Annotated in this window: 57 protein-coding genes, 1 rRNA gene, 1 pseudogene and 1 riboswitch; of the genes and pseudogenes, 32 read left to right on the top strand and 27 right to left on the bottom strand. The window is 71.9% G+C overall.

Going from position 1 to position 55,788, the window contains the following annotated elements; translation table 11 throughout:
- Positions 1-9 precede the first annotated feature (9 nt).
- The 11 genes from rrf to E5082_RS11775 all read left to right on the top strand — a co-directional run bounded on the left by rrf (position 10) and on the right by E5082_RS11775 (position 10,378).
- Positions 10-126 (top strand): 5S ribosomal RNA (gene rrf / locus E5082_RS11825).
- Positions 127-233: 107 nt separating this feature from the next.
- Positions 234-866 (top strand): cardiolipin synthase ClsA, encoded by a 633-nt coding sequence (gene clsA / locus E5082_RS11820; RefSeq protein ID WP_031181999.1) that lies wholly within the window; start codon positions 234-236, stop codon positions 864-866.
- A 91-nt stretch (positions 867-957) separates the two neighbouring features.
- A complete protein-coding gene (locus tag E5082_RS11815) occupies positions 958-3,453 on the top strand; it encodes a mannose-1-phosphate guanyltransferase (protein ID WP_135791188.1) in 2,496 nt (831 codons plus the stop codon).
- A gap of 101 nt (positions 3,454-3,554) precedes the next feature.
- Positions 3,555-4,478, top strand: a complete 924-nt coding sequence (locus tag E5082_RS11810; protein WP_135791187.1) for a DUF881 domain-containing protein — start codon at positions 3,555-3,557, stop codon at positions 4,476-4,478.
- Entirely contained in the window at positions 4,475-4,807 is a 333-nt protein-coding gene (locus E5082_RS11805; protein ID WP_030808725.1) for a small basic family protein, read from the top strand. Before E5082_RS11810 ends, E5082_RS11805 begins: the two co-directional genes overlap by 4 nt.
- Positions 4,808-4,812: 5 nt before the next feature.
- The gene (locus E5082_RS11800; protein ID WP_135791186.1) at positions 4,813-5,676 is read left to right on the top strand and encodes a DUF881 domain-containing protein; all 864 of its coding nucleotides are present in this window, start codon (positions 4,813-4,815) and stop codon (positions 5,674-5,676) included.
- Between the two features lie 82 nt (positions 5,677-5,758).
- A complete protein-coding gene (locus E5082_RS11795; RefSeq protein WP_135791185.1) occupies positions 5,759-6,631 on the top strand; it encodes an FHA domain-containing protein in 873 nt (290 codons plus the stop codon).
- A gap of 43 nt (positions 6,632-6,674) precedes the next feature.
- A complete protein-coding gene (ftsR, locus tag E5082_RS11790; protein ID WP_135791184.1) occupies positions 6,675-7,412 on the top strand; it encodes a transcriptional regulator FtsR in 738 nt (245 codons plus the stop codon).
- A gap of 97 nt (positions 7,413-7,509) precedes the next feature.
- Positions 7,510-7,983, top strand: coding sequence for a bifunctional nuclease family protein (locus E5082_RS11785; protein ID WP_004002801.1), 474 nt, complete (start codon positions 7,510-7,512; stop codon positions 7,981-7,983).
- 264 nt (positions 7,984-8,247) lie between these two features.
- The gene (locus E5082_RS11780; protein ID WP_190045250.1) at positions 8,248-8,931 is read left to right on the top strand and encodes a MerR family transcriptional regulator; all 684 of its coding nucleotides are present in this window, start codon (positions 8,248-8,250) and stop codon (positions 8,929-8,931) included.
- A gap of 76 nt (positions 8,932-9,007) precedes the next feature.
- On the top strand, positions 9,008-10,378 hold the full coding sequence (locus E5082_RS11775) for a DNA polymerase IV (protein ID WP_135791183.1): 1,371 nt from the start codon (positions 9,008-9,010) through the stop codon (positions 10,376-10,378).
- Between the two features lie 11 nt (positions 10,379-10,389).
- Here the strand turns inward: E5082_RS11775 and E5082_RS11770 are convergent, their stop codons facing one another.
- Positions 10,390-10,764, bottom strand: a complete 375-nt coding sequence (locus tag E5082_RS11770) for a PRC-barrel domain-containing protein (protein WP_135788325.1) — start codon at positions 10,762-10,764, stop codon at positions 10,390-10,392.
- Positions 10,765-10,883: 119 nt separating this feature from the next.
- A riboswitch (glycine riboswitch) is annotated at positions 10,884-10,978 on the top strand.
- 174 nt (positions 10,979-11,152) lie between these two features.
- On the opposite strand from E5082_RS11770, the gene gcvP reads away from it, so the two are divergent.
- The gene (gene gcvP, locus E5082_RS11765; protein WP_135791182.1) at positions 11,153-14,038 is read left to right on the top strand and encodes an aminomethyl-transferring glycine dehydrogenase; all 2,886 of its coding nucleotides are present in this window, start codon (positions 11,153-11,155) and stop codon (positions 14,036-14,038) included.
- Between the two features lie 66 nt (positions 14,039-14,104).
- Positions 14,105-14,236 carry an ABC transporter ATP-binding protein gene (locus tag E5082_RS33415; protein ID WP_135791181.1) on the top strand — a complete coding sequence of 44 codons (132 nt, stop codon included), beginning with the start codon at positions 14,105-14,107 and terminating at the stop codon, positions 14,234-14,236.
- Between the two features lie 122 nt (positions 14,237-14,358).
- On the opposite strand, the gene E5082_RS11755 is transcribed toward E5082_RS33415, so the two are convergent.
- The 8 genes from E5082_RS11755 to E5082_RS11720 all read right to left on the bottom strand — a co-directional run bounded on the left by E5082_RS11755 (position 14,359) and on the right by E5082_RS11720 (position 22,027).
- Positions 14,359-15,444, bottom strand: a complete 1,086-nt coding sequence (locus E5082_RS11755) for an ABC transporter ATP-binding protein (RefSeq protein ID WP_135791180.1) — start codon at positions 15,442-15,444, stop codon at positions 14,359-14,361.
- A 59-nt stretch (positions 15,445-15,503) separates the two neighbouring features.
- The gene (locus E5082_RS11750; RefSeq protein ID WP_135791179.1) at positions 15,504-16,358 is read right to left on the bottom strand and encodes an ABC transporter permease; all 855 of its coding nucleotides are present in this window, start codon (positions 16,356-16,358) and stop codon (positions 15,504-15,506) included.
- Positions 16,355-17,176, bottom strand: coding sequence for a molybdate ABC transporter substrate-binding protein (modA, locus tag E5082_RS11745; protein WP_135791178.1), 822 nt, complete (start codon positions 17,174-17,176; stop codon positions 16,355-16,357). Before modA ends, E5082_RS11750 begins: the two co-directional genes overlap by 4 nt.
- Positions 17,177-17,381: 205 nt before the next feature.
- Positions 17,382-17,780, bottom strand: a complete 399-nt coding sequence (locus tag E5082_RS11740) for a TOBE domain-containing protein (protein WP_135791177.1) — start codon at positions 17,778-17,780, stop codon at positions 17,382-17,384.
- A gap of 71 nt (positions 17,781-17,851) precedes the next feature.
- Positions 17,852-19,804, bottom strand: a complete 1,953-nt coding sequence (locus E5082_RS11735; protein WP_135791176.1) for an APC family permease — start codon at positions 19,802-19,804, stop codon at positions 17,852-17,854.
- A 348-nt stretch (positions 19,805-20,152) separates the two neighbouring features.
- Positions 20,153-20,683 (bottom strand): universal stress protein, encoded by a 531-nt coding sequence (locus E5082_RS11730; RefSeq protein ID WP_135791248.1) that lies wholly within the window; start codon positions 20,681-20,683, stop codon positions 20,153-20,155.
- A 184-nt stretch (positions 20,684-20,867) separates the two neighbouring features.
- Positions 20,868-21,068 (bottom strand): DUF5999 family protein, encoded by a 201-nt coding sequence (locus E5082_RS11725; RefSeq protein ID WP_030808771.1) that lies wholly within the window; start codon positions 21,066-21,068, stop codon positions 20,868-20,870.
- Positions 21,069-21,442: 374 nt separating this feature from the next.
- Positions 21,443-22,027: a hypothetical protein gene (locus E5082_RS11720; RefSeq protein ID WP_135791175.1), complete on the bottom strand. Its 585-nt coding sequence runs from the start codon at positions 22,025-22,027 to the stop codon at positions 21,443-21,445.
- 579 nt (positions 22,028-22,606) lie between these two features.
- On the opposite strand from E5082_RS11720, the gene E5082_RS11715 reads away from it, so the two are divergent.
- Both E5082_RS11715 and E5082_RS11710 read left to right on the top strand, forming a co-directional pair.
- Positions 22,607-24,124 carry a glutamate-cysteine ligase family protein gene (locus E5082_RS11715; protein WP_135791174.1) on the top strand — a complete coding sequence of 506 codons (1,518 nt, stop codon included), beginning with the start codon at positions 22,607-22,609 and terminating at the stop codon, positions 24,122-24,124.
- A gap of 211 nt (positions 24,125-24,335) precedes the next feature.
- Positions 24,336-25,103, top strand: coding sequence for a CPBP family intramembrane glutamic endopeptidase (locus E5082_RS11710; RefSeq protein ID WP_135791247.1), 768 nt, complete (start codon positions 24,336-24,338; stop codon positions 25,101-25,103).
- On the opposite strand, the gene E5082_RS11705 is transcribed toward E5082_RS11710, so the two are convergent.
- The 4 genes from E5082_RS11705 to E5082_RS11690 form a co-directional block, all read right to left on the bottom strand.
- Positions 25,100-25,912, bottom strand: coding sequence for a PhzF family phenazine biosynthesis protein (locus E5082_RS11705; protein ID WP_135791173.1), 813 nt, complete (start codon positions 25,910-25,912; stop codon positions 25,100-25,102). The two genes, E5082_RS11710 and E5082_RS11705, sit on opposite strands and share 4 nt — an antisense overlap.
- Before the next feature lie 74 nt (positions 25,913-25,986).
- Positions 25,987-26,817: an ammonia-dependent NAD(+) synthetase gene (nadE, locus tag E5082_RS11700; protein ID WP_135791172.1), complete on the bottom strand. Its 831-nt coding sequence runs from the start codon at positions 26,815-26,817 to the stop codon at positions 25,987-25,989.
- Between the two features lie 88 nt (positions 26,818-26,905).
- A complete protein-coding gene (locus E5082_RS11695) occupies positions 26,906-27,487 on the bottom strand; it encodes a DinB family protein (protein ID WP_135791171.1) in 582 nt (193 codons plus the stop codon).
- A 66-nt stretch (positions 27,488-27,553) separates the two neighbouring features.
- Positions 27,554-28,291, bottom strand: a complete 738-nt coding sequence (locus tag E5082_RS11690; protein ID WP_135791170.1) for a VOC family protein — start codon at positions 28,289-28,291, stop codon at positions 27,554-27,556.
- Positions 28,292-28,443: 152 nt separating this feature from the next.
- Between E5082_RS11690 and E5082_RS11685 the strand changes: the two genes are divergently transcribed.
- Entirely contained in the window at positions 28,444-29,067 is a 624-nt protein-coding gene (locus tag E5082_RS11685) for a PadR family transcriptional regulator (protein ID WP_135791246.1), read from the top strand.
- A gap of 24 nt (positions 29,068-29,091) precedes the next feature.
- Here the strand turns inward: E5082_RS11685 and E5082_RS11680 are convergent, their stop codons facing one another.
- Positions 29,092-29,265 carry a hypothetical protein gene (locus tag E5082_RS11680; RefSeq protein WP_135791169.1) on the bottom strand — a complete coding sequence of 58 codons (174 nt, stop codon included), beginning with the start codon at positions 29,263-29,265 and terminating at the stop codon, positions 29,092-29,094.
- 218 nt (positions 29,266-29,483) lie between these two features.
- Between E5082_RS11680 and E5082_RS11675 the strand changes: the two genes are divergently transcribed.
- Both E5082_RS11675 and E5082_RS11670 read left to right on the top strand, forming a co-directional pair.
- Positions 29,484-30,035: a Clp protease N-terminal domain-containing protein gene (locus tag E5082_RS11675; protein WP_135791168.1), complete on the top strand. Its 552-nt coding sequence runs from the start codon at positions 29,484-29,486 to the stop codon at positions 30,033-30,035.
- A 73-nt stretch (positions 30,036-30,108) separates the two neighbouring features.
- The gene (locus tag E5082_RS11670) at positions 30,109-31,101 is read left to right on the top strand and encodes an EamA family transporter (protein ID WP_373310020.1); all 993 of its coding nucleotides are present in this window, start codon (positions 30,109-30,111) and stop codon (positions 31,099-31,101) included.
- 13 nt (positions 31,102-31,114) lie between these two features.
- Here the strand turns inward: E5082_RS11670 and E5082_RS11665 are convergent, their stop codons facing one another.
- Positions 31,115-31,801, bottom strand: coding sequence for a pyridoxamine 5'-phosphate oxidase family protein (locus tag E5082_RS11665; RefSeq protein ID WP_135791166.1), 687 nt, complete (start codon positions 31,799-31,801; stop codon positions 31,115-31,117).
- Between the two features lie 48 nt (positions 31,802-31,849).
- Between E5082_RS11665 and E5082_RS11660 the strand changes: the two genes are divergently transcribed.
- Complete coding sequence (locus tag E5082_RS11660) at positions 31,850-33,178, top strand: aminotransferase class I/II-fold pyridoxal phosphate-dependent enzyme (protein ID WP_135791165.1); 1,329 nt, start codon at positions 31,850-31,852, stop codon at positions 33,176-33,178.
- 23 nt (positions 33,179-33,201) lie between these two features.
- Here the strand turns inward: E5082_RS11660 and E5082_RS11655 are convergent, their stop codons facing one another.
- Entirely contained in the window at positions 33,202-34,158 is a 957-nt protein-coding gene (locus E5082_RS11655) for a DMT family transporter (RefSeq protein ID WP_190045249.1), read from the bottom strand.
- A gap of 74 nt (positions 34,159-34,232) precedes the next feature.
- Between E5082_RS11655 and E5082_RS11650 the strand changes: the two genes are divergently transcribed.
- On the top strand, positions 34,233-35,135 hold the full coding sequence (locus E5082_RS11650) for a LysR family transcriptional regulator (protein WP_135791163.1): 903 nt from the start codon (positions 34,233-34,235) through the stop codon (positions 35,133-35,135).
- A 4-nt stretch (positions 35,136-35,139) separates the two neighbouring features.
- Here E5082_RS11650 and E5082_RS11645 read toward each other — a convergent pair whose 3' ends face one another.
- The 3 genes from E5082_RS11645 to E5082_RS11635 all read right to left on the bottom strand — a co-directional run bounded on the left by E5082_RS11645 (position 35,140) and on the right by E5082_RS11635 (position 36,907).
- A complete protein-coding gene (locus tag E5082_RS11645) occupies positions 35,140-35,610 on the bottom strand; it encodes a pyridoxamine 5'-phosphate oxidase family protein (protein WP_135791162.1) in 471 nt (156 codons plus the stop codon).
- Between the two features lie 17 nt (positions 35,611-35,627).
- Positions 35,628-36,059: a Rieske (2Fe-2S) protein gene (locus tag E5082_RS11640; RefSeq protein ID WP_135791161.1), complete on the bottom strand. Its 432-nt coding sequence runs from the start codon at positions 36,057-36,059 to the stop codon at positions 35,628-35,630.
- A gap of 131 nt (positions 36,060-36,190) precedes the next feature.
- Positions 36,191-36,907, bottom strand: a complete 717-nt coding sequence (locus tag E5082_RS11635; RefSeq protein ID WP_135791160.1) for an HAD family hydrolase — start codon at positions 36,905-36,907, stop codon at positions 36,191-36,193.
- 412 nt (positions 36,908-37,319) lie between these two features.
- On the opposite strand from E5082_RS11635, the gene E5082_RS11630 reads away from it, so the two are divergent.
- Positions 37,320-37,922: a ScbR family autoregulator-binding transcription factor gene (locus E5082_RS11630; RefSeq protein ID WP_190045248.1), complete on the top strand. Its 603-nt coding sequence runs from the start codon at positions 37,320-37,322 to the stop codon at positions 37,920-37,922.
- On the opposite strand, the gene E5082_RS11625 is transcribed toward E5082_RS11630, so the two are convergent.
- Together E5082_RS11625 and E5082_RS11620 are read right to left on the bottom strand one after the other, a co-directional pair.
- Positions 37,885-39,147, bottom strand: coding sequence for a cytochrome P450 family protein (locus tag E5082_RS11625; RefSeq protein ID WP_135791159.1), 1,263 nt, complete (start codon positions 39,145-39,147; stop codon positions 37,885-37,887). The genes E5082_RS11630 and E5082_RS11625 overlap by 38 nt on opposite strands.
- Positions 39,148-39,205: 58 nt before the next feature.
- Positions 39,206-39,595: a VOC family protein gene (locus E5082_RS11620; protein WP_135791158.1), complete on the bottom strand. Its 390-nt coding sequence runs from the start codon at positions 39,593-39,595 to the stop codon at positions 39,206-39,208.
- Positions 39,596-39,666: 71 nt separating this feature from the next.
- Here E5082_RS11620 and E5082_RS11615 point away from each other — a divergent pair, with 71 nt between their 5' ends.
- The 7 genes from E5082_RS11615 (at position 39,667) to E5082_RS11585 (ending at position 45,780) form a co-directional block, all read left to right on the top strand.
- Entirely contained in the window at positions 39,667-40,431 is a 765-nt protein-coding gene (locus E5082_RS11615; protein WP_135791157.1) for a HipA family kinase, read from the top strand.
- On the top strand, positions 40,428-40,877 hold the full coding sequence (locus tag E5082_RS11610; protein ID WP_135791156.1) for a DUF3037 domain-containing protein: 450 nt from the start codon (positions 40,428-40,430) through the stop codon (positions 40,875-40,877). The genes E5082_RS11615 and E5082_RS11610 overlap by 4 nt, the downstream gene beginning before the upstream one ends.
- A 144-nt stretch (positions 40,878-41,021) precedes the next feature.
- Complete coding sequence (gene fabG, locus E5082_RS11605) at positions 41,022-41,783, top strand: 3-oxoacyl-ACP reductase FabG (protein WP_135791155.1); 762 nt, start codon at positions 41,022-41,024, stop codon at positions 41,781-41,783.
- A gap of 35 nt (positions 41,784-41,818) precedes the next feature.
- Positions 41,819-42,580: an SDR family oxidoreductase gene (locus E5082_RS11600; protein WP_135791154.1), complete on the top strand. Its 762-nt coding sequence runs from the start codon at positions 41,819-41,821 to the stop codon at positions 42,578-42,580.
- 197 nt (positions 42,581-42,777) lie between these two features.
- Entirely contained in the window at positions 42,778-44,367 is a 1,590-nt protein-coding gene (locus E5082_RS11595; protein ID WP_135791153.1) for an ABC transporter substrate-binding protein, read from the top strand.
- An 82-nt stretch (positions 44,368-44,449) separates the two neighbouring features.
- Positions 44,450-45,133: a uracil-DNA glycosylase gene (ung, locus tag E5082_RS11590; protein WP_135791152.1), complete on the top strand. Its 684-nt coding sequence runs from the start codon at positions 44,450-44,452 to the stop codon at positions 45,131-45,133.
- 125 nt (positions 45,134-45,258) lie between these two features.
- A complete protein-coding gene (locus E5082_RS11585; protein ID WP_135791244.1) occupies positions 45,259-45,780 on the top strand; it encodes a hypothetical protein in 522 nt (173 codons plus the stop codon).
- Here E5082_RS11585 and E5082_RS11580 read toward each other — a convergent pair.
- Entirely contained in the window at positions 45,777-46,154 is a 378-nt protein-coding gene (locus tag E5082_RS11580; RefSeq protein ID WP_229918798.1) for a hypothetical protein, read from the bottom strand. The two genes, E5082_RS11585 and E5082_RS11580, sit on opposite strands and share 4 nt — an antisense overlap.
- A gap of 286 nt (positions 46,155-46,440) precedes the next feature.
- Between E5082_RS11580 and E5082_RS11575 the strand changes: the two genes are divergently transcribed.
- Positions 46,441-47,352, top strand: a complete 912-nt coding sequence (locus tag E5082_RS11575) for a Gfo/Idh/MocA family protein (RefSeq protein ID WP_135791151.1) — start codon at positions 46,441-46,443, stop codon at positions 47,350-47,352.
- On the opposite strand, the gene lnt is transcribed toward E5082_RS11575, so the two are convergent.
- Both lnt and E5082_RS11565 read right to left on the bottom strand, forming a co-directional pair.
- A complete protein-coding gene (gene lnt / locus E5082_RS11570) occupies positions 47,270-48,841 on the bottom strand; it encodes an apolipoprotein N-acyltransferase (protein ID WP_135791150.1) in 1,572 nt (523 codons plus the stop codon). The two genes, E5082_RS11575 and lnt, sit on opposite strands and share 83 nt — an antisense overlap.
- Before the next feature lie 127 nt (positions 48,842-48,968).
- Positions 48,969-50,282 carry a vanadium-dependent haloperoxidase gene (locus E5082_RS11565; RefSeq protein WP_190045247.1) on the bottom strand — a complete coding sequence of 438 codons (1,314 nt, stop codon included), beginning with the start codon at positions 50,280-50,282 and terminating at the stop codon, positions 48,969-48,971.
- Positions 50,283-50,620: 338 nt separating this feature from the next.
- Between E5082_RS11565 and E5082_RS11560 the strand changes: the two genes are divergently transcribed.
- On the top strand, positions 50,621-51,280 hold the full coding sequence (locus tag E5082_RS11560; protein ID WP_135791149.1) for an HAD family hydrolase: 660 nt from the start codon (positions 50,621-50,623) through the stop codon (positions 51,278-51,280).
- A 6-nt stretch (positions 51,281-51,286) separates the two neighbouring features.
- Here the strand turns inward: E5082_RS11560 and E5082_RS11555 are convergent, their stop codons facing one another.
- Positions 51,287-52,165 carry an undecaprenyl-diphosphate phosphatase gene (locus E5082_RS11555; RefSeq protein ID WP_135791148.1) on the bottom strand — a complete coding sequence of 293 codons (879 nt, stop codon included), beginning with the start codon at positions 52,163-52,165 and terminating at the stop codon, positions 51,287-51,289.
- Positions 52,166-52,325: 160 nt separating this feature from the next.
- On the bottom strand, positions 52,326-53,096 hold the full coding sequence (locus E5082_RS11550; protein WP_135791147.1) for a TVP38/TMEM64 family protein: 771 nt from the start codon (positions 53,094-53,096) through the stop codon (positions 52,326-52,328).
- Positions 53,097-53,409: 313 nt separating this feature from the next.
- Between E5082_RS11550 and tuf the strand changes: the two genes are divergently transcribed.
- Both tuf and E5082_RS11540 read left to right on the top strand, forming a co-directional pair.
- Positions 53,410-54,579, top strand: coding sequence for an elongation factor Tu (tuf, locus tag E5082_RS11545; RefSeq protein ID WP_135791146.1), 1,170 nt, complete (start codon positions 53,410-53,412; stop codon positions 54,577-54,579).
- Between the two features lie 61 nt (positions 54,580-54,640).
- Positions 54,641-55,486, top strand: coding sequence for a spermidine synthase (locus E5082_RS11540; RefSeq protein WP_135791145.1), 846 nt, complete (start codon positions 54,641-54,643; stop codon positions 55,484-55,486).
- Here the strand turns inward: E5082_RS11540 and E5082_RS32915 are convergent.
- Positions 55,394-55,720 (bottom strand): annotated as a pseudogene (locus E5082_RS32915) (MFS transporter); the annotation flags it as partial. The gene E5082_RS11540 and the pseudogene E5082_RS32915 sit on opposite strands and share 93 nt — an antisense overlap.
- Between the last annotated feature and the right edge of the window lie 68 nt (positions 55,721-55,788).

Raw genomic sequence — 55,788 nt, 5'->3', positions numbered from 1 at the left:
TCATAGTGTTTCGGTGGTCATAGCGTGAGGGAAACGCCCGGTTACATTCCGAACCCGGAAGCTAAGCCTCACAGCGCCGATGGTACTGCAGGGGGGACCCTGTGGGAGAGTAGGACGCCGCCGAACTCCTTTTACAGCTCCGGCTCTTGGGCATACAGCCCGAGAGCCGGAGCTTTTTTGCGTTGCGGTAGGGTCAGGTGCGTTGTCGTCACTTTCGTACAGGAGGCTTCCGGGTGGAGGTCCAGGAGACCCGCGTCCAGACGGACCGGGTCCTCACCATCCCCAACATCCTGAGCATGGCTCGGCTCGCCGGTGTCCCTCTGTTCCTGTGGCTGATTCTCAGGCCGGAGTTCGGAGGCCCCAAGAGTGATGGTTGGGCTCTCCTGGTCCTCGCGCTGAGCGGAGTCAGCGACTATCTGGACGGCAAGCTCGCCCGGCGCTGGAACCAGGTCAGCAGTCTCGGCCGGCTTCTCGACCCGGCTGCCGACCGGCTCTATGTCCTTTCCACGCTCCTCGGTCTCACCTGGCGGGAGATCCTGCCGCTGTGGCTGACCGCGCTGCTGCTGGCCCGCGAGCTCGTTCTGCTGGTGATGGTCGGCATCCTGCGCCGGCACGGCTATCCGCCGCCCCAGGTGAACTTCCTCGGGAAGGCGGCCACCTTCAACCTGATGTATGCCTTCCCGTTGCTGCTGCTCAGTGATGGAAGCGGTTGGATCGCGTCACTCGCCGCTGTTTTCGGATGGGCGTTCGCCGGATGGGGTACAACCCTGTATTGGTGGGCAGGAGTGCTTTATATGGTCCAGGTCCGCCGTCTGGTGCGCGCGGACTCGTTGGCCGACGGAACTCCGAGATCGTCCACGACGTGACGCTTCGATGGCCCGCGACGGAAAAGTGCGGGACAATCTGGACGGGTGAAGTCGGCTAGACCGTCGTCTCTTCGAGGAGGACGCTTCCGACATGAAGGCCGTCGTGATGGCCGGTGGCGAAGGCACGCGCCTGCGCCCTATGACCTCTAGCATGCCCAAGCCGCTCCTGCCCGTGGCGAACCGCCCGATCATGGAGCACGTGCTCAGGTTGCTCAAAAAGCATGGGCTCAACGAGACCGTGGTCACCGTGCAGTTCCTGGCGTCGCTCGTCAAGAACTACTTCGGTGACGGCGAAGAACTCGGCATGGAGCTCACGTATGCCAATGAGGAGAAGCCACTCGGTACCGCCGGAAGCGTCAAGAACGCCGAGGACGCGCTCAAGGACGATGCCTTCCTCGTCATTTCCGGTGATGCGCTGACCGACTTCGACCTCACCGAGCTGATCAACTTCCACAAGGAGAAGGGAGCCCTGGTCACGGTCTGCCTGACCCGGGTCCCGAATCCGCTGGAGTTCGGCATCACCATCGTGGACGAGGAGGGCAAGGTCGAGCGCTTCCTCGAGAAGCCGACCTGGGGCCAGGTCTTCTCCGACACGGTGAACACGGGCATCTATGTGATGGAGCCCGAGGTGTTCGACTATGTCGATCCCGATGTCCCCGTCGACTGGTCCGGAGATGTCTTCCCCCAGTTGATGAAGGAGGGCAAGCCCATCTACGGCTACATCGCCGAGGGCTACTGGGAGGACGTCGGCACCCACGAGAGCTATGTGAAGGCCCAGGCCGACGTTCTCGAGGGCAAGGTCGACGTCGACATCGACGGTTTCGAGATCTCGCCCGGTGTCTGGGTCGCCGAGGGTGCCGAGGTGCACCCCGACGCGGTGCTGCGCGGCCCGCTCTACATCGGTGACTACGCCAAGGTCGAGGCGGGCGCGGAGATACGCGAGCACTCCGTCATCGGCTCCAACGTGGTCGTCAAGAGCGGTGCCTTCCTGCACAAGGCCGTCGTCCACGACAACGTGTACGTCGGACAGCAGAGCAATCTGCGTGGCTGCGTGGTCGGCAAGAACACCGACATCATGCGGGCCGCGCGGATCGAGGACGGCGCGGTCATCGGTGACGAGTGCCTGATCGGCGAGGAGTCGATCATCCAGGGCAACGTCCGGGTGTACCCGTTCAAGACCATCGAGGCCGGTGCCTTCGTCAACACCTCGGTCATCTGGGAGTCCCGGGGCCAGGCGCACCTCTTCGGGGCGCGCGGGGTCACCGGCATCCTGAACGTGGAGATCACGCCGGAACTGGCCGTGCGGCTGGCCGGCGCGTACGCCACCACGCTGAAGAAGGGCACCACGGTCACCACGGCGCGTGACCACTCCCGAGGCGCCCGTGCGCTCAAGCGCGCGGTGATCTCGGCGCTCCAGGCGAGCGCGATCGACGTGCGAGACCTGGAGAACGTGCCGCTGCCCGTGGCCCGGCAGCAGACCGCGCGAGGCAGTTCCGGCGGCATCATGATCCGGACCTCGCCGGGTGTGCCGGACTCCGTGGACATCATGTTCTTCGACGCCAAGGGCGCGGACCTCTCCCAGGGCAGCCAGCGCAAGCTGGACCGGGTGTTCGCGCGCCAGGAGTACCGGCGGGCGTTCCCCGGTGAGATCGGTGACCTGTACTTTCCGTCCAGCGTCTACGACTCGTACACCGGGTCGCTGCTGCGGAACGTGGACACGACCGGGATCGCCGAGTCCGGGCTGAAGGTCGTCGTCGACGCCTCGAACGGCAGCGCCGGCCTGGTCCTGCCCAGCCTGCTCGGCAAGCTGGGCGTGGACTCGCTGACCATCAACCCCGGTCTGGACGAGTCCCGGCCCACCGAGACCGAGGAGATGCGGCGCAAGGGCCTGCAGAGGCTCGGGGAGATCGTGGCGTCGTCCGGGGCGGCGTTCGGCGTGCGGTTCGACCCGGTCGGCGAGCGGCTGTCGCTCGTGGACGAGAAGGGCAGCATCATCGAGGACGACCGGGCGCTGCTGGTGATGCTCGACCTGGTCGCCGCCGAGCGGCGCAGCGGCCGGGTGGCACTGCCGGTGACCACGACCCGGATCGCGGAGCAGGTGGCCGCGTACCACGGCACCCAGGTGGAGTGGACGACCACCTCGCCCGACGACCTCACGCGGGTCGGCGGCGAGGAGGGAACCATCTTCGGCGGTGACGGCAAGGGCGGCTTCATCGTCCCCGAGTTCAGCAGCGTCTACGACGGCACCGCGGCGTTCGTGCGGCTGATCGGGCTGGTGGCGCGGACGCAGCTCACGCTGAGCCAGATCGACGCCCGGATTCCGCGGGCCCATGTCCTGAAGAGGGACCTGGCGACGCCGTGGGCGGTCAAGGGTCTGGTCATGCGCAGCGTGGTCGAGGCGGCCGGCGACCGGTCCGTGGACACCACGGACGGCGTGCGGGTCGTGGAGAGCGACGGCCGCTGGGTGATGGTCCTGCCCGACCCGGCCGAGGCGGTCACGCACCTGTGGGCGGAGGGCCCGGACGACGCCTCGGCGCAGGCCCTGCTGGACGAGTGGTCGGCCGTGGTGGACAGCGCCGGCCGCTGATCCCCGCAACGCTCCGAATCTGCCGGACAGTGTCCCCACCGGGGGTGCTGTCCGGCACCTCTATGGGGCTCGTTCGAAGACACCGCTCGCGGCATGCGACGATGTGCGGCATGCCGCAGCAACCCCCCGTTCGGAGCAGCCCCGCGCGGCCGGGGCGCCCGGACGCCTCCATGTCGTTGATCACCAACGTGATGGACCACAGCCTGGACGACGGGTACGCCGAGGCCGCCGCGCGCCGGAAGTCCCTGGGCGAGGGCGGTCTGCCGAAGACCCTCCGCGCCAAGCTGGGCCTCGCGGGCGGCCTGGTGCTCGCGGCCCTGGTGGTGACGGTCGGGGCGTCGCAGGCGCATGTCGCGGCTCCCGTGGTGGCCAAGGAGCGCCAGGAGCTGATCGACCGCATCGACCGGGAGACCACCGCAGCGGACAAGCTGGAGAGCGGGGTCGACCGGCTCCGTGAGGACGTAGGCGCGCGGCAGCGGGCCGCGCTCCGGCAGAGCGGGGGCAGCCAGGCGGACCTGGTGAGTCTGCTGTCGGGTGCCACCGCCGTGCACGGGCCGGGCGTGAAGCTCGTGGTGAACGACGCCAAGGAGGCGAGCAGTGGGGGAGACGGCACGAATCCCCGCGAGTCCGCCGGCTTCTCCGACACCGGGCGGGTGCGTGACCGGGACATGCAGCGCGTGGTCAACGGACTGTGGGCCTCCGGCGCCGAGGCGGTGTCCATCAACGGGCAGCGGCTGACCGCCCTGTCCGCGATCAGGGCCGCGGGTGACGCGATACTGGTCGACAACAGGCCGCTGGTCCCGCCGTACACGGTGCTGGCGGTGGGGGACGGGCAGAAGCTGAGCACCGCGTTCCAGAACAGCGCCGACGGGTTGTATCTGCACGCGCTCCAGGACAACTTCGGTATCCGCACCGCCATCTCCGCGGAGGGCGACGTCCGGTTGCCCGCCGCACCGAGTGTGATCGTACGAACAGCACAGCCGAGCGCCGAGCAGGCCGAGAAGACTGAGAAGGGCACATCGTGATCGCCGTACTGGGCCTCGTCGTGGGAGTGGTGGCCGGACTGTTGGTCCGGCCCGAGGTTCCGGCGGTGGTCGAGCCGTATCTGCCCATCGCCGTCGTGGCGGCGCTGGACGCCGTGTTCGGCGGGCTGCGGGCGATGCTCGACGGCATCTTCGACGACAAGGTTTTCGTGGTGTCGTTCCTGTCCAACGTGGTCGTGGCCGCGCTGATCGTGTTCCTGGGCGACGAGCTGGGGGTGGGCGCGCAGCTGTCCACCGGCGTCGTCGTGGTCCTGGGCATCCGCATCTTCTCCAACGCGGCGGCGATCCGGCGCCACGTCTTCCGGGCGTGAGCGGGATGAGCGACCAGGAGGAGCGGCCGGAGAACGGTCTGCGCAAGAAACTCCCCGCGGAGCTGCCGCCCCGGGCCCCCGCGCCCCGGCCGGCCCCCGAGCCCGCTCCCGCCGAGCCGGTGTCGGAGCAGGCGCCCCAGCCGCAGCTCACCGGGCGTCAGCGGCTGATCGACGGTCTCTGGCCGCCCCGGCTGACGCGCGCCCAACTCATCGTGGCCCTGCTGCTGTTCGGGCTCGGATTCGGACTGGCCGTGCAGGTGGCCTCCAACAGCGACGGCGACAGCGCGCTGCGCGGGGCCCGCCAGGAGGACCTGGTCCGCATCCTCGATGAACTGGACGACCGTACTCAGCGTCTTGAGGACGAGAAGCAGGGACTGGAGAAGCAGCGTCAGGAGCTGCAGAGCAGCTCTGACCAGGCCGCGGAGGCACGCAGGCAGACCGCCGAGAAGGAGCGCCAACTCGGCATACTCGCGGGCACCGTCGGCGCGACCGGTCCCGGCATCACGATGACCGTCCAGGACACGAAGGGAGCTGTCGAGTCCGACATGCTGCTCGACGCGATCCAGGAGCTGCGCGCGGCCGGTGCCGAGGCGATACAGGTCAACGGAGTGCGCGTGGTGGCGAACACCTACTTCTCGGACACGGACGGTAGCGTCGCGGTCGACGGGAACAAGATCAACGCCCCGTATCGTTTCCAGGTCATCGGCAAGCCGCAGGACCTCGAACCGGCGTTGAACATTCCTGGAGGAGTGGTGCAGAGCTTGGAGAAGGAGCAGGCCACGGTGAGTGTGGAGCGGTCGGACAAGATCGTCGTGGATGCCTTGCGGCAAGCGAAGCTGCCTGACTACGCTCGGTCGTCCTCGCGGTGAACCGGCGGTGCATGGGCGGCGTCGGGCGGGGGCATGAGGTTGCGGGGGGTCGCCGCACCGAAGGGGTGGTGCGTGGTGGAAACTGTCGGGTGGATACGGACGTTGTGAAGATGTCCGGATCGGTCGGTGTAGGCATTCTGGGTTCGTCCTGCCCCACGGGCGGGTCTGTTTCGGTCAAGGGGAATCGCCCGTGAAGTTGTTTGGGAAGTTGTTCGGCAAGAGCGCGCGAGAGGGCAACGAGAACGCGACGGCCCGTCATCGCGCACAGCCCGACGAGGAAGGGCAGCGTCCGCTGTTCCGGGACCAGGTGGCTGGTCCGGGTGGTGGCACTTCCGGGGGACAGGGCGCGGCGTCCGTTGACCCTGGCCAGGGCGGCGGCATAGGTTTCGGGCAACCGTCGCGGCAGGAGGCTCCGTCCATGTCGGCCCTGGTGTGTACGAGGTGCGGGAACCGCAACGCGGAGAACGCCCGTTTCTGCTCCCACTGCGGCGCGCCCCTGCGTCCCGGTGTGGCGCCGGAGCGTCCGTCGGAGACCACGTCCACGATCTCCATCTCCGGCATCGAGGCGTACGACTCCGAGGTCACCGGTCAGACGGCCATGCCGATGCTGTCTCCCGAGGCGCAGGCGGCGGTCGACGCGCTGCCGGTCGGCTCGGCGCTGCTGGTGGTCCGCCGGGGTCCGAACTCCGGCAGCCGTTTCCTCCTGGACAGCGACCTGACCACGGCGGGGCGTCACCCGCAGAGCGACATCTTCCTGGACGACGTGACGGTCTCCCGCAGCCATGTGGAGTTCCGCCGCTCGCCCGACGGTTCCTTCACGGTGGCCGACGTGGGCAGCCTCAACGGCACCTACGTCAACCGCGAGCGGATCGACCAGGTGGCGCTGGCCAACGGTGACGAGGTGCAGATCGGCAAGTACCGGCTGGTCTTCTACGCGAGCCGGCAAGGAGTCTGACCCACCCCCGGACGCCCGTCCGGGGGAACCCCAGGGAAGGTCCATGCTTCAAACACCGAGCGGCGGTGCCGGAAGCGGTACCGCCGCCAGGGACAGTGGGCTGATGAGCATCGGCACGGTGCTGAACGTGCTGCGCGACGAGTTCCCCGAAGTAACCATCTCCAAGATCCGCTTCCTGGAGTCGGAGGGGCTCATCGAGCCGCAGCGGACTCCCTCGGGGTACCGCAAGTTCAGCCCCCGTGACGTGGAACGCCTCGGCCATGTCCTCAGGATGCAGCGGGACCACTATCTGCCGCTCAAGGTGATCCGGGAGCATCTGGACGCCATGGAGCGCGGCGAGGCCGCTCCGCTGCCCGTCGTCGGCCGGCAGCGCAGCGGCGACGGCGAGCCCGAGGAGGCCGAGCGGTCCACGGTCGCCCGGATCGGCCGGGACGAGCTGCTGGCCGCGGCAGACGTCGACGAGGCCGAACTCCGCGAGTGGGAGTCGTACGGGCTCCTCGCACCCCTGGCCGACGGCGTGTACGACGCCGAGGCCGTCACCGTGGCCGCGCTGGTGGCCGAACTGGGCCGGTTCGGCATCGAGCCCCGCCATCTGCGGGTGATGAAGGCGGCCGCCGAGCGCGAGGCGGGGCTGGTCGACCAGGTCGTCGCCCCCTTGAAGCGGCACCGCAACCCCCAGACCAGGACGCTCGCCGAGGCTCGTACCAGGGAGCTGGCTGCGCTCACCATGAAGCTGCACTCGGCGCTGGTGAAGGCCGCGCTCGGGGTGCGGCTGCCCTGAGGGGCGGTGTGCCCCGACCCGGTCGCGTTGCGCCGGATCGCCCACCTGTTCCCGGCCCGACTACCCAAACGTCCCGAGCACGGCCTAGGGTTGCTGTGTGAACGAGCTCGATGTCGTAGGTGTCCGGGTCGAAATGCCCTCCAACCAACCGATCGTGCTCCTGCGCGAAGTGGGAGGCGACCGCTACCTCCCCATCTGGATCGGGCCGGGGGAGGCGACCGCGATCGCCTTCGCCCAGCAGGGCATGGCTCCCGCGCGTCCGCTGACGCACGACCTCTTCAAGGACGTGCTGGAGGCGGTCGGCCAGGAGCTGACCGAAGTACGCATCACCGATCTGCGAGAGGGTGTCTTCTACGCGGAGCTGGTATTCGCCAGCGGGGTCGAGGTGAGCGCGCGGCCGTCCGACGCCATAGCGCTCGCCCTGCGCACCGGCACGCCGATCTACGGCAGTGACGGGGTGCTGGACGACGCGGGCATCGCCATCCCGGACGAGCAGGAGGACGAGGTGGAGAAGTTCCGCGAGTTCCTCGACCAGATCTCGCCCGAGGACTTCGGTACCAGCAGCCAGTGAGGCCGGGGGCCGGCCGGGTGGACGAAGGGTCCGCTCCCGGCCGGCTCGTGGCACGCTGTGACGCCTGGGCGAGGGCACATGCCAACGTCCCGTGAGAGCGTCCTACGCCTCTCCGCGAGCGCATTCGGCTAGCCTTTCCCCGCGGTGGGACACGAGAAACCACTCTCAGGGTGATTATCACTCGGCGTGCCGAGTGTGGCGATCGTTGACGCACCCCTGGTGACTGCCTACCGTCGACAAGGCAGGTCAAGGACGGAGGTCGGCGTGAGGATGAGCGGCGACGGTACGGCTGGGGGTGCCCCCGGACACGGTTTCGGGGACGGCGGCCGGTACCTTCCCCCGAGCGCACGGTTTCAGCCGGGCGGGGGACACCCACAGCTCGGCGGCGTGGCCGATCACGCTCCGCAGCGGCCGACGGTGGTGCCTGACGGTGAAGGGGCGGCGGCCATGACGTCCGAGGAGATCGGATACCGCGGTCCCACGGCCTGTGCGGCCGCCGGGATCACCTACCGGCAACTCGACTACTGGGCCCGTACGGGACTGGTCGAGCCCAGCGTGCGCCCCGCGCACGGTTCGGGCACGCAGCGGCTGTACAGCTTCCGCGACGTGGTCGTGCTGAAGATCGTCAAGCGGTTCCTGGACACCGGTGTCTCGCTCCAGAACATCCGCTCGGCCGTGCAGCACCTCAGGGAGCGCGGGTTCCGCGACCTGGAGCGCATGACCCTGATGAGCGACGGCGCCATGGTGTACGAGTGCACCTCCCCGGACGAGGTCCACGCGCTGCTCCAGGGCGGCCAGGGCATCTTCGGGATCGCCGTCGGCGTGGTCTGGCGGGACGTGGAGAGCGCCCTGTCGCAGCTCCACGGCGAGCGCGTCGACACCGGGGAGACGCTGATCGGGCACAACCCGGCCGACGAACTGGCGCGGCGCCGCAACCGCGCCGTCTGAGACCGGCCGGCACCGTTTTCCACAGGGCGTCCCCGCGCGGGGGCCGTTGTCAGTGGCGTGGTGCAGCATCGGACCTGTGAGAAACGCGCCCACCATCCTCCATCTCGACATGGACGCCTTCTTCGCCTCGGTGGAGCAGGCGTCCAAGCCGAGCCTGCGCGGGAAGGCCGTCGTGGTGGGCGGGATCGGGCCGCGCGGAGTGGTGGCCACGGCGTCCTACGAGGCACGGGTGTTCGGGGTGCACTCGGCGATGCCCACCGCGCAGGCCCGGCGGCTCGCGCCGAACGCCGCGTACCTCATGCCGCGCTTCGCGCTGTACCGGTCGATCAGCGACCAGGTGATGGCGCTGCTGCGGGAGTTGTCCCCCCTGGTGGAGCCGCTGAGCCTGGACGAGGCTTTCGTGGATCTGGAGGCCGGCAACACCGCCTGGGACGAGGCGTCGGCGCGGGAGGCCGGGGCCCGGCTGCGGGCCGACATCCGGGCGGTGACGGGGCTGACCGGGTCGGTGGGGCTCGCCGCCTCCAAGATGCTGGCCAAGATCGCCTCGGAGCGGGCCAAGCCCGACGGCCTGGTTCTCATCGAACCGGGCACCGAGCGCGCCCTGCTGTCCCCGATGCCGGTCCGCACCCTGCCCGGCGTCGGCCCCGCCACCGGCGACCACCTGAGGCGAGCCGGGATCACCACCGTGCAGGAGCTGTCCGAGGCGGGCGAGGACGAACTGGTCCGGCTGCTCGGCAAGGCCCATGGACACGCGCTGTACGCGATGGCGCTGGCCCGCGACGACCGGCCGGTGGTGGCCGAGCGGGAGGCCAAGTCGGTGTCGGTGGAGGACACCTACGCCGTCGACATCCACGACCGGCTGCGCATCGGCCTGGAGGTCCGCCGCCTCGCCGACCGCTGCGTACGACGGCTGCGCGGCGCCGGGCTCTCCGGGCGCACCATCGTGCTCAAGGTGCGGCGGTACGACTTCTCCACCCTGACCCGCTCCGAGACGCTGCGGGGGCCCACGGACGACCCCTCGGTCATCCGGGAGGCGGCCGCCCGGCTGCTGGACTCCGTCGACACCACGGGCGGGGTGCGGCTGCTGGGCGTCGGCGTGTCCGGGCTGGCCGACTACACGCAGGAGGACCTGTTCGCCCAGGCGGCCGGGGAACTGGCCGAGGAGACGCCGGAGGAGAGCGCCCCCGACTTCGGCCCGGAGAGACCCGGGCCCGCCGCGCCGGAGTGGCGGGCGGGCCAGGACGTACGGCACCCGGAGTACGGGCACGGGTGGGTGCAGGGCAGTGGCCTCGGGCGCGTCACCGTGCGCTTCGAGACCCCGCTCTCCGCGCCGGGCCGGGTGCGGACGTTCCGGTCCGACGAGGCCGGCCTGGAACCGGCCGACCCCCTGCCGCTCGTGGCTCAGGTGGAGGCGGCCACCGCGGAGGGGGAGACGGACGGCGGATGAGTAGGAGGGGGTCAGGGTTCCTCCGTGCCCGCGACCTTGCCGAAGTCGCGGTCCGGAGTGGGCCTGGCGGAGGGGCCCACGTCGAGGCCGTAGTGGTGGTAGAGCTGGAGTTCCTGCTCGGGGGAGAGATGGCGGCCCACGCCGAAGTCGGGGGCGTCCTTGATGAGGGCGCGTTCGAAGGGGACGCGGAGTGCGCCGTCGACCAGTTCGCTGGGCTCCAGCGGGACGAACGCGTCCCGGGAGAAGAGGCCGGTGCGCACCGCCGCCCACTCCGGGACGCCGGTCGCGTCGTCGAGGTACACCTCGTCTATGGTGCCGATCTTGGTGCCGGCGCGGTCGAACGCCTTGCGGCCGATCAGGCTGCGCGGATCGATGTCGGTCTGCACGATCCCTCTCCCTCCACATGGTCGCAACTCATCCGTAAGCACTACAAAAGAGCAGAATCAGCCGGGCGGCCACTCGAACGCCGCGCTCAGGACCCCGCTGGTAGGCTGAAGTCGGCTGCTGACCCCGTGCGGGAGAGTCCTCCGAGTCATTCGGAGGCGCCGAAGGAGCAACTCCTCCCCGGAATCTCTCAGGCCCCCGTACCGCACGGACGAGGTCACTCTGGAAAGCAGGGCGGGCGCCGTGGCTCCCGCCCTCACCGACGGTGCAAGCCGGGGTCCGCTGGCCCCCGGTGAAGCTCTCAGGTACGAGATGACAGAGGGGGAGGCCGGTGGGCACCCGAGCCGTGGTGCCCCTCGCAGGTCGCGTCAGACCAGGAGGCCTCCGCACATGACCGCCCCTCGCATTCCGCTCGCCGAGCTCGAAGCGGGCATCCCCTTCGAGCAGCGCCACATCGGGCCCGACCAGGAGGCGCGGGCCAAGATGCTCGCGCAGGTCGGCTACGGCTCCCTCGACGAGCTGACCGCCGCCGCGGTGCCGGACGTGATCAAGAACGCCGACGCGCTCGACCTGCCCGGTGCCCGCACCGAGGCCGAGGTGATCGCCGAGCTGCGCGGTCTCGCCGACCACAACCAGGTCCTCGGCTCCATGATCGGCCTGGGCTACTACGGCACCTTCACCCCGCCGGTCATCCTGCGCAACGTCATGGAGAACCCCGCCTGGTACACGGCCTACACGCCGTACCAGCCGGAGATCTCCCAGGGCCGGCTGGAGGCCCTGCTGAACTTCCAGACGATGGTCGCGGACCTCACCGGGCTGCCCACCTCCGGTGCCTCCCTGCTGGACGAGGGCACCGCCGCCGCCGAGGCGATGGCGCTCTCCCGGCGCATGGGCAGGAACAAGAAGGGCCTCTTCCTGGTCGACGCGGACACCCTGCCGCAGACCATCGCCGTCATCGAGACCCGCGCCGAGCCGGCCGGGGTCGAGGTCGTCGTCGCCGACCTGAGCGAGGGCATCCCGGCCGACATCGCCGCCCGCGACATCACCGGCGTCCTGCTCCAGTACCCGGGCGCCTCCGGTGCCGTTCGCGACCTGAAGCCGGTGATCGAGCAGGCGCACGGGCTGGGCGCGCTCGTCACCGTCGCCGCCGACCTGCTGGCGCTCACCCTGCTCACCTCGCCCGGTGAGCTGGGCGCGGACATCGCCATCGGCACCACCCAGCGCTTCGGCGTCCCGATGGGCTTCGGCGGACCGCACGCCGGTTACATGGCCGTGCACGAGAAGTTCGCCCGCAGCCTGCCCGGCCGCCTGGTCGGCGTGTCCGTCGACGCCGACGGGCACCGTGCCTACCGCCTCGCGCTCCAGACCCGTGAGCAGCACATCCGGCGCGAGAAGGCCACCAGCAACATCTGCACCGCCCAGGTGCTGCTCGCCGTCATGGCCGGCATGTACGCCGTCTACCACGGCCCCGACGGGCTGCGGACCATCGCCCGCCGCACCCACCGCTACGCCACGATCCTCGCGGGGGGACTGGGCGCCGGCGGTGTCGAGATCGTGCACGGCGCCTACTTCGACACCCTCACCGCGCGCGTGCCCGGCGGGGCCGCCGAGGTCGTCGCCGCCGCCCGCGAGGGCGGGGTCAACCTGCGCCTCGTCGACGCCGACCACGTCTCCCTGGCCTGCGACGAGACCACCAACCGGGCTCAGCTCGAGGCCGTCTTCGCCGCCTTCGGCGTCGAGGGCGACATCGAGGCGCTCGACACGGCGGCCGAGGACACGCTGCCCGAGACGCTGCTGCGCACCGACGACTACCTCACCCACCCGGTTTTCCGCGAGCACCGCTCCGAGACGGCCATGCTGCGCTACCTGCGCAAGCTGTCCGACCGCGACTACGCGCTCGACCGGGGCATGATCCCGCTCGGCTCCTGCACCATGAAGCTGAACGCGACCACCGAGATGGAGCCGGTCACCTGGCCCGAGTTCGGCGCGCTGCACCCCTTCGCCCCCGCCGAGCAGGCCGAGGGCTACCTCACCCTCATCCGCGAGCTGGAGGACCGGCTCGCCGAGGTCACCGGGTACGACAAGGTCTCCCTCCAGCCCAACGCCGGTTCCCAGGGCGAGCTGGCCGGACTGCTCGCCGTACGCGCCTACCACCGGGCCAACGGCGACGCGCAGCGCACCGTCTGCCTCATCCCGTCCTCCGCGCACGGCACCAACGCGGCGAGCGCCGTGATGGCCGGGATGAAGGTCGTCGTCGTGAAGACCGCCGGGGACGGCGAGATCGACGTCGACGACCTGCGCGCCAAGATCGAGCAGCACCGCGACGAGCTGTCCGTGCTGATGATCACCTACCCGTCGACGCACGGCGTCTTCGAGGAGCACGTCGCCGACATCTGCGCCCGGGTGCACGACGCGGGCGGCCAGGTGTACGTGGACGGCGCCAACCTCAACGCCCTGGTCGGCCTCGCCAAGCCGGGCCACTTCGGCGGCGACGTCTCCCACCTGAACCTGCACAAGACGTTCTGCATCCCGCACGGCGGCGGCGGCCCCGGCGTCGGCCCGGTCGCGGTCCGCGCCCACCTGGCGCCGTACCTGCCCAACCACCCGATGCAGCCCGCGGCGGGTCCCGAGACGGGCGTCGGCCCGATCTCGGCGGCGCCCTGGGGCAGCGCGGGCATCCTGCCGATCTCCTGGGCGTACGTCCGCCTGATGGGCGGCGAGGGCCTCAAGCGCGCCACCCAGGTGGCGGTGCTCTCCGCCAACTACATCGCCAAGCGCCTGGAGCCGCACTTCCCGGTGCTCTACACCGGCCCCGGCGGCCTGGTCGCGCACGAGTGCATCATCGACCTGCGCCCCCTGACCAAGGCGACCGGCGTCAGTGTGGACGACGTGGCCAAGCGCCTGATCGACTACGGCTTCCACGCGCCCACCATGTCCTTCCCGGTGGCCGGCACGCTGATGATCGAGCCGACCGAGTCCGAGGACCTGGGCGAGCTGGACCGGTTCTGCGACGCGATGATCGCCATCCGCACGGAGATCGAGAAGGTCGCCTCCGGTGTCTGGCCCGCCGAGGACAACCCGCTGCGCGGCGCCCCGCACACCGCGGCCGCGCTGGGCGGCGAGTGGACGCACGCGTACAGCCGCGAGGAGGCCGTCTTCCCGGCCGGGGTCTCGGCCGCCGACAAGTACTGGCCGCCGGTCCGCCGGATCGACCAGGCGTTCGGCGACCGCAACCTGGTCTGCTCCTGCCCGCCGCTGGACGCCTACGAGGACTGAGCGCGCGCGTGAAGAAGGCCCCCTGCCCAGGTTCGGGCGGGGGGCCTTCCCCGTTCCGCCCGGGCCGTGGCCGGGGACACCGCGGACGGGGCGACCTCTGCGGTGACGGCCGCGGACTACGAGCGCGAGCTGACCGGCCGGATCATGACCCGGATAACCACGGCCGTGGACGCGCTGTCCACAGCGGTCAACTGCTGACCGCCGGCCGGCCGGATCCTGACGAATCGCCATGACGTCGCCGGGTGGACCGCCGTGACGGTGCCGGGAAGCTGGTCGCGGATGCTCATGCTGATGAGGCCGCACCGCAGTGGCCGAGCGGCCTATGCCGGGTAGGCGTGGGTCTGCGTCGCTTTGACGGTCGCCCAGACCGGCGCACCGGTGTGCAGGTCCAGCTCGGCGGCGGCCGCGGTGGTGAGGTCGGCGGCCAGCCGGATCTCCCCGGTCAGGTCGGCGCGGATCTGATCGCCGTGCGTCTCCAGGCCGGCCACCTCGCAGTGCCACAGGTTGCGGGCGCTCACCCCGGTCGGCCGGTCCCGGAACAGGGTGACGGCCACCGGCGGGAACGCGACGAACACCGGCCCGGTCAGATCCTCGGTGGTGGTGATCGACGGACCGCCCTCCAGCCGTACCGCGTGCCCGTCGGCCTCGCCCCGGTAGAGGTTGAGGCCGACCAGCTGCGCGATGTAGTCGGTACGGGGGTGCCGGGCGATCTCGGTGGGCGTGCCCTCCTGCACCACTCGGCCGTGCTCGACCACCACCAGCCGGTCCGCGAGCACCATGGCGTCCAGCGGATCGTGCGTCACCAGTACGGCGACCGCCTCGAACTCCGCCAGATGCCGCCGCAACTGCGAGCGGACCTCCAGACGGGTGCGGGCGTCCAGCGCGGCGAGCGGCTCGTCCAGGAGCAGCAGCCGGGGCCGGGTCGCCAGTGCCCTGGCCAGCGCGACCCGCTGGGCCTGACCGCCGGAGAGACGGCGGGGCTTGGCGCCCGCGTGGTCGGCCAGGCCCATACGCCCCAGCCAGGTGGCGGCCTGCGCGCGGGCCTCGGCCTTGCCGGTGCCGTGGCAGCGCGGCCCGAAGGCCACGTTGTCCAGCGCGGTCAGGTGCGGGAAGAGCAGGTAGTCCTGGAAGACCACGCCGACCGGACGCTTCTCCGGCGGAATGCGCTCCAGCGCGGTGCCGTCCAGCCGCAGATGCCCCTCGGAGAGCGGGACGAGGCCCGCCAGGGCGCGCAGCGCGGTGGTCTTGCCCGCGCCGTTCGGTCCGAGCAGCGCGACCACGTCACCCGGGGCCGCCCGCAGGGACACGTCCAGCCGGAAGGTGCCCCGGTCGACCACGAGACGGGCGTCGAGGCCCTGTTCGTCCGCCGCCCCGAGCAGGGCGGGAGGCGCGTCGATGTCGGTCATGGGGCGGTCGTCCTCCGTCGGCGCCGGCGTGGTCGCTGTCCTCCATCCTCGCGGCACCGTCACGCTCCCGTCATCCACCGGTCCCGCAGGCCCGCGAGCACCGCGATGGACACGGCCAGCAGGATCAGGCTGAGGGCGATGGCGGCCTCCGGGTCGTTCTGGAGAGCGAGGTAGACCGCGAGCGGCATGGTCTGGGTACGGCCGGGGAAGTTGCCCGCGAAGGTGATCGTGGCCCCGAACTCACCGAGCGCACGGGCCCACGCCAGCACGGCACCGGCCGCGATGCCCGGCGCGATCAGCGGCAGGGTGACCCGGCGGAACGCGGTGAACCGGGACGCGCCGAGCGTGGTGGCCGCCTCCTCGTAGCGCGGGTCGGCCGCCCGCAGGGTGCCCTCCACGCTGATGACGAGGAACGGCATGGCGACGAACGCCTCCGCGATCACCACACCGGCGGTGGTGAACGGCAGGGTGATGCCGAACCAGGCGTCCAGCCACTGGCCGACGACGCCGTTGCGGCCGAGCGCGAGCAGCAGCGCGACACCGCCCACGACCGGGGGCAGCACCAGCGGCAGCGTCACGAGCGCCCGCACCAGACCGCGGCCGGGGAACTCGGCGCGGGCCAGCAGCCAGGCCAGCGGCACGCCGAGCACCAGGGCGACGGCGGTCGCGGCGGTCGCGCTGATCAGGGAGAGCTGGAGCGCCTGCCACACCTCGGTGCTGGTGAGCTGGGACGGCAGGCTGCGCCAGGGGGCGCGGACCAGCAGGGCGAGCAGCGGAACCAGCAGGAACGCCAGGGCGAGCAGGCCCGGCACCAGCAGCGGTACCGGCACGCCCCGGCGGACGGCACGGACACGCGGGCGCCGCGGTCCGCCTCCGCCGGGACGGGCCGCTACCGGCTGCTTCGGCCCGGTCACGGCTTGAGGAAGCCGGCCCGGCTCAGCACCTTCTGGCCGTCGGGGGACTTGACCAGGGCGATGAAGGCGGCGGCCGCGTCGGCGTTCTTCGAGCTCTTCAGCGGGGCGATCGGATAGTCGTTGATCGCGTCCTTGGACTCGGGGAACTCCACGCCCCGGACCTTGCCGCCGGCGGACTTCACGTCGGTCCTGTAGACCAGGGACGCGTCGGCCTCCTTCAGCTCCACCTTGTTCAGGGCGGCCTTGACGTCCTGCTCGTAGGAGACCGGGGTGACCTTGACGCCGCCGGTGTCGAGCACCTTCTGCGCGGCCGCGCCGCACGGCACGGTCCTGTCGCAGAGGACGACCTTGAGCCCGGGGTCGGTGAGGTCCTTCAGTGAGGACACCTTGCCGGGGTTGCCCGGCAGAGTGGCGATCTCGAGCTGGTTGCGGGCGAAGATCGACGGGGCGCTCGTCGTGTCCGTCCTGTCGGTAACGACCGACATGGTCTTCGGGCTGGCGGCGGCGAACACGTCCGCCGGGGCGCCGCTGGTGATGCTGGCGGCCAGGGTGTCGCTGCCGCCGAAGTTGAAGGCGACCTTGGTGCCGGGGTGCTGCTGCTCGAACTGCTCGCCCAGCGTCGTGAAGCTCTCCTTCAGGGAGGCGGCCGCGAACACGGTGACCGTGCCGGACAGCCCGGGGGCGGCGGAACGGGAGCTGTCGGCCTTGGCGGGCGTGGCCCCGTCGGAGTGGGAGCAGGCGCTGAGGGCCAGCAGGGCGGCGACTCCCACACCGGCCGGCGGCAGCATCCGGCGGGTCCGGCGTGCGGTACGGGTCATCACGGTCTTCTACTCCTCGTCTCGGCGGAACAACACTCGCGCCCAAGGGGGCGGAGACCGGCCGCGAGGTCGATGATACTGCCGCATTTGCCAGACGTAAGGCTGATATCACTTCGCATGCGCTGTGAAGTTGTTGCTCGGGGCTGGCATATGCGGTTGAGTGATCACCGGCAGCCAGGTGGCCCCGGCCCGCTTCCGGGGCCGCTCAGAAGCGGTCGACGTGCACGTTGGTCGACTTCACGCGCGCGGTGGCCTCCATGCCGACCTCCAGCCCGAGTTCCTCGACCGCCTCGCGGGTCAGCAGCGAGACCAACCGGTGCGGGCCCGCCTGGATCTCCACCTGGGCGGCCACGTCGCCGAGCTTGATGGCGGTGACGATGCCGGGGAACGCGTTGCGCACCGAGGTGGCCGAGGTCTCCTCCTCGGCCGCCCCGCCCGCCTGGGCCAGCTCGACGGAGAACGCGGCGAGGTCCTGGCCGGCGATCAGACGCCGCCCGGACTCGTCGCGGTGAGTGGCCACCCGGCCGGCGTCGGCCCAGCGGCGGGCGGTGTCGGGGCTCACGCCGAGGAGCCGGGCTGCCTGGCCGATCGTGTAGGACTGCATGCTGGTCACCATAGATCGAGAGGTGGGCGACCAGGCATGTGGGCGGGCTCCGGGCGGGACGCGCCAGCGTGTCAGCCGGTGTGCACGCGGGGGCGGCGGGCCCGGTCCGGCTCCGCCTCGCGCAGTATCTCGCGGGTGACCGGGGCGACCTCGCCCTGGCCGAAGAGGAAGAAGCGCAGGAAGTTGGCGAACGGATTGCCCTCGGTCCACTCGAAGTAGATGTGCGGCGTACGCCCGGTCAGGTCACGTACGTGCAGCAGCAGGGCGGCGAGGGCGTTGGGGATGGAGGAGGACTCCACGGTCAGCACCCGGTAGCGGTTGTGCAGGACCTCGCCGCGCACGGTCAGACACGTCTCGAACTCAGAGGGATCGGCCACCGTGACCTCGGCGAAGACGAAGTCCTCCTGCTCGGGCATGTCGTTGTCGGCACGGATCTGCTCGATCTTGTCGCGGTACTCGGCCCGGTCACGGTTGTCGGGCTCGTTGGCGATGAACCGGATCTTCCGGCTGGCCATGTCCCGGACGAACCGTTCCGCCATCGGGTCCATCGCCACGCTGGTCACCCGCAGCTCGAAGGAGCGGGCCAGCCGGGACAGCAGGGAGACCAGCATGATGCCCGCGATGAAGCAGGCGCCGATCTTCACGCCGTCCGGGCGCTCGATGACGTTGGCGACCGTGGTGTACAGGAACACGGCGGAGATCACGCCGAAGCCGATGGTCCAGCCGCGCTGACCGGCCTTCCGGGCGGCGATGGTCACCGCGATGGCGGCCGAGCTGATCAGCACCAGCACACCGGTGGCGTAGGCGCCGCCCTGTTTGTCCACGTTGGCGTCGAAGAGCCAGGTGACCAGGAAGGCGATCAGGATGAAGACGATGACCATCGGGCGCACCGCGCGGGCCCAGTCCGGGGCCATGCCGTACCGGGGGAGGTAGCGGGGCATCAGGTTGAGCAGGCCGGCCATGGCGGAGGCGCCGGCGAACCACAGGATGGCGATGGTCGAGACGTCGTAGACCGTGCCGAACGCGTTGCCCAGGTACTCGTGGGCGAGGAAGGCGAGGGCGCGGCCGTTGGCCTGGCCGCCCGGCTTGAACTCGGCGGCCGGGATGAGCAGCGTGGTGATGAAGCTGGTGGTGATCAGGAAGCAGCTCATGATCACGGCGGCGGTGGTGAGCAGCTTCTTGGTGTCCCGGATGCGGCCCGCCGGGTGTTCCTCGGTGTCGCCCGCGTCGCCCTGGACGTGCGGCATCACGGCGACGCCGGTCTCGAAGCCGGACAGGCCGAGGGCGAGCTTGGGGAAGACGATCAGGGCCACGCCGATCATCACGAAGATGCTGCCGTGCTGGACGGTCAGTGCGTTGGCCCAGTCGGTGACCACGTGCTCGGCGGTCAGCACGTGCCACAGACCAGTGATCACCACCACGAGGTTGAGCCCGAGGTAGATGCCGACCAGGGCGACCGCGACGCCCATGGCCTCCAGGAAGCCCTTGAGGAAGACCGCGCCGAGCAGCGCCACCAGGATCAGCGTGATGAGCATCTGGTGGCCGCCCAGCGTGCCGGTCAGATGCGGGTTCTCCACCAGGTGGGTGGAGGCGTCGGCGGCGGAGAGGGTGATGGTGATCAGGAAGTCGGTGGCCGCGAACCCCAGCAGGGTCAGCACGAACAGCTTGCCCTTCCAGAAGGACAGCAGCCGCTCCAGCATGGCGATGGAACCCTGCCCGTGCGGGCTCTCCTGCGCCACCCGCCGGTACACCGGGAGGGCGCCCGCCAGGGTGACGACGACCAGCACGATGGTTGCCAACGGGGAGAGCAGACCGGCCGCGAGGGCGGCGATGCCGGGCTGGTAGCCGAGGGTGGAGAAGTAGTCGACGCCGGTCAGGCACATCACCCGCCACCAGCGCTGGCCCCGGTGCGGGGGTTCCGGCTCGGCGTGCGGACCGGTCAGGCCACCCCGCTTGCCCATGTCGGAGAGCCCCTGCAGCATCCAGCCGCGCAGACGGCTGGGAGGGTGCTCGGTCGTGGCCATCGGCGTGCTCCAGGTGGTGCGGCTCGGCTGCCTGCGGTCACTGCCTGCGGTCGCGCGGACAGCCGGACCAGCGTATGCGGAGAGTGACGCTCGCCCCATGGATTCCGGGGCGGGGAGGCGTCAATCCTGCGTTAAGAATGGGCCGACGGGGGCTGCTGACGCACCGATAAGTGAAGGCCCGGAGCCCGCCTGGACGGGAGACGCGGTGTGCGGGCGGCGCCGGAAGAGGTTGCGGGGGCTCCGGGCGCGGACACCGAGCGTCATCTCGGGCGAGATCGTCGGGCGGTCGTCCGCACCCTGTCCATGCTGCCTCGCGTGGGGGCGGTCCGCAGCCCAGCGGGAACGGGGTCAGAGGCCGCGGATGTCCATGCGCCAGTGCCAGGTGTTGCGGCGATGGACGGCCGTCAGGTCGGACTCCAGCGGGGAGGGCGGCACCGCGAGCACCGGGCAGCGGGCGTGGGCGAGGCACTGCCGGGAGACCCGGCCGGAGAAGGCCCGGCGCAGTCCCCGGCGGCCCGCGCCGACCACCAGCAGGTCGTCCTCGCGGTCCGCGACCGCCAGCAGCGCCGGGCCCGGAGTGCCGCGCACGATCACCGCGTGCAGCGGCAGGCCGGGGCCCTCCTCGCCGAAGAGGTCGTCGAGCAGGGAGGTCAGGCGGTGTTCCGCCATCCGCTGCCATTCCTCGGTCAGCGGGTCGGCGACGGGGGAGCGCCGGCCGGCCGGATCGCCGCCGGGCGGCGTCCAGGCCAGCACCGGCCACAGCTCGGCGGCGAGCCGGTGGGCGAGCGCGGTGGCCCGGCGCAGGACCGTGACGCTGCCCAGGGAACCGCTCACACCGACGACCACCCGTGTGGCCCAGGGGGCGTTGTAACCGGACATCACTTCACGCTCCTCGGGGAGGGACCGCTCGCGCATCCTGCTTCCATCCCACCCCGGTCCGGCCGATTCGACCAGCCGGCCTCGGCTCCCCGGCCCCGGACGCGCGTCGGGGCCGGTGCGCACCGTGTGTGCGTCCGGCCCCTGCGTTCGTCGGGCGGCCTCGGCGGGCCGCCTCAGGTGCTGCTCAGGCGGCGGTCATGAGTGCGCCGAGCGGGCGGTGGGGGGCGATGACCCGGCCGTCGGGCAGCAGCTCGCCGGTGTCCTCGAAGAGGAGAACGCCGTTGCACAGCAGACTCCACCCCTGTTCCGGGTGGTGCGCCACGAGACGGGCCGATTCGCGGTCGGCGGACTCGGCTGGCGGGCAGGTCGGTTGATGCTGGCACATGGGCGGGATCTCTCGCTTTGTCGTGGTCATGTCCGTCCCCCGTGGTGAAACATCGGTCGGAATCCAGTGTTGCCCGCTGGGCGTCGTTCCGCAGGGATTTCGCAGCACCGCTCCTTACTCGTTCATGACGCATCACCCTGGCGGACGGTTCAATCCAACCGCACTGTCCCTTTGGGTGGTTCGTTGTGGCCGGAAAGGGCTAGTCCACTTGGGGGAGTGGCGGCCATTCGCTCACAGGAGCGGGCAATTACTCGCACGAGCGAAATGTGTGGGGCTCACGGAAAGGGCGCGCACCCCGAGCAGGAATCCGGCGTACCCGGAGAAAAGGCCGTACCCCGCTTCCGCGCGGGGAAGCGGGGTACGCGGGTGGTCGGTCAGGCGGGTGAGCCGAGAAGGGGCACGGGAGTCGCGCGATGGGTCAGCACCGGCAGCAACTCCGAGACCCGGTGCGGCCGGTGGGCCCGGATGCCGGGCGGCGCCGGGGCGAGCGGGACCAGGAGATCGGTGGCGGCGGGGTGGCCCTCGGCCGGGTCGGCGCCGGGATCACCATGCAGCCACAGGGTGAGCATGTACAGGCCCGGCACCGAAAGCAGGCGCGGCTGGTAGGGCTGGAGCAGCGCCTCGGCCTGCTGGAGCGCCCGCTCGGTGGACGGGATGTAGGGGCCCTCGAAGAAATGCGAGAAGGCCCAGCCGTCCGGGGTGAGTACGGTGTCGGCCGCCGCGACCGGGCGGTCGCCGGCCCGGATGACGAACCGCCACCCCGTCAGCCGCGTCGCGGACAGGCCCTTGGGGGTGATGTGGTCCAACACGTGCAGGGCGAGCGGGAGTTCTGGCGTGACCGGGCCCTGCGCGGCACGCAGGGCGGGGGTGCGCGCCTCTCGGACCGCGGTGGGGGAACCGAGGGCCGTGAGGACGGAGTGCAGTGCGGGCGCGGGCGCGGGGGGCACGTGCAGCGGCATGGTGGGTCGCCTCTCGTTCGACAGGCGCGGCGGCGCGAGAAGGGTGGGGCGGACGGCACTGTCTGCTCACAGGTGGAGGGCCGGGGGCGGCGGGGCCCGGAGCGGACGCGAATGCGACGGAGATTCGCCGGTCGTCGACCGACGGACGGAATGCGGCGGAAACGCGTCAGAAACCGGTACCGAGGAACCATCCTTCGGCCCTGTCCGCGAAGTTTATACGACACGTGTTCACCCGTTGTTTCGGCTATCCGATTCCGATGATCCGGGCAAGGCGATATCCGGTCGCGGATACGTGCTGAACATCCCGATTTCCCCGGCCGCGGAGGTCCGCTGACCTCGACGGACCCCGCCCGCGCGGTCGGCCGGTTGTCGTCGGCGTTTTTCACGAGGCGATCAGGGCACCCGAAGATGCGTGATGCGGCATGCCTAGTGAATGTGCCGCAGGACACTTCCGTCAGAATAATGGGCGGCGAGGCCGGATGCGGCGTTATCGATCGCTTCCGCTGGGCATCATCCCAACCGATCCGGGAGCCCCGGCGGCCGGACCCTCGGGCCGCCCATCCGAGGAGGGACACTTCCATGGGGGAGAAGGTCGTGGCAGGCCCGTTCGACCTGTCCGATCGCCAGCGCTACCGTGAAAAGCTCCAGAAGTGCCTGGCGGGACTGGAGCGACTGCTGGCCGAGAAACGGTTCGACCGTCCCAAGAACCTGATGGGGCTGGAGATCGAATTGAATCTCGCCGGCCCCGACGGTATGCCGAAAATGCTGAACGGCGAGGTACTGGAGCGGATCGCCAGCCGCGATTTCCAGACCGAACTCGCCATGTTCAATCTGGAGGTCAACATAGCCCCGCACCGGCTGGGCGACCGGGTATTCGACCGGCTCGCGGAGGAACTGCGCACCTCCCTCGCCTACGCCGACCGCAAGGCGGGAGAGGTGGACGCCGGAATCGTGATGACCGGCATCCTGCCCACGCTCGGCCGGGACGACCTGGTCTCGTCCAACCTCTCCGAGGTGGACCGGTACACCCTCCTCAACGACCAGATCGTCGCCGCGCGCGGTGAGGACTTCCGGCTCGACATCGAGGGTGTGGAGCATCTGCGCTGCACCTCACGCTCCATCGTCCCCGAGGCGGCCTGCACCTCGGTGCAGCTCCATCTCCAGGTGACGCCCGACCGGTTCGCCGATGTGTGGAACGCGGCGCAGGCGGCCTCGGCCGCGCAGATCGCGGTCGGCGCCAACTCGCCGTTCCTGTTCGGGCACGAGCTGTGGCGCGAGTCCCGGCCGCCGCTCTTCATGCAGGCCACCGACACCCGCCCGCCCGAGCTCCAGGCCCAGGGCGTACGGCCGCGCACCTGGTTCGGCGAGCGCTGGATCACTGGCGCCCACGACCTGTTCGAGGAGAACCTGCGCTACTTCCCGCCCCTGCTGCCCATCTGCGACGACGAGGAGCCGCTGGAGGTCCTCGACGCCGGCGGCGTGCCCAGGCTGGCCGAACTCGTCCTGCACAACGGCACGGTGTACCGCTGGAACCGCCCGGTCTACGACATCGCCGACGGCGTTCCCCACCTCCGGGTGGAGAACCGGGTGCTGCCCGCCGGGCCCACCATCACCGACGTGATCGCCAACGCGGCCTTCTACTACGGTCTGGTGCGCGCGCTCGCCGAGGAGTCCCGCCCGGTGTGGTCCCGGCTGCCCTTCGAGGCCGCCGAGGCCAACTTCGACGCGGCCTGCCGGTACGGCATCGACGCCCGCTTCACCTGGCCCCGGCGCGGCCGCTACGGCGGTACGGCCGAGGTCGACGCCGTCACCCTGGTCCGCGACGAGCTGCTGCCGATGGCCGCCGCGGGACTGGACGCGTGGGGGATCGAGGCGGCCGACCGGGACTTCTACCTCGGGGTCATCGAGGAGCGGTGCCGCAAGCGGGTCAACGGCGCTTCCTGGCAGGCGGCCACCTTCCACCGCGCCCTGGAGAAGGGGCACGGCCGGGAGGAGGCGCTCGCCGCGACGACGCGCCGGTACGCCGAGCTGATGCACGCCGGGGAACCGGTGCACACCTGGCCGGTGGGGGTGCCGGAGCCGGTGCCGCTGGGCTGAGGAGGTTTTCCAGGGGGGTCTTCCAAAGGCCTTTTCCGGGGTTACGGCCGTACGCGGGTGTTCCGTCCGCGTACGGCCTTGCCGTGTGCCACCCGGTGCGCGGCCCGGCCGGGTCCTTCTGCGATCCTTTGCCCGAACGCAGGCGCGCGGGGGCAGGTGGAGCCGCCCGGCGCCCGGAACGCGGGTGGAGGCGGAACCGGTGGCCGAGTCCATGGCATGGCAGCAGCCCTCGCGGCGGATGCTGCGGGACGAGACGCTGATCGTGCTGGGCCTCTCGCTCGGGGCGAGCGGGGTGTCCGCGCTCATCAGCTTCATCGGGTCGGTCACCAAGCCCGGCGGGCTCAAGGACCAGGCGGCCACCCTCAACGCCTCCGCCGCGCCCGGCCGGCCCTGGCTCGATCTGGCCTGGCAGCTCTTCGGTATCGCGTCCGCGCTCGTGCCGGTGGCACTGGTGGCGTACCTGCTGTGCCGGGAGGGCGAGAGCCTGCGTGTGATCGGCTTCGACCGGGGGCGGCCCTGGTCCGACCTGGCGCGTGGCGCCGCCGTCGCGGCCGTGATCGGCAGCACCGGGATCGCCTTCTACCTGGCCGCGCGCGGGCTCGGCTTCAATCTCACCGTGGTGCCCGAGGCGCTGCCCGACGTGTGGTGGAAGTACCCGGTGCTGGTGCTGTCCGCCCTGCAGAACGCGGTCCTCGAAGAGGTCATCGTCGTCGGCTATCTGCTGCGCAGGCTGCGCCAGTTGGGCTGGAGTCCGGGGACCGCGCTGGTGGCCAGCGCGGTCCTGCGGGGCTCGTACCACCTCTACCAGGGCATCGGCGGCTTCATCGGCAACATGGTGATGGGCGTGGTGTTCGTCTGGCTCTACCGCCGCTGGGGCCGGGTCGGCCCACTGGTCGTCGCCCACTCACTGCTCGACATCGGCGCCTTCGTCGGCTACGCCCTGCTGGCGGGCAAGGTGGGGTGGCTGCCGACTCCCTAGGCCAGGAGTTCGCCGTCGATGACGGTGACCGCGCGGCCTCGGAGCAGGGTGCGGTCGCCGCGCAGGCCGGTGCGGATCAGGCCGGCGCGGCGGGACGCCTGGAGGCCGGTGAGGTCGTCGCGGTCCAGGCGCGCGGACCAGTAGGGGGCGAGTGCGGTGTGGGCGCTGCCGGTCACCGGGTCCTCGTCGATGCCGACGTTCGGGAAGAAACAGCGGGAGACGTAGTCGGCGCCCAGCGTGGGGTCCTCGGCGCGGGCGGTCACGATCACGCCCCGGCTGGAGCAGCCGCCGAGCGACCGGTGGTCCGGGGTCAGTTCCAACACCGTCTTCTCGTCGGCCAGTTCCACCAGCAGGTCCCCGACGTCCGGCCCGGTGTCGAACGCGGCCACCGGCTCCGCGCCCAGCGCCTCGGCGAGCCCCGCGGGGGCCTCCACCTCGGTGAGCGGGGCGGTGGGGAAGTCCAGGGTGATCTCCCCGTCCTCGTGCGGCGTGGCGACGACCACCCCGCTGCGGGTGGCGAACCGCACGAGGCCCTCGTGGGCGCCCGTGGCGTACAGCACGTGCGCGGTGGCCAGCGTGGCGTGCCCGCACATCGCCACCTCCGTGACCGGCGTGAACCACCGCAGCGCCCAGTCCGCCTCCCCGCCCCCGGGCAGCCGGTGGGCGAAGGCCGTCTCGGAGTGATTGACCTCGGCGGCCACCCGCTGAAGCCAGTCGTCGTCGGGGAACACGTCGTCCAGGAGCAGGACCCCGGCGGGGTTGCCGGTGAAGGGGCGGTCGGCGAAGGCGTCGACGATTCGGATGCGCATGCGCAGACCCTAAGGGGTCGAACGAGCCTGCGGCCAAGGCCAGTTGAGCAGGAGTGGCCCTGGCCGGGCGGAGCTCAGGGAGCCAGCGGGAGCTGGCGCTTGTGTGCGGTGTGGTGGTAGCGGTCGACGATCGTGGTGTAGGCGGGGTCGGGGACCGGCTTGCCTTCCAGGAGGTCGTCGATGTCGTCGTAGGTGACGCCGAGGGCGGTCTCGTCGGACTTGCCGGGGTCGAGGGTCTCGAGGTCGGCGGTGGGGGTCTTCCAGACCAGCTCGGCGGGGGCGCCGAGCGCGTCGGCCAGGGCGCGGACGCGGCGCTTGGTGAGGCCGGTGAGGGGGACGACGTCCGCCGCGCCGTCGCCGTACTTGGTGAAGAAGCCGGAGACCGCCTCCGCCGCGTGGTCGGTGCCGACGACGAGGCCGTCCTGGGCGCCGGCCACCGCGTACTGGGCGATCATGCGCTGGCGGGCCTTGATGTTGCCCTGCACGAAGTCCTGGTGGTACGCGTCCCGGAAGACCACGCCGCCGGCCACGACCGCGTCCAGCGCGGCGTCGCTCGCGGGGCGGATGTCGACGGTCAGGGTCCGGTCGGGGCGGATGAACTCGAGTGCGCGCTGGGCGTCGGCCTCGTCGGCCTGGACGCCGTACGGCAGGCGCATCGCGTAGAAGGTCGCCTCGTGACCGGCCGCGCGGGCCCGCTCGACCGCGAGCTGGCACAGGCGGCCCGCCGTGGTCGAGTCCACCCCGCCGCTGATCCCCAGCACCAGTGAGCGCAGGCCCGTGGAGGTCAGGCGCTCGGCGAGGAAGGCGGTGCGGCGCTCGATCTCCTGCTCCGCGTCGAAGGACTCGGAGACCTGGAGATCACGGGCGATCTCCTTCTGCTGCGGCGTGGGGGCCAGGTCGGTCATGCTGCTCGTTCCTCACACTTCGGCGGCGGCCCTCACCTGCGGACCGCTGCCATTCTGACAAACGCCGGGCGGGTCGGTGCGCGACGGGTCAGGCGTCCCGCGCCGCGCGCTCCACCCGTGCCCGGTGCCCCGCCCACCAAACGGGGTCGTCCGACGGCAGGCTGGTATTCCCCCGGTCCATCCCGGTCTTGCCGTCCACCAGCTCCCGGACGATGTCCGCGTGCCCGGCATGCCGCTGGGTGTCGGCGAGGACGCGTACGACGGCGTGGTGCAGAGTCACCTCGTCCCGGCCGCTCGGCCACCAGGGCACCCGGCCGACGGTGTCCAGCGGGAGTGCCTCGACCGTCGCGTCCGCGTGCGCCCAGGCGCGCCGGTACAGGCCCGTGATGTCGGCACGCGACTCCTCGGCGGTGGCCCACATGTCCGCGTTGACCTCGGCGTCCTCCCCGAGCCACGGCAGCGGCTCACCCGAGGGCCGCCCGAAGGTGTCGCCGAGATACCCCAGCTCCACCCCGGCCGCGTGCTTCACCAGGCCCAGCAGGTTGGTCCCGGTCGGAGTGAGGGGGCGACGGGCGTCGTACTCCGAGAGCCCCTCGAGCTTCCAGAGCAGGGCTTCGCGGGCGGACCTCAGGTAGCGCAGGAGGTCGGCCTTGGGATCGGGCGTGGTCATGGGGTGGGTTCGTCCCGGAAGTCGTCGGCCGGGGTCTCCCGGCGGTGGATGGTCGGGCGGTGCGCTCTACAGCGGGACCAGGAGGCAGAACTCGTTGTTCTCCGGGTCGGTGAGGACGGTCCAGGAGACGTCGCCCTGGCCGAAGTCGAGGTCGGTGGCTCCCAGGGCACGGAGGCGGTCGGCCTCGGCGGACAGGTCGTCGCCGGGGTAGGGGCGGAGGTCGAAGTGGACGCGGTTCAGGCCGGTCTTCGGATCCGGGGTGCGGATGAATTCCAGGTAGGGGCCGACGGACTTGACGGACCGGAGGCGGGCGATGTCGTCGGTGACCTCGTGCACGTTCCAGTCCATGGCCTCGCCCCAGAAGCGGGCCATGGCGTGCGGGTCAGCGCAGTCGACGACCACCGCGGCGACCGGGCCGGTGTGCCGGTAAAGATCCCGGGGCTCCAGTACGCAGAACTCGTTGCCCTCGGGGTCGGCCAGGACGGTCCAGGGGACGTCGCCCTGGCCGATGTCGACGGGGGTGGCACCCAACTCCGCCAGCCGGGCGAGCAGTTCCGACCGGTGGGCCTCGGAGGTGGTGGCGAGATCGAGGTGGACGCGGTTCTTCACCGTCTTCGGGACCGGCACGTCGAGGATGTCGATGCAGACGGCCTCGGGGGAGGGGTACGTGACGCCCTCGGGTTCGACGTTCGTCTCATCGGGCGTGTCCCCGGTGACCTTCCAGCCGAGTGCCTCCGCCCAGAACCGCCCGAGCGCGGACTTGTCCGTGGCCTTCATCGAGATCTGCACCAGACGCGTCGTCATGCGGGGGATCGTATGCCCGCGCGGTGAGGGGCGGCCAGCCGGTTTCTTCGCGCAGGGGCTTGTCGGTGAGCAGTTCACCGATATATCGTTGACGTGTCGCGTAAGGAACGCGATCGGATGTGATGGATCGACAACAGAACGGAGTGATCGTGATGCACGGTCATGGATTTCTGCGCGGCCCCTGGGGCGCCGGTCCGGGTCCGCACGGCCGGCCCGGGTTCGAGGGGGAGCGGGGGGCGTTCGGGCCCTTCGGGCCGGGTGGCCCCGGATTCGGTGGGCCGATGTTCGGCGGACCCGGATTCGGGGGCGGCCGTGGACGCGGCGGGCCGAGGGGGAGGGCGCGGCGCGGTGATGTGCGGGCCTCGATCCTGGCGCTGCTCAAGGACCGCCCGATGCACGGCTACGAGATGATCCAGGAGATCGCCGAGCGCAGCGGCGGCGCGTGGAAGCCGAGCCCCGGCTCGGTGTACCCCACGCTGCAACTGCTGGAGGACGAGGGCCTGATCGTCAGCGAGAGCGAGGGCGGCAAGAAGCTGTTCGCGCTCACCGAGGCCGGCCGTACCGCCGCCGAGGAGGGGCCGGACGCGCCCTGGGAGGAGGCGTCGCGGAGCGTCGACTGGGAGGCGCTCAGCGAGATCCGCCAGGCCGGGTCCGGTCTGATGGAAGCCTTCGGCCAGGTATGGAAGACCGGCACCGAGGAACAGCGGGTCAAGGCGCTGGCCGTCCTCAACGACGCCCGCAAGAAGCTGTACCTCATCCTCGCCGACGAGGCCTGAGCCCTGGCCGGCGTGCGCCGGGGATCAGGCCGTCGGCACCCGGCGTATCACCGCCGCGTCGAACAGGTCCCACGCCCGTGGGAAGGGGCCCTCGTCATGGCAGTGCCAGGCGTCCCAGAACAGGTCGGCGGGCAGAGCGTCCCCCGGGGCGTACACCCGGTAGACGTACTGCTTGCCGTCCACCGCCGGCAGGCCCACCAGCCAGCACGGGCATCCTTCCTCCACTTCATGTGAGACGTGTGAGGGAGCCGTGGGGTTGCGCGGGGGCGAGTGCCGGGCCGGGCGCCCCCTGGGGAGAAGGCGCGGCCTCATCCGTGAGGAGGAGACGGCGTACGCCGTTCTCCACTCTGCGTGGGACGCGCGAATGGTTCCCCTCGCGGATGTGAAGAGGCCGCCGTGACTGATGGGGTGGGACCGTGGAACCCCGTACAGCCGGTCGGACCGTCCCCGACGAGGGCGGCGCCGGCGCACCGGACGACACCGGACTCGACGCAACGCTCGCCGCGGTCGTGGCCGGTGCCCGCCGCCGCGCCGTGCGGGACGGCGACCGGCAGATCGACACCGCCCACCTGCTGCACTCCCTCCTCGACGCGGACCCCGAGGCCCGAGCCGCCATGGGCCCCCACCTGGTCCGGCTGCTCGGCTACCTGGTGCAGCGCAGCATCGGCTACGGGCTCGGCTGGCAGCGCGTGGCGGAGGGCGGCGGCACACCGGGTGCCGTACCGAGACCGGTGCGGGACGACGGCACCTTCGAGGGTCCCGAGCGCTGGTCGCCCCTCGCGGCCGAGGCCATGCGGGACGCCCGGCGCCGCGCCGACCGCCGGGGCGAACTCCACGCCGCCGGCCTCGATCTGCTCGCCGCCCTGGTGGCCGACCCGCGCTCCCGCGCCGTCGAGGTGCTGGAGCACGCCGGAATCCCGGCGGGCGCCCTGGCGGCGAGAAAGGCACCCCGCGCCACGGGCGGGTGAGCCCCCGCGTCCATCTTCTGAGACAGGTGTCAACAGGGGTGACGCTCATGTCATCGCCTGTCATCATGTGCGCGTGCGTACGTCCGGAAACAGTGGCAGCGGCCGGGGCGCCGGGCTGGGCCTCGCGCTCGTCTCGGCCCTGGCCTTCGGCGGGTCGGGAGTCGCGGCCAAGCCCCTGATCGAGGCGGGCCTGGACCCGCTGCACGTCGTCTGGCTCCGGGTGACCGGTGCCGCCCTGGTGATGCTGCCCCTCGCCGTACGGCACCGCGGGCTGCTCCGCCGACGCCCGGCGCTGCTCGCCGGGTTCGGGCTGCTGGCGGTCGCCGGAGTGCAGGCGTGCTACTTCGCCGCGCTCTCCCGCATCCCGGTCGGGGTCGCGCTGCTCGTCGAATACCTGGCCCCTGCGCTGGTGCTCGGCTGGGTGCGCTTCGTGCAGCGGCGGCCGGTGACCAGGGCGGCCGCGCTCGGTGTGGTCCTCGCGGCCGGCGGACTCGCCTGTGTGGTGGAGGTGTGGTCCGGGCTCCGCTTCGACGCGCTCGGCCTGCTGCTGGCCCTCGGCGCCGCCTGCTGCCAGGTCGGGTACTTCGTGCTGTCCGACCAGGGCGGTGACGCGGGGGAGCGGGCACCCGACCCGCTCGGCGTGATCGCGTACGGCCTGCTGGTCGGCGCCGCCGTGCTCACCCTCGTCGCGCGGCCCTGGACCATGGACCGCTCGGTGCTCACCGGCACGGCGCACCTCGACGGCACGCCGGTGCCCGCGCTCGCGCTGCTCGTCTGGATCGTGCTCGTCGCCACGGTCGCCGCCTACGTCACCGGCGTGCTGTCCGTACGGCGGCTGTCGCCGCAGGTCGCCGGGGTCGTGGCGTGCCTGGAGGCGGTCATCGCCACCGTGCTGGCCTGGGTGCTGCTCGGCGAGCACCTCTCGCTGCCGCAGGTGGCCGGGGGCGCGGTCGTGCTCCTCGGGGCGTTCATCGCCCAGTCCTCGGCGCCGGCCCAGGGGGTCCCCGAGCCGGTCGCGGAGGGGGGCGCGGAACGGGAGCTGTCGGCGCGGGGGACCGCGGCCTAGGCTCCCGCGGGGCCTACTTCGTCAACTCCGCCAAGTAGGCCGGCAGTTCGGTGCCGGGGGCCAGGTCGGCGTCGGCGAGCGGGGTCGCGTAGGTCTTCTGTACGGGGACGACTCCGGCCCAGTGCGGCAGGGTGAGATCCTCCGGCTCGTCGTTGACGCCGCCGGTGCGGACCTTGGCCGAGACCTCCTGCAGGTCCAGCCGGATCACCGCCGTCGCGGCCAGTTCCTTGCGGTTGGCGGGGCGGGAGTCGGCCGAGCGGCCCGGCACCACCTGGTCCACCACGGCGTCCAGCGCGATCCGGCGCTCCTCGGGGTCGGTGACCTCGTACGCCACGCCGTGCACCACCACCGAGCGGTAGTTGATCGAGTGGTGGAAGGCGGAGCGGGCCAGCACCAGGCCGTCGACATGGGTGACCGTCAGGCACACCGGGAGTCCCGGATCTGCGGCGCCGGTCATCCGCAGCGGACGCGAACCCGTGGACCCGTGCACGTACAGCCGCTCGCCGACCCGGCCGTACAGCGTGGGCAGCACCACGGGGGCGCCGTCGCGGACGAAGCCGAGGTGGCAGAGGTAGCCCTCGTCGAGGATCGCGTGCACCGCCTCCCTGTCGTACGACGCACGCTGCGGGGCCCTGGTGGGCACGGTGCGGTCGGTCGGTGCGTACTCGGCCTGCGGTGCTGCCTGTCCGGTGCCCTGCATGGCGGCCCTCCCTGGACTGCTGGATTGTACTAGTGCATAATTGCGTTTGTGCTAGGAGAGTATCCGATTCAGGGGCGCGGCGCAGCGGAGATCGCGGCCAGCGTCGAACACGCGGTCGGCTCCGGGGAGCTGCTACCGGGTCAACCGCTGCCCCCCATGCGGGAGTTGGCGGCCCGGCTCGACGTCAATCCCAATACGGTCGCGGCCGCCTACCGCACCCTGCGCGAGCGCGGGGTGATCGAGACCGCCGGCCGCCGGGGCAGCCGTGTCCGCCCCAAGCCCGCCACCACGGGCCGCGAAGAGCTGCGTGTGGACGTGCCGGAAGGCGCGCGCGACCTGTCCACCGGCAACCCCGACCCGGCGCTGCTGCCCGCCCTGGGCCCGGCGTTCGCGGAGGCCGCCGCCCGCGCGGACCGCGCCCCGGCGCTGTACGGAGACGACCCGGCCGACCCGGACCTGGTGCGCGCCGCCCGCTCGGCGCTGGACGCGGACGGGGTTCCGGCCGGGCCGCTCACCCTCACCTCCGGCTCGCTCGACGCCATCGAGCGTGTCCTCGCCGCGCATCTGCGGCCCGGCGACGCGGTCGCCGTGGAGGACCCCGGCTGGGGGAGCGTGCTGGACCTGATCCCGGCGCTCGGGCTGCGGGCCGTACCCGTCGGGGTGGACGACGAGGGCCCGCTCCCCGCCGAGCTGGACGCCGCCCTGCGCGCCGGCGCCCGCGCGCTGCTCGTCACCACCCGTGCCCAGAACCCCACCGGCGCTTCGGTGAGTGCGGCCCGCGCCCGCGAACTCCGTGCGGTGCTGCGCGAGCACCCCGGTACCGTGCTGATCGAGGACGACCACGGGCACGGCTTCGTCGACCTCCCGGCGCACCCCCTGGCGGGCGCCACCCCGCACTGGGCCTTCGTCCGCTCCGTCTCCAAGACCTACGGCCCCGACCTGCGGCTCGCCGTCCTCGCCGGGGACACCCGCACCGTCGACCTGGTACGCGGACGTCAGCGGCTCGGTCCCGGCTGGGTGAGCCACCTCCTCCAACGGGCCGTCGTCCGCCTCTGGGCCGACGGCGCGGCGGGGCCGGAGGTGGCCGCGTCCTACAGCACGCGCCGCGGGCGCCTGCTCGACGCCCTCGCGGAGCGCGGCGTCACGGCCCACGGCCGCAGCGGCATGAACGTCTGGGTGCCGGTCCCCGACGAGACCGGCGCCGTCGCCCGCCTCCTCCAGTCCGGCTGGGCCGTAGCCCCCGGCGCCCGCTTCCGCCTGAACTCCCCGCCCGCGATCCGCATCACGGTGTCCCCGCTGGCCGAGGCGGACATCGTCCCGCTGGCGGAAGCGGTGGCGGCGGCGGTACGGCCGTCCCCGGCGCGGTCGTACGGGTAGGGGCGGTCGTGCGGGCGGGGCGGTCAGCCCTTGCGCCTGACCTGTGTCAGCGCCGCCCCCGCGATCACGATCGCCGCGCCCACCGGTGTCGTCCAGTGGAGGGACTCGCCGAGGATCGTCACTCCGGCGACCGTGGCGATGACCGGGACGAAGTAGGTGACCATCTGGGCCGTGGTGGGGCCGACCTCGGCGACGAGGCCGTACTGGACGAGCATGGCGAGGCCTGTGCCGAGGGCGCCCAGGGCGGCCACGGCGAGGAACGGGAGTACCGGGAAGTGGGCCGGGAGGGTGGTGAACAGGGGCGTGACCAGGGCGAGTTGTGCCGTGGCGAGGAGGAGTTGCGCGCCGGTCATCGAGAGGTGGGAGTCGGTGGTGCCGGCCAGGGTGCGGCGGACGTAGATCCAGCCGACGGGGTAGCTCAGAGAGGCCAGGAGGGCCAGGGCGGTGCCCCGTGCGTCCAGGCCGTGGAAGCCCTGCCAGGCGCCGAGGACGGTCAGGACGCCGAGGAAGCCGAGGCCCAGTCCGGCGACGCGGACGCGGGTGGGGCGGTCCTCGGAGAGGGCGACCAGGGAGAAGGCCATGCCCCACAGCGGGGAGGTGGCGTTGCAGATGCCGGCCAGCGTGGAGGGGATCGTCAGCTCGGCGAACGCGAAGAGCGAGAAGGGCAGAGCGTTCAGGAAGAACGCGGCCACGGTCAGGTGCGCCCAGGTGCGGCCCCCGCGCGGCAGCCGCTCCCGCTTCACGGCCATGGCGGCCACGAGCACCAGCGTGCCGAACAGCAGGCGGCCCAGGGTGACCTGGAAGGGGGCGTACGCACCCGTGCCCACCTTGATCAGGAGGAAGCTGAAGCCCCAGATCAGGGACAGCAGGCCGAAGCGCAGCCGCCAGTCGAGCAGGCGGGGCGGCCGAGCGGTGGGGGCCGGGGCTGTGGGGGACTGGGCGGCGGGGGACTGGGGCCGGGAAGGGATGACCGTACTCATGCCGTCAAAGATGCGGTACGCAACTTCGTAGCACAATCGAGAATGTGAGCGCGATGCCGTTTAGGATCGCTTACATGTTGAACCTGGAGCGCCTGCGTACCCTGCACGCCTTCGCCCGGCACGGCTCCGTCAGCGCCGCCGCTGAGGCGCTGCACGTGACCACGTCAGCGGTGTCCCAGCAGCTCGGCAAGCTGGAGCGCGAGGCCGGACAGCGGCTGCTCGCCAAGAACGGGCGCGGAGTGCGCCTCACCGACGCCGGACGCCTGCTGTCCGAGCACGCGGCCCGCATCCTCTCCCAGGTCGAGCTGGCCCAGTCCGACCTGGAGGCACACCGCGGCCAGGTCGCCGGGGAACTCAGGATGTCCGCGTTCCCCACCGCGGCCCGCGGCCTCTTCCCCGCCGCGCTCGCCGCACTGCGCGCCCAGCACCCCGCCCTGCGGCTCCGCTCCTGCGAGCTGGAGCCCGAACTCGGCGTCGCCGGGGTCGCGCGCGGCGACCTGGACCTCGCGGTCGTCCTCGACTGGTACAACAAGCCGATGCCGGTGCCCGACGGGCTGGTCAAGGAACCCCTGCTGGACGACCCCGCCGAGGTCGCCCTGCCCGCCGGGCACCCGCTGGCCGGCCGGGACGAGGTCGACCTCGCGGAGTTCGCCGGGGACGAGTGGATCACCTGGGGCGAGGGCGAGTTCTGCCACGAGTGGCTGCTGTTCACCCTGCGCTCCAAGGGCGTCGAACCCATCGTCGGCCATCGCGCGGGCGAGACCCACACCCAACTCGCGCTGGTCGCCGCCGGGCTCGGGGTGTGCATCGCGCCCCTGCTGGGCCGCGACCCCGTACCGCCCGGCGTCGTCCTGGTCCCGCTCAAGCAGCGGGTGCGGCGGCACGTCTACGTGCTGTGGCGCGCGGACGCCGACCGGCGGCCCTCGATCCGGGCCGCCGTCGACGCCCTGCGCACGGCGGCCGCGCGGCTCGGCTGAACCCTCAACGCCCGCTGAGCTTGCGGAAGTCCCAGGACACGACCTTCTCCGGGGTCAGCCGGGCCCAGGCGTGCCGCCCGTCGTGCGGCATCTCGTCCATGCCGAAGTTCTTCCGTGCGAACAGCGTCTCCACCGTGTCGAGTTCGGCGCACAGCTCCCCCGTGCGGGGCACCTCGCCCACGAACTCCACCCGCCCGGACAGCTCGGCCCCCCGCAACTGGTCGTACTCCTCACCGGAGTCGACGACCACCGCCACCCGCGCGTCGTTCCGGAGCTGGGTCCAGCGTCTGCTTCGCACCACGGAGTAGAGCCACAGCGAGGTGCCGTCCCAGACGAACCACAGCGCGCTCACGTGCGGGGTGCCGTCCGCCGAGACGGTCGCCACCCGGCAGGTGCGCTGACTGGTCAGGAACCCGTCCAGCTCGCCGGGCGTCATCATGATCTTCCGGCCCCGGCGCTGCTGCGTGACGGTCATGCGGCCCCCCTTCCCGGTCAGGCCAGCTTGATCTCGTCGCCGGACACGCTGATCTTCTGCTCGGGCAGCGGAGCCGTGGCCGGCCCCTTTTTCACGCTGCCGTCGGCCACCGAGAAGTGGCTGTTGTGGCACGGGCAGACGATCACCCCGTCCGCGACACTGCCCACCGCACACCCCTGGTGCGTGCACTTGGCGGAGAACGCCTTGTACGTACCGGCGCTGGGCTGGGTGACCACCACCCCCTGGTCCTTGAAGATCTTGCCGCCGCCCTCGGGGATGTCGGCCGTCTTGGCGAGGGCGTCCCCGGCGGAGCCGGAGCCGGCCGCGTCCGAGTCGCCGTCTCCCGAACCGCACGCCGCCAGCGCCACGGTGAGGCCGGCCGCTCCCGCCGCGGCGATCACGGTACGCCGGTCCGGTCCGGCAGTGGGTCGGGGCGTTGCGCTGGTCATGGGCGTTTCCTTCCGCCTGGGTGAACGTTCTTGATCCGTCCAGGGGTACGGCCCCGTGGCACCTGACGTTCACCGACGGCCCCGATCCTCGCCGCCCGGGCATGAGGACGGCGTAAGAGGCGGCCCCCGGATCAACTCCCGGCGAGCGGCGCCCAGGTGTGCACCCAGGTCAGCAACTCCGCCGTGTGCAGGGTGGGTACCCACAGGTCGGCACGGTGCGCGTCGTCCCCGTCCGGCCGGGGGCCGACGCCCACGACGCGCAGCCGGGCACGGCGGGCCGACTCCACGCCGGTCAGGGAGTCCTCGACGGCGAGGGCCTCCTCCGCGTCCACCCCGCACAGCCGGGCCGCCGTCTCGTACACGTCCGGCCACGGCTTGGGGCGGACCGTGCCGGTGTCGCCGGCCGAGGCCGGGGAGGGGACGACGATGTGTGCGAAGTGGGCGCGCAGACCCGCCCGTTCGAGGCTCGCCTCCACCACCTCCGCGGGGCAGTTGCTCGCCACGGCGAGGGGGAGTCTGCCGGAGAGCAGGCGCACGAGGTCGACGGCGCCCGGCATCGTCACCGGGTCGTCCGCGACGAGGTCGAGGAAGTGGTGGAGGAGGGCGGCCGTCAGGTCGGTGGTCAGCTCGGGCTTGCGCACCGCTTCGGCCATCAGCCGCCCGCAGTCGGCGTAGTGCACTCCCTTGGCCTGGTCGGCGAAGCCCGGCGGGGGCTGGAGGCCGAAGCCCCGGAAGGCCCGGCCGCGGGCCTCCTGCCAGTGGCGTTCGCTGTCCATCAGCGTGCCGTCGCAGTCGAAGACGACGGCCTTGGGGGACCAGCCCAGCAGTTGATGACCCGTGGTGGACACAATGACCTCCCTGGAACGGGCATTCCCGGCATAGCTCGGGAAACGGAAACATCGTGGCCGCTACGTTATTTGCGCGCTAAGAGTGAGGAAATAACTACAAGGAGTTATCGACGGCGACGGGTTTCGGGGTGTATGTGCCCTCTTGGTGCCCGGCGGCGGGAGTGGTCACCGAGGACGCCAACGGCGTTGTGCGAAAGCACAGTTGAGGCATGTTCACCACGGGGCCGGCCCCGATGCACGAGGGCCGCCGCTCCGCCGGCGAAGCACTGAAACGGAGGGGTTGCGCACCCTTTACCACTCGCCCGCGTTCATCCTCGAAAGAAATGCGCAATTACCGCGCGAGTGTGGTTGCAGTTGCTCCCGGCGCACGCGGGCGCATTACATTCTCCGGAGTCGGGAACGTTGAGCGAGGGTGGACGGGACGTTGCAGGAACGCGCCAGGGCAACGCGCCGATCACTCCTGGAGGCGGCTGCCTCCCTCTTCGCCGAACGCGGGTACGCGGGCACCAGCGTCAACGACATAAGCAGCAGGTCGGGACGGACGAGCGGCGCCGTGTACTTCCACTACGCGAGCAAGGAGGGCATCGCCCTCGCCGTCGTCCGGGATCGTTTCGCCACCTGGCCCGAACTCACCGCCCGCTACACGAACGACACGGTCCCGCCGATGGACCGGCTCGTCGCGCTGAGCTACGACATCGCCAAGGCTCTCGCCGAGGACCCCGTGACCCGTGGGGGCGCCAGGCTGTGGGCCGAGCGCGAGGTCATCAACGCCACGCTCCCCGACCCCTTCGCCCTCTGGACCGCCGCCACCACCCGCCTGCTGGCCCAGGCGCGGGCCACCGGCCACCTGGCCCCGCACATCCGGCCCGCCCCCACCGCCCGCGCCCTGGTGCGCGCCTTCTTCGGCCTCTGCTCGCTGACCGAGGCGCTGGAGGGCACCGCCACCATCACCGCCCGCCTGGCCGAGTGGTGGCACCTCACCCTGCCGTCCCTCCAGGCCGCACCCGACCGCTGAGGCGGACCGGCAACTCCCGCACGCTGTTGCCGACGAAGCCGGCGTGACGCGGCAGGTCCGCCTCCGGCACGGCGAGCTCGAGGTCCGGGAAGCGGGCGAACAGCCGCTCCAGCGCGACCGTCGCCTCCAGCCGGGCCAGGGGAGCGCCCGCGCAGTAGTGGGCGCCGTGCCCCAGCGACAGACTGCGCACGGCGTCGGCGCGGGCCGGACGCGTGACATCGAAGCGGTCGGCGTCCTGGCCGTGCGCCGCCTTGTCGCGTCCGGCGGCGGAGTAGCCGGCCAGGACCGGAGTGCCCGCCGGGATCGTCGTACCGTCGACGTCGAGGTCCCGTACCGGATAGCGGAACGGGAAGTAGCTGACAGGGGAGTCCCAGCGCAGGGTCTCCTCCACCACGTCGGCCCAGCTGGCGGCCCCGGAACGGACCAGGCCGAGCTGGTCGCGGTGCGCGCACAGGGCCCGCACGGCGTTGGTGATCAGATTCAGGGTGGTCTCGTGCCCGGCCACGATCAGCAGCACCAGTGTGCCGATCAGCTCCTCCTGTCCGAGCCGGTCGCCGCCCTCGTCCCGGGCCGCGATGAGGGCGCTGGTCAGGTCGTCGCCGGGGTGCGCCGCCTTGCCCGCGGCTATCTCGCCCAGGACGGCGACGAGTTCGCGGTTGGCGGCCAGTGCCGCCTCCGGGCCGATGTCGGTCGCCACCACCTGATTGCTGAGCCGGTGCAGGCGGTCGCGGAACCGCTCGTCCACCCCGAGGAGTTCACAGATGACGCCCATCGGCAGCGGGAGCGCGAAGCGCTGCCGGAGGTCGACGACGCCGTCCGCCGCCGCGAGGCCGTCCAGCAGCGTTTCGGTCAACTCCTCGACGCGCGGCCGGAGTCCGTCCACCCGGCGCGGGGTGAAGGCCCGGCTGACCAGCGACCGCAGCCGCCGGTGGTCCGCCCCGTCGGCCGTGGTCATGCCGCGCACGGTGGCGAAGGTCAGCAGTGGCCAGCCCGGTGCGATCCGGCCCTCGTGCAGCGCCTTGAAGTGCCGTACGTCCTTGGCGACTTCGGGATGCTGGAGGAACTCACGCAGCGCGTCGTGGCCCAGCACGGCCATCCCCTCGATCCCGCCCGGCAGCTCGACGGGCGCCACCGCGCCGAGGGCCAGCAGCCGGGCGTTGTCGGCGTGCGGGCAGCCCCCGGCGGGGTTCAGGCGGTGCGGGACTGAGGAGGGCGACGTCTCCATGGTGCTCCTGACGGTCGTACGGCCGGGAGGGGGCGTCGCCGATCGTAGGGGCGGCGGGTCAGCCGAGGTAGTGGGCGCGGCCGTCGTCGTCCAGCTCGAAGGGGCCGTCGGGGATGACGCAGAACTCATTGCCCTCCGGGTCCGCCATCACCAGGAACCCGCCCTCGTCGTACTCCGTCAGCCGGTGCCCGCCCAGCGCCTCCACGCGCCGCTGCTCGGCGGCCGGGTCGGCGGCGGTGACGTCGAAGTGCATACGGTTCTTGCCCGACTTGGGGCCGTCGGCCCGCTGGAATCCGAGGCCCAGACCGTCCTCCCGCCGGAGCCAGACGTAGGGGCCCGTGCGGCCCACGACCGGCCTGCCGAGCAGCTCGGACCAGAACGCGGCGAGCCGCTCGGGGTCGTTGGCGTCGACGATGAGGGCGTTGATCCGCAGCGGAGTGTTCGTCATGCGCCGATCCTGCCAGGAGGCGCCGGAACAGGGGCCGGGGTGGGCCGTCGTAGGCGAGATAGCCTGGGCAAATGCTGACCGAAGTCACCGCCACCCGGTTCGTCACGCCCCTGCGTGAGGGCGGCTCGCTGCCGGGGCTCGTCGAGGCCGACGATCTCGGGCTCTACGTCCTGAAGTTCACCGGCGCCGGGCAGGGCCGCAAGACCCTGGTCGCCGAGGTCGTCTGCGGGGAACTCGCCCGGCGCCTCGGCTTCCGGGTGCCCGGCCTCGTGACCGTCGGGCTGGACCCCGTGCTCGGACTGGGGGAGCCCGAGCGGCAGGTGCAGGACCTGTTGCGCGCCAGCGGGGGTGTCAACCTCGGCATGGACTTCCTCTCCGGTGCCCTCGGCTACGACCCGCTCGCCTTCCCCGTCGACCCCGGAGAGGCGGGCCGGATCGTGTGGTTCGACGCGCTGGTCAACAACGTCGACCGCTCCTGGCGCAACCCCAACCTCCTGGTGCAAGGGGGTGGGCTGTGGCTCATCGACCACGGCGCCACCATGATCTGGCACCACAACTGGCCCTCCGTCGACGCCTCCGCCGCCCGGCCCTACGACGCGGCCGACCACGCCCTCGCCCGCTTCACCCCCGACGTCGGCGCCGCGGCGGCCGACCTGGCCCCCCTGGTCACCGAGGAGCTGCTCGCCGAGGTCACCGCCAGGATCCCGGACGCCTGGCTGGCCGGCGAACCCGGCTTCGGCACACCCGACGACCTGCGCCGTGCCTACGCGCGCCCGCTGCTCGCCCGCGCGGGCACCGTCCACGAACGCATCGAGGGCCTCAAGGAGAGCAAGTGAGCGAGCACCACATTCACATGGCCGGAAGTGTGGTCGAGCGCCACATCATCCGGAGCGGCCAGGGCGGCGACCGCGAGGTGTACGAGTACGCCCTGCTGCGGGTCGTCCCCCGCGTCGAGCGCGGCGAGCGGATCAACGCGGGCGTGATCGTCTACTGCCGCGCCCGCGGCTACGTCGGCGCCCGCACCCACCTGGACGAGGCCCGGCTGCTCGCACTCGACCCGGACGCGGACGTCGAAGGGGTGCGCGCCGCGCTCGGCGCCGTGGAGCGGATCTGCGCCGGTGGGGAGGACGCCGGGCAGGCGGCCGGTGACGACGCCGGGCGGCGATTCCGGTGGCTGATCGCGCCCCGTTCCACGGTGGTGCGGCCCGGCCCGGTGCACACCGGGCTGACCGCCGACCCGGTGGCCGAGACGGAGCGGCTGCTGGACCTCCTGGTGAGGTAATGGATCACACCGCCCGGTGTCCCGTTGACACCGGGTGCCAGGGCTTCTAGCGTCACGGGTGCTGAAGGTACTAAGCGGTCGCTCACCGCACGGCGGGTCCGGTCCGGACCGGCCGGGTTCTCTCAAGGGCGAGGAGAAGCAGCAATGTCCACCACTGAACAGCGGGTCGCGGTAGTAACCGGCGCGGCGCGCGGCATCGGCGCCGCCACCGCCGTCCGGCTGGCCGCCGAGGGTCACGCCGTCGCCGTCGTCGACCTGGACGAGGCCGCCTGCAAGGACACCGTCGAGAAGATCACCGCCGCGGGCGGCAAGGCCCTCGCGGTCGGCGCCGACGTCTCCGACGAGGCGCAGGTCGAGGCCGCCGTCGCGCGGATCGCGGAGGAGCTGGGCGCGCCCACCATCCTGGTCAACAACGCCGGGGTGCTCCGCGACAACCTGCTGTTCAAGATGAGCGTGTCCGACTGGGACACCGTGCTCGGCGTGCACCTGCGCGGCTCGTTCCTGATGACCAAGGCCGTGCAGAAGCACATGGTGGACGCGGGCTTCGGCCGGGTCGTCAACCTGTCCTCGTCCTCCGCGCTCGGCAACCGCGGCCAGGCCAACTACTCGGCCGCCAAGGCGGGTCTCCAGGGCTTCACCAAGACTCTCGCCATCGAGCTGGGCAAGTTCGGCATCACCGCCAACGCCGTCGCCCCCGGCTTCATCGCCACCGAGATGACCAAGGCCACGGCCGACCGCGTGGGCATGGGCTTCGACGACTTCAAGAAGGCCGCCGCCACCCAGATCCCGGTCCAGCGCGTCGGTGAGCCCGAGGACATCGCCAACGCCATCGCCTTCTTCACCGGCGAGGCGGCCGGATTCGTCTCCGGCCAGGTGCTGTACGTCGCGGGCGGACCGCTCGACTAGCCGGTCCGGACCCGAGAACCCTGGAGCACACGGACATGACTGAACTCCCCGCACTCTCCGGCAAGGCCGCGCTCGTCACGGGCGCCAGCCGGGGCATCGGCTACGGCGTCGCGGAGGCCCTGGTGGCACGCGGTGACCGCGTCGTCATCACCGGCCGCAACGAGGAGGCGCTGAAGGAGGCCGTCGAGCGGCTCGGTGCCGACCGCGTCATCGGCGTCGCCGGCAAGGCCCACGACCTCGCCCACCAGACCGAGGCCGTCGAACGCGCCATGGAGGCGTTCGGCCGCGTTGACTACCTGGTCAACAACGCGGGCACGAACCCGGTCTTCGGCCCCATCGCCGACGTCGACCTGGACGTGGCCCGCAAGGTCTTCGAGACGAACGTGATCTCGGCGCTCGGCTTCGCCCAGAAGACCTGGCACGCCTGGCAGCGGGAGAACGGCGGCGCGATCGTCAACATCGCCTCCGTCGCCGGCCTCGCGCCCTCGCCGTTCATCGGCGTGTACGGCGTGAGCAAGGCCGCGATGATCAACCTGACCCAGCAGCTCGCGCACGAGTTCGCGCCGAAGGTGCGGGTCAACGCGATCGCCCCGGCGGTCGTGAAGACCAAGTTCGCCGAGGCCCTGTACGAGGGCCGGGAGGAGGAGGCGGCCGCCTCCTACCCGCTCGGCCGGCTCGGCGTCCCCTCCGACATCGGTGGGGCCGCGGCCTTCCTCACCTCCGCGCAGTCCGACTGGGTCACCGGTCAGACGCTCGTCGTGGACGGCGGCATCTTCCTCAACGCCGGGGTGGGCTGACCCCGCCCGGCCCGCGCCGCCACGGGCGCCGTTCCCCCAAGGGGGAGCGGCGCCCGTACGCGTTCCCGGCGGATCCGCCGCATGACAACGTAGTCACTCGGAATTGATCAACAAGCCATGTTTCAGGGGAGGTTCGCTAGGTCCGGTGCTGCGGTATGGTCTGCCGACCTTGGTACGGCGGATCGAGGAGCGAGCGCGTGTTCAAGCGGAACAGAGTCCGGCGCAGGGTCGCGGCGGCCGTGTCCCTCACCTCCCTCATCACCCTGCTGCCCGGCTGCGGACTGCTCTCCGACGCCGGCCCGGACGACAGCAGCCCGATCGTGGTGGGGACGACCAGCGCGCCGAGCACCCTGGACCCGGCGGGCGCCTGGGACGGCTCCTGGGAACTGTTCCGCAACGTCTACCAGACCCTCCTGGCCTACCCGAACGGCGCGACCACCCCCCAGCCGGACGCCGCGGAGAGCTGTTCCTTCACCGACTCCACCAGCCGCACCTACCGCTGCAAGCTGCGTGCCGGGCTGAAGTTCGCCGACGGCCACCCGCTCGACGCCGAGGCCGTCCGGCACTCCATCGACCGCATCCGCACCATCAACGCCCCGAGCGGCCCCGCCGGACTGCTGGAGGGGCTGGACCGGGTGGAGACCAGGGGCGCGCGGGAGATCGTCTTCCACCTCAAGAGGCCCGACGCCACCTTCCCGTTCGTCCTCGCCACCCCGGCCATGTCCCTCGTCGACCCGCGCGAGTACCCCGCCAACTCGCTGCGCAAGGACGGCGACGTGCATGGCTCCGGCCCGTACCGCCTGGCGTCCTACGACGAGGGCAAGCGGGCCGTGCTGGTGCGCAACGACCAGTACGAGGGCTTCGCCGAGCGGGAGAACAAGGCGGTGACCATCCGGTACTTCCAGGACTCCGCCGCGATGGTCGAGGCGCTGCGCGACAAGAGCATCGACGTCACCTACCGCGGACTCGCCGCCAACGACATCCTCACCCTCCAGCGGCAGTCCCCGGCCGGGCTGCAACTGGTCGACGGCACCGGCACCGACATCAGCTACCTGGTGTTCAACCCCAAGGACCGCTGGGCCGGCAACGACGCCGTGCGCAAGGCCATAGCCCAGGTCGTGGACCGGGGTGCCATCGCGCACAAGGTGTACCGGGACACCGTCGAACCGCTGTACTCCATGGTCCCCAAGGGCCTGACCGGCCACGCCACCTCCTACTTCGACCACTTCGGCGAACCCAGCGCCGGCAAGGCCCGCACGATCCTCGCCGAGGCGGGCATCAGGCAGCGGGTCCCGCTCACCTTCTGGTACACCTCCGACCGCTACGGCTCCGAGACCGGCGTGATGTTCCGGGAGCTGAAGCGGCAACTGGAAGCCTCCGGGCTGTTCACCATCACCCTGCGCGCCCGCCCCTGGAAGACCTACGTCACCGGCTACCAGAAGGGGGAGTACCCGGTGTTCGGCCGGGGCTGGTTCCCGGACTTCCCCGACGCGGACAACTTCATCGCGCCCTTCGTCGGCGAGCACAACGCCCTCGGCACCCCCTACGTGAGCAAGAGGATCACCGGTGAGCTGCTGCCCCGGTCGCGGGCGCAGGGGGACCGGGCCCAGGTGGTGAAGGACCTGACGGCCGCCCAGCGGATCATGGTGGAGGACGCCCGGCTGATCCCGCTGTGGCAGGGACGCCAGTACATCGCCGCGAGTGAGGACATCTCCGGCGGCGAGCGTGCCCTCGACCCCTCGACGATCATGATGATGTGGGAGCTGAACCGGAAGACGAGCTGGTGAGCGGCCTGCCGTCGGCGTTGTCAGTGGTCGCCTGTAGGTTCTGAAGCCTTGGAAGTGACCGCCGATCGTTAGGGACACCGACGTGACCGACATCGCCATGCTGCCCGCGTCCTGGCAGAGCGTTCTGGGCGACGAGCTCCAGCAGCCCTATTTCAAGGAGCTGACGGAGTTCGTCGAGGAGGAGCGGGCGAAGGGTCCCGTCTACCCGCCGCGCGAGGAGGTCTTCGCGGCGCTGGACGCGACGCCGTACGACCAGGTCAAGGTGCTCGTGCTCGGCCAGGACCCGTACCACGGCGAGGGCCAGGGGCACGGGCTGTGCTTCTCGGTGCGGCCCGGTGTGAAGACCCCGCCGTCGCTGCGGAACATCTACAAGGAAATGCACGAGGAGCTGGGCCTGCCCGTCCCGGACAACGGCTATCTGATGCCCTGGGCCGAACAGGGCGTCCTGCTGCTGAACGCGGTGCTCACCGTGCGCTCCGGCGAGGCCAACTCGCACAAGGGCAAGGGCTGGGAGAAGTTCACGGACGCGGTGATCCGCGCGGTGGCCTCCCGTCCCGACCCGGCGGTGTTCGTGCTGTGGGGCAACTACGCCCAGAAGAAGCTGCCGCTGATCGACGAGACGCGGCACGTGGTCGTCAAGGGCGCGCATCCCTCGCCGCTGTCCGCGAAGAAGTTCTTCGGCTCGCGCCCCTTCACGCAGATCAACGAGGCCGTCGCCGCGCAGGGCCACGAGCCGATCGACTGGCGCATCCCCGACCTGGGCTGAGCGGGGACCGGCCAGGCGGTCTCACCGTTCCGTCCGGGGCCGCCTGCCCGGTATCGCCGCCGGCTGCGGTTAGCGTCATGGGCGGACGGCCGACGAGCGGCCGGGTGACGGGTCCGGAGGGCGCGGTGGCGGAGCGACAGGAGCAGACGGCGCCCGATGCCCTGCTCACCCGGATCGGGCAGATCGTGATGCTGCACCGCGGCGGCGACCGGGAGGAGGCCCGGCGCCGGCTGCTGGAGCTGTGGGCCGAGACGGCCGAGTCCGGTGACCCGCTGCACCGCTGCACCCTCGCCCACTACCTGGCCGACACCCAGGACGACCCGGCGGACGAACTCGCCTGGGACCTGAGGGCGTTGTCGGCGGCCGACGAGCTGACCGACGGCCGGCCCGGCGCCGACCCCGCCAGCGTGCGCGGCTTCTACCCGTCGCTGCACCTCAGCCTCGCGGCCGACTACCTCAAGCTGGACCGCGCCGACGCCGCCCGCACCCACCTCCGCCGCGCCCGCCGCGCGGCCGGCATCCTCCCCGACGACGGCTACGGCACGGCCGTCCGGGACGCGATCACCCGGCTGGAACTCCGCCTTCCCGACACCGGCCCCTCGGAGGGCGACGGCTGGGGGCCGCCGAGACAGCGGCCGACGCGCTAACGCCCGTACGCCTGCTCGCAGATCGTCGACTGCGGGCTGTTCTTGGGCCAGCCGCCGTACTTCTTGCCCAGCGCGCACACATTCGGGATCTGCGGCACCGCGCGGGGCGCGTGCGGGGTGTCGGCGCGTGGACGGTCCGGGTACGCCCGGCGCGGGGCGGGGGCGACGGGGGTGCGCCGGGGCTCGGGCGCGGCGGCGGGCGCCGAGCGGTGCGGCTTCGTGGCGCTGGGGGAAGGGCCGGTCCGGGTCAGCGCCTCCTGCCCCGGCTCCTCGTCCATGCGGGGCTGCGCGCTCCCGTCCGGCCGGGCCGCCGCCGCCCGCGAGGGCGGGCCGGCCGGCCCCGAAGCGGGCACCGCCGGCCCGTGCACGGTCATACACCCGGTCAGAGTCGTGACGGCCACCAGGAGGGCCGCGGCAGACGAAGTTCGATCCACCCGCCCACTCTGCGCACCCCCTCGCCCGCCTTCCACCACCGACGTGCCGCCATGCCCCGCACGAGTGATCTCTCACCCCGTGGGGAGGGCGTGGCGCGGACGCGGGGTGACGCCGCGCGGCCGTGGCCGTCCGCGCTGCCGCCGCAGTCCTCGTCGGCATCGCCCACTGGCGCCCGCCGTATGCTGCCGAGGACGGGAACGCGGGACAGCGGTAAGGAGTACACAGGTGAAGGTCGGCTGCATCGGACTCGGCGACATCGCGCGGAAGGCGTATCTGCCGGTCCTCGGCACACAGCCCGGACTCGACCTCCACCTCCAGACCCGCACCCCCGCCACCCTCGCCGCCGTGGCCGACTCGCTGCACCTGCCCGCCGGGCAGCGGCACGAGACGCTGGACTCGCTGCTGGACGCCGGGCTGGACGCGGCCTTCGTGCACGCGCCCACCGCCGTCCACCCGGAGATCGTCACCCGGCTCCTGGAAGCCGGCGTCCCCACGTACGTCGACAAGCCGCTCGCCTACGAACTCACCGACTCCCAGAAGCTGGTGGAGCTGGCCGAGCGCCAGGACGTGCCGCTCTTCGTGGGCTTCAACCGGCGTTACGCCCCCGCCTACGCGCAGGTCCTGGAGCACCCGCGCGACCTGATCCTGCTCCAGAAGAACCGGGTCGGCCTCCCCGAGGAACCGCGCTCGATGATCCTGGACGACTTCATCCACGTCGTCGACACCCTGCGCTTCCTGGTCCCCGGCCCGGTGGACGACGTCACGGTGCGGGTCCGTACCGAGGACGGGCTGCTTCACCACGTCGTGCTCCAGCTCTCCGGCGACGGGTTCACCGCACTCGGCGTGATGAACCGGCTCAGCGGCTCGGCCGAGGAGATCCTGGAGGTCTCCGGGCAGGACACCAAGCGCCAGGTGATCAACCTCGCCGAGGTGATCGACCACAAGGGCCAGCCCACCGTGCGCCGCCGGGGCGACTGGGTGCCGGTGTCCCGCCAGCGCGGCATCGAGGGCGCCGTCCTCACCTTCCTCGACGCCGTCCGCGCGGGCGAACCGGTCAGCGCACGGGACGCGCTGGCGACTCACGAGCTGTGCGAGCGCGTGGTACGAGCGGCTCAGGCCCCGTCCGGCGCGGCCTGAGCGTCCGCACGCCCTCCGTCACACCGAGCACCGCCAGCACCAGCAGCGCACCGTCCACCGGCCAGTCGCCGTGCCGTACGTACGGGGTGACGCCGTGCGCCAGCGGTACGTCGTACACGTGGGCGGCGCTCGCGCCGGTGCCGAGCCGGGGGCCGACGCGTTCGCCGTCCGGGCCGTAGACGGCCGAGACGCCGGTCAGGGTGGCGTGCACCATCGGGCGGCCGGTCTCGGCGGCCCGCAGCGCGGCCAGCGAGGCGTGCTGTTCGGGGGCCCAGCTGTGCTGGAAGGAGGAGGTGGCGGACTGGCCGAGGAGTATGTCGGCGCCGTCCTCGGTGAGGTGGCGGCCCATGTCGGGGAACGCGGTCTCGAAGCAGATCAGCGGGCCTGTCCTCAGGCGCCCGGCGTCCATCACGACCTGCTCCGTCCCCCGGTGCCGGTCCTCGCCCGCCGCCTTGCCGACCGAGGTGGCCCAGCCGAGCAGGGCGCGGGCCGGTATGTACTCGCCGAACGGGACCAGCCGCATCTTGTCGTACCGGTCGCCGGTGGGGCCGTCCGGGCCGATCAGGACCGAACTCTTGTAGATGCCGGGACGATCCGAGCGGCGGGCGTCCACGTTCACCAGGATCTCGGCGCCGGTCTGCCGGGAGAGGGCGGCGATCTGGCGGGCCAGGTCGGCGCGGTCGCCGAGGTCGTGGCCGACGCTGCTCTCGCCCCAGACGATCAGGTCGACGTCCCGTCCCGCCAAGTGCCGGGTCAGCGTCTCCTCCCGCGCGAACCGCTGCTCCGGGCCGACGTACACACCCGGCTGGACCACCGCGATCCGCGCCCGCCCGTCCACGTCCGCGCGCGGGGCCCAGGCGTACGCGGCGCTCGTCGCGGCGGCGGTGGCGATCAGGGAGGCCATGGCGGGGACGCGGGAGCTGGGAACCGAAACCAGCACCACCAGCGCCACGTTGACGGCGACCACCAGGAAGCTCAGCAGCCACACCCCGCCCACCGAGGCCAGGCGCAGCGCCGGGCCGACCTGCCACTGGGTGGAGCCGAGCATGCCCCAGGGGCCGCCGAGACCCTGCCAGGAGCGGACCAGTTCCACCGCCAGCCACGCCGAGGGCAGGACCAGCAGGGCGGCCGAGGCGCGGGCGGGGGAGGGGGTGCCGCCCAGGAAGCGGCGCACCAGCCGGCCCCAGGGGGCCCACAGCGCGCCCAGCAGCGCGGCTATCAGGAAGATGAACACATGCAGGCTCGGCAGCAGCCAGTGGTGCACGGCCACCATGAACCCGAGCCCGCCGCACCAGCCGTCGAGCGCGGCCCGGCGTCCGGTCGGCGCGGTACGGGCCAGCGCGATCCACGGGACGAGGGCGACGTAGGCGAACCACCACAGCGCGGGCGCCGGGAACGCGAGTACGGGCAACGCGCCCGCGAGGACGGCGGCGCCGGAGCGGGGCCAGGGGGAGTCCAGTAGCCGGCCGAACGACCTCGTGCTCCTCATCCGGAGTCTCCCTCCCCAGGGCTCTCCACCCAGTGTGCGCGCCCCACGCGATCTACGACAGGGGATATCGGGTGGCACAGTGGGCTCCGGGTGGCCGGATCTCGTCCCCTGACCCCGGCTGTGTGGGTCAGTCGGTGTCGTCGCCGCACTCCGGCTCGGCGAGGCTGCCCTGCCGAGCCGCTCGGGTCGGCAGGGACGGCTGGGTGCCGTCCTTGGCGACCGGCTGGAAGTAGTGGTCCAGCGCCCAGGCGGCCACGCGGGTGCCGGCCCGGCAGCCGACCACATCCGCCGTGCGGGAGTGGACGCCGCCCCACACCCGCGCGTCGACGACGTCCCGGTCGAGGTCGTCGGCGGACCCGTAGAACCGCGTGGTGCCGGTGACCTCGGAGGGGACGTAGAGGTCGAGGTGCGAGGTGCGGAGGACGCCGGTCAGGGCGCGTGCCACGGCGGCGGCGACGGTCGTATGGCCGGCGATGTAGTCCGGGTGGGGTGGGGTGAGGAGCAGCGGCTCCCAGGCCGGGTCCGCCGTCGTCGCGGGGTTGCCGTCGGTGTCGGCGAGGCGGATGGCGGTGATCGGCCGCCAGGTGCCGTAGCGGAGCTTGGCGTCCCAGGCTGTGACGACGGCGTCGGTCGCCGACGCGTTCACCGCGGCGAACAGCCGGGCCGTCTCGGCGATGCCGAGCCGGTGCCGGGCGGCGTGGTCCCGTACGGCGATCTGGACCTGTTCGACCAGGTTGCCGCTGAAGAAGAGGGCGGTCTCGGTTTGCCGCGCGCTCCTGCCCGAGCCGGTCTTCACGCCCATGGTCTTCAGCTCCTGGACATCCTCGGCGTAAGCGGCCGAGGAGAGGGCGGGTGGCTCGCCGGGCCGGAACTGCTGCGGGGAGGTGAGCAGGAGGGGGCGGAGCCTGGCGAGCCAGGTGTCGATGAAGGGCTGGAACCCGGGCGGGGTGGGCCGCCAGACCCCCGGTGCCGGGGAAGCGGTGAACGGAACGTCCGCGAACCTGCCGTCCCCATCCCGGAGTTCGATGATGCGGGCGGCGGCGCGCTTTCCGTAGGCCACGCCCTGGTCTCTGGTATGACCGGCCGGAAGGGCGGCGAGCGAGTCCGCGTAGGCGGTGTCGAGCCGCTCCTTGAAGGCGGGGAAGTAGGTGAGCAGCACGTCGTGGGCCGCGGTGGCGGCGGCCGCCGCGGAGGATGCCTTCGCCGGACCGCGCTCGTGCCATTTGTACAGGTCGTAGCCGCCTTCGATCCCCACCACGGCGTTGTACACGGCGACGGAGACGAATCCCTGCCAGATCGCTGCCTGCCCGGAGGGGCGTGGGCCGAGGCTGGTCTTGATCGTGTCGGTCGCGATGGCGTTCCACTCGCGGACCACGGCTGCCGGGTCCGCCGGCGTCCGGGTGTGCGCGTCGGGGGGACTTGCCGCGCCGGTGAGCGTCACGAGGGCGATGGCCGCGACGGCACAGATGAATCCCCGGGCACGTGAACGCGGAGGAGCGGGAAGAGGGGGTTCTCGATACACGGCGTGCTCCCTGGAGTTGAGTGCCCAAGGGATAGCAACGCCCTACTGGGTGAGCAAGACAACTCGCCGCGAACCGGGCAGGTTCAGGGCGCCCTCGAACGCCTCACCGCCCGCTGCGGGGAGGTCACCGCCGGACAGCCCCCGCGTCCGCCCCGGGCACCGGCGAACCGCGCTGCCCTTGTCCGTGCCGGAGGGGCTGCTGACTCACCTGGGCGCGTAGATCACCGGGGCGGGATGCTCGCACTACCCTGGCGACCATGATTCGCGCTGCGGTCTTCGATGTCGGTGAGTGTCTGGTGGACGAGACGACGGAGTACGGCACCTGGGCCGACTGGCTGGGCGTACCCCGGCACACCTTCTCGGCGGCGTTCGGCGCGGTGGTGGCCCAAGGGCGGGATCACCGCGAGGTGTTCGAGGAGTTCCGGGCCGGCTTCGACCTCGCGGCGGAGCGGGAGCGGCGGGCCGACGCCGGGGTGCCGGAGGCGTTCGGCGAGTCCGACGTGTACGACGACGTACGCGACACCCTGGCCGCCCTCCGCGCGGACGGCCTCTGGCTCGGCATCGCCGGCAACCAGGAGGCCCACGCCGCCCGCCTCCTGCGCGAACTCTTCGCCACGGACGTCGACCTGATCGGCACCACGGCCGACTGGGGCACCGCCAAGCCCGACCCGGCCTTCTTCGCCCGCCTGACCTCCCTGGTCCCCGCGGAACCGGACGAGATCCTCTACGTGGGCGACCGTCTCGACAACGACATCCGCCCCGCGGCAGCCGCCGGCCTCCACACGGCTCTCCTCCACCGCGGCCCCTGGGCGAGACTGACCTGGCCCACCAAGGACGCCCACCGCCTCCCCCTGTTCCGCATCGAGAGTCTGCTGGAACTGTCGGGTCTGATCAGGGAGTTCAACCGCTCGGCATGAGGGGGATCAGCCCGCCGACTCCGCCGCGTGCGGGCTCAGGACGCCCGCGCTGACCAGGGCGATGATGACGATGCCCAGGGCCACTCGGTAGTAGACGAAGGGCATGAAGCTCTTGTTGGAGATCCACTTCATGAACCAGGCGATCACCGCGTAGCCGGAGGCGAAGGCGATGACCGTGGCGAAGAGGGTCGGACCCCAGGCGACCTCGCTGTTCTCGCCCAGGGAGTCCTTCACCTCGAAGACGCCGGAGGCGAGGACGGCCGGGATGGCGAGGAGGAAGGAGTAGCGGGCGGCGGCTTCGCGCTTGTAGCCCATGAAGAGGCCGCCGCTGATGGTGGCGCCGGAGCGGGAGACGCCGGGGATGAGGGCGCACGCCTGGCAGAGGCCGAAGATCAGGCCGTCGCGTATGCCGAGGTCCTTCAGGGTCTTGCGCTGCTTGGGACTGCGGTGCCGGCCGCCGGACTCGTCGCGGGCCGCCAGCCGGTCCGCGATTCCTATGATCACGCCGACCACGATCAGCATGGTCGCGGTGATCCGCAGGTCGCGGAACGGCCCCTCGATCTGGTCCTTCAGCGTCACGCCGAGCACGCCGATCGGGATCGAGCCGACGATCACCAGCCATCCCATCTGCGCGTCGTGGTCGCCCCGCATCGACTTGTCGAACAGCGAGCGGAACCAGGACGAGATGATCCGCCCGATGTCCTTGCGGAAGTAGATGAGGACCGCCGCCTCGGTACCGATCTGCGTGATCGCGGTGAAGGCCGCCCCGGGGTCGTGCCAGCCGGAGAAGGCCGCGGTCAGCCGCAGATGCGCGCTGGAGGAGACGGGCAGGAACTCGGTGAGCCCCTGGACGAGTCCGAGGACGAGCGATTCAAACCAAGACATGGAGGTGTGGCGTCCAAGCGCTGGGGAGCGTAGGGGTGATCATGCGACGCAGGGCAGCGTAGCGGGCGCCGATGGCAAAGCCTTCACAGGGGGTTGGTCATGCGATGGTCATGAACGCCGGTGGGCCGTGGCGTGTACCAGGGCGGACCGGGCAGTGGCGTCAACGTGCGCGCAGCTGGTGGCGCTTGCGCCAGGCCAGCGCCGTACCCGCCAGAGCCGGCAGCCCGATCACGGCCAGCGCGATCAGGAAGGCGGGGGAGGTGGGCGCGGAGGCGCGGGCCCCGGCGACGGCGTACGCGGCCGTGTTCGGGATCGAGCCGAGCGCCGTGGCGACCAGGAACGGCAGCGTGCGCATCCGGGAGACGGCCGCGCAGTAGTTGGCCGCCCAGAACGGCACCCCGGGGAACAGCCGGGCCGCCAGCATCGAGCGGAACCCGTGCCGGCTGAGCTGCCCGTCGGCCGCCTTCAGCCAGCGCCCGCGCAGCAGCGGCCGGAGGGCGTCCTGCCCCAGTGCCCGCCCCAGCCCGAACGCCAGCCCGGCGCCCAGCACCGTGCCCGCCAGCGCCGAGGTCAGCCCCAGCGCGGAGCCGAACAGCGCGCCCGCCGCCAGGTTGAGCAGGGGGCGTGGGACGAACGCCACCGTGCACAGCCCGTACGCCAGCGCGAAGACCCCGGCCGCGGCGAACCCGCCGAGCTGCGGCGGCCAGCCCGCGGTGAGCAGCCGCTGCGGGTCGAAGACCAGGACGGCGGTGGCCGCGCCCGCCAGCAGGGCGAGCAGCAGCGCGAGACGGACATACGCGGACGGCCACGCGCGTACGGCGGGACCGGCGGGGGTGACGGGCGTGAGGGGCACGGCTGGGGTCGGCCTCAGGACTACGACCGGGGGAACGGCCGTGGCGGTGCCCCCAGAGCGGGTGGTGGCATCGGGCATTCGGCGACAGTAACCGACCCAGGGGTGTGATCGGCGTATGGTCCACGGCCGTTGACGCTCCGAAGGCCGCGGAAAACCGTTCGACGTGGGACGACGCGTCCGCCATGATCTGCGTCATGTTCCGGTACGCCTTCCTCGCAGCCTCCGCCCTCGCGGACGCGCCGAAGGCTGCCGTCCTCGTCCTCGTGGCAGCCGTCGACGGCGCCCGAAGCTGACCCTCTCCGGAAAGTCCGGCGGACCCCGCGAGGGGAGGGTCGGCGGATTCCAGGGGTCCCGCGCTCTCCACGCACCACCAAGACCACGAGGGACAGCCATGCCCAAGACGGCATACGTGCGCACCAAGCCGCATCTGAACATCGGCACCATGGGCCACGTCGACCACGGCAAGACCACCCTGACCGCCGCCATCACCAAGGTGCTCGCCGAGCGCGGCACCGGCACGTTCGTGCCGTTCGACCGCATCGACCGGGCCCCGGAGGAGGCGGCGCGCGGCATCACCATCAACATCGCGCACGTCGAGTACGAGACGGACACCCGGCACTACGCCCACGTCGACATGCCCGGCCACGCGGACTACGTCAAGAACATGGTGACCGGCGCCGCCCAGCTCGACGGGGCGATCCTGGTCGTCTCCGCGCTGGACGGGATCATGCCGCAGACCGCCGAACACGTGCTGCTCGCCCGGCAGGTGGGGGTCGACCACCTGGTGGTCGCGCTCAACAAAGCCGACGCGGGCGACGAGGAGCTGGCCGACCTGGTCGAGCTGGAGGTGCGCGAACTGCTCACCGCCCAGGGCTATCCGGGCGACTCGGTACCCGTCGTACGGGTCTCCGGCCTCAAGGCGCTCGCGGGCGACCCGCGCTGGACGGCGTCCGTGGAGGCGCTGCTCGACGCGGTCGACACCTATGTGCCGATGCCGGAGCGGTACCTGGACGCGCCGTTCCTGCTACCGGTGGAGAACGTGCTCACCATCACCGGGCGCGGGACCGTCGTCACCGGCGCGGTCGAGCGGGGCAGGCTTCGCGTGGGGGACCGGGTGGAGGTCCTGGGCGCGGGGGTGGAGAGCGTGGTCACGGGGCTGGAGACCTTCGGCAAGCCGATGCCGGAGGCCCAGGCCGGGGACAACGTGGCGGTCCTGCTGCGGGGGGTGCCGCGCGACGCGGTCCGGCGCGGGCACGTGGTCGCGGCGCCGGGGAGTGTGGTGCCGGGCCGGCGGTTCACCGCGCGGGTGTACGTGCTCGCCGGGGCCGAGGGCGGCCGCAGGAAGCCGCTGTCCACGGGGTACCGGCCGCAGTTCTACCTCCGCACGGCGGACGTGGCCGGGGAGGTGGACCTGGGTGAGGCGGAGATCGCCCGGCCCGGCGACACGGTGGAGATGACCGTGGAGCTGGACCGGGAGGTGCCGCTGGAGCCGGGGCTCGGGTTCGCCGTCCGTGAGGGCGGCCGGACCGTGGGCGCGGGGACGGTCACCTCGGTCGGCTGAGCGGTACGGGGTGCGTGGGGCTCGTCCCCGCGCACCCCGGCGGACCGGCGACAATGGCCGGGTGAGCGAACCGATACCCGTGAGCAGGGCCGTCGACCACGGCACCGCCAAGCTGATGCCCGACATCGACCGGGACCGGGCCTGGCTGCTCACCGTCGACGGGGCTCCGCAGTCCTATGTCGACCTGGACGAGCCGGAGCACCTGGAGTTCGAGTACGCGCGGCGGCTCGGCCACGCCCTCGACGTGGCGGCCGGGCCCGGCCGGGCGCTGGACGTACTGCACCTGGGCGGGGGAGCGCTCACCCTGCCCCGGTACGTCGCCGCGACCCGGCCCGGCTCCCGGCAGGACGTGATCGAGGCCGACCGGGGCCTCCTCGACCTGGTCACCGAACACCTCCCGCTGCCGCCCGCCTCGGGCATCACCACCCACGCCGCCGACGCACGAGCCTGGCTGGAAGCGGCCCCCGCCGACAGTGCCGACGTCGTCATCGCGGACGTCTTCGGCGGTTCCCGAGTCCCGGCCCACCTCACCTCGCTGGACTACGCCCGAGAGACGGAACGCGTCCTCCGCGCGGACGGCCTCTACCTCGCCAACCTCGCCGACGCGACCCCCTTCACCTTCCTCCGCTCCCAACTTGCCAATCTCGCCGCCCTCTTCGAGCATGTGGCCCTGATCGCCGAACCAGCGGTCCTACGAGGCCGCCGCTTCGGCAACGCGATCCTGCTCGCCTCCCACGCCTCGCTGCCCACGGCCCCCCTGACCCGCCGCACGGCAGCCGACGCCTTCCCGGCGCGGGTCGAACACGGCCCCGCGCTAAGCAAGTTCATCGGCGCGGCCCGTCCCCTCTCCGACATCGACGCCGTCCCGTCCCCGGAGCCCCCGGCCGGCGCCTTCGGCATCGGCTGACACCGCTTTCGTCGTGTCCCGGCGGCGCAGTCGCCGGATGTCCGGGATCAGGAGGACCAGGGCTGTCGCCGCGACGATGAGCGCCGAGGTGCCCCACAGGGCCGGGGCGCGCCCGAAGGCCGACTGGGCCGGGCCGGCCAGGGCTGTGGCGAGGGGGATGAGGGCCACCGAGCCGAACCAGTCGTAGGCGGAGACACGGGAGAGCTTGTGTTCGGGGATCTCCTGGTGGAGGGCGCAACACCCCGGTGAAGGTAACCGTTTTGGCGTCCGAACCCGGTGCTCTTTCCTGACGGATGCTCCCG

The organism is Streptomyces griseoluteus (assembly GCF_004784465.1).
GTDB lineage: Bacteria > Actinomycetota > Actinomycetes > Streptomycetales > Streptomycetaceae > Streptomyces > Streptomyces griseoluteus.
Note: the sequence above shows the minus strand (reverse complement) of the source record. Positions and strands in the feature narration are given on the sequence as shown.

Coding starts and splice junctions, on each gene's coding strand:
- E5082_RS11815 (WP_135791188.1), top strand. CDS start 958: ATGAAGGCCGTCGTGATGGCCGGTGGCGAAGGCACGCGCCTGCGCCCT.
- E5082_RS11810 (WP_135791187.1), top strand. CDS start 3,555: ATGTGCGGCATGCCGCAGCAACCCCCCGTTCGGAGCAGCCCCGCGCGG.
- E5082_RS11800 (WP_135791186.1), top strand. CDS start 4,813: ATGAGCGACCAGGAGGAGCGGCCGGAGAACGGTCTGCGCAAGAAACTC.
- ftsR (WP_135791184.1), top strand. CDS start 6,675: ATGCTTCAAACACCGAGCGGCGGTGCCGGAAGCGGTACCGCCGCCAGG.
- gcvP (WP_135791182.1), top strand. CDS start 11,153: ATGACCGCCCCTCGCATTCCGCTCGCCGAGCTCGAAGCGGGCATCCCC.
- E5082_RS11755 (WP_135791180.1), bottom strand. CDS start 15,444: ATGACCGACATCGACGCGCCTCCCGCCCTGCTCGGGGCGGCGGACGAA.
- modA (WP_135791178.1), bottom strand. CDS start 17,176: ATGACCCGTACCGCACGCCGGACCCGCCGGATGCTGCCGCCGGCCGGT.
- E5082_RS11740 (WP_135791177.1), bottom strand. CDS start 17,780: ATGCAGTCCTACACGATCGGCCAGGCAGCCCGGCTCCTCGGCGTGAGC.
- E5082_RS11735 (WP_135791176.1), bottom strand. CDS start 19,804: ATGGCCACGACCGAGCACCCTCCCAGCCGTCTGCGCGGCTGGATGCTG.
- E5082_RS11730 (WP_135791248.1), bottom strand. CDS start 20,683: ATGTCCGGTTACAACGCCCCCTGGGCCACACGGGTGGTCGTCGGTGTG.
- E5082_RS11725 (WP_030808771.1), bottom strand. CDS start 21,068: ATGTGCCAGCATCAACCGACCTGCCCGCCAGCCGAGTCCGCCGACCGC.
- E5082_RS11720 (WP_135791175.1), bottom strand. CDS start 22,027: ATGCCGCTGCACGTGCCCCCCGCGCCCGCGCCCGCACTGCACTCCGTC.
- E5082_RS11715 (WP_135791174.1), top strand. CDS start 22,607: ATGGGGGAGAAGGTCGTGGCAGGCCCGTTCGACCTGTCCGATCGCCAG.
- E5082_RS11710 (WP_135791247.1), top strand. CDS start 24,336: ATGGCATGGCAGCAGCCCTCGCGGCGGATGCTGCGGGACGAGACGCTG.
- E5082_RS11705 (WP_135791173.1), bottom strand. CDS start 25,912: ATGCGCATCCGAATCGTCGACGCCTTCGCCGACCGCCCCTTCACCGGC.
- nadE (WP_135791172.1), bottom strand. CDS start 26,817: ATGACCGACCTGGCCCCCACGCCGCAGCAGAAGGAGATCGCCCGTGAT.
- E5082_RS11695 (WP_135791171.1), bottom strand. CDS start 27,487: ATGACCACGCCCGATCCCAAGGCCGACCTCCTGCGCTACCTGAGGTCC.
- E5082_RS11690 (WP_135791170.1), bottom strand. CDS start 28,291: ATGACGACGCGTCTGGTGCAGATCTCGATGAAGGCCACGGACAAGTCC.
- E5082_RS11685 (WP_135791246.1), top strand. CDS start 28,444: ATGCACGGTCATGGATTTCTGCGCGGCCCCTGGGGCGCCGGTCCGGGT.
- E5082_RS11665 (WP_135791166.1), bottom strand. CDS start 31,801: ATGCAGGGCACCGGACAGGCAGCACCGCAGGCCGAGTACGCACCGACC.
- E5082_RS11655 (WP_190045249.1), bottom strand. CDS start 34,158: ATGAGTACGGTCATCCCTTCCCGGCCCCAGTCCCCCGCCGCCCAGTCC.
- E5082_RS11650 (WP_135791163.1), top strand. CDS start 34,233: ATGTTGAACCTGGAGCGCCTGCGTACCCTGCACGCCTTCGCCCGGCAC.
- E5082_RS11645 (WP_135791162.1), bottom strand. CDS start 35,610: ATGACCGTCACGCAGCAGCGCCGGGGCCGGAAGATCATGATGACGCCC.
- E5082_RS11640 (WP_135791161.1), bottom strand. CDS start 36,059: ATGACCAGCGCAACGCCCCGACCCACTGCCGGACCGGACCGGCGTACC.
- E5082_RS11625 (WP_135791159.1), bottom strand. CDS start 39,147: ATGGAGACGTCGCCCTCCTCAGTCCCGCACCGCCTGAACCCCGCCGGG.
- E5082_RS11620 (WP_135791158.1), bottom strand. CDS start 39,595: ATGACGAACACTCCGCTGCGGATCAACGCCCTCATCGTCGACGCCAAC.
- E5082_RS11615 (WP_135791157.1), top strand. CDS start 39,667: ATGCTGACCGAAGTCACCGCCACCCGGTTCGTCACGCCCCTGCGTGAG.
- fabG (WP_135791155.1), top strand. CDS start 41,022: ATGTCCACCACTGAACAGCGGGTCGCGGTAGTAACCGGCGCGGCGCGC.
- E5082_RS11600 (WP_135791154.1), top strand. CDS start 41,819: ATGACTGAACTCCCCGCACTCTCCGGCAAGGCCGCGCTCGTCACGGGC.
- E5082_RS11580 (WP_229918798.1), bottom strand. CDS start 46,154: ATGACCGTGCACGGGCCGGCGGTGCCCGCTTCGGGGCCGGCCGGCCCG.
- lnt (WP_135791150.1), bottom strand. CDS start 48,841: ATGAGGAGCACGAGGTCGTTCGGCCGGCTACTGGACTCCCCCTGGCCC.
- E5082_RS11560 (WP_135791149.1), top strand. CDS start 50,621: ATGATTCGCGCTGCGGTCTTCGATGTCGGTGAGTGTCTGGTGGACGAG.
- E5082_RS11555 (WP_135791148.1), bottom strand. CDS start 52,165: ATGTCTTGGTTTGAATCGCTCGTCCTCGGACTCGTCCAGGGGCTCACC.
- E5082_RS11550 (WP_135791147.1), bottom strand. CDS start 53,096: ATGCCCGATGCCACCACCCGCTCTGGGGGCACCGCCACGGCCGTTCCC.
- tuf (WP_135791146.1), top strand. CDS start 53,410: ATGCCCAAGACGGCATACGTGCGCACCAAGCCGCATCTGAACATCGGC.